Genomic DNA, 56427 nt, shown 5'->3' with positions numbered 1-56427 from the left:
GGTGCAATCGGCGGTCAGTCAGGCGATGTTCTTCTCATCGACCGAGTCGCTCGCGGCCTAAGCAGCCCCGCGCTTGCACGACATGACAAAGCCCCGGCTTGCGCCGGGGCTTTCGGCCGATCAGGTGAGCCCTGCGATCCGGTTTGCGGCCTCGCGATAGCGCGCATAGCCATCGTCAAAAGCCGCGATTTGCGCCGAAACAGGCTCTATTTCGCGGGCAATTGCGGGCGGCGTGGCAATCTCTGCCCCGGCGCCACTGGCCGCCATCAGCCCCAGCCGCGCGGCGCCGAACGCTCCGCCATAATCGCCCGCAACCGGCAGCTTGACCGGAATGCCAAGCGCGGTTGCGATGATCTGCAGCCAGTAATCCGAGCGCGACCCGCCCCCCACGGCCAGCAGGCTCTCGATCTGCGTTCCGGTGGCCGCCAGCGCATCGCGGCAATCGCGGAAGGCAAAGCTCACACCCTCCAGCACCGCACGGGTCGCGGCCTCTCGATCCGTCGCATGCTCCAGCCCGATAAACGCGCCCCGGATCGCCGCATCGTTGAGCGGCGTCCGCTCGCCCCCCAGATAGGGCAGGAACAGGGTCTTGGACGGCGCGCGCAAGGCACCGAGCCCGGAGGTCAGCGTCTCGGCATCGGTTCCGGTGAGCTTCGCGAACCAGTTCAGCGCATCGCTCGCCGCCAAAATCACCCCCATCTGGTGCCAGCTTCCCGGCACCGCGTGACAAAACGTGTGCACCGCCGTTTCCGGGTCGGGCTGATAGCCGTCATTGGCGGCAAAGAGCACGCCTGAGGTGCCAAGGCTGACAAAAGCTTGCCCCGCCTTCACGACGCCCACGCCGATCCCTGAAGCCGCGTTATCGCCGCCGCCACCGGCAACCACCGCGCCCTTGCCGATGCCGAACCGTGCAGACAGCTCGGGGCGCAGCGCGCCGGAAATCGCAGACCCCTCGACCAGCCGGGGCATCTGCGCCCGGCTCAATCCGGTTTTCGCCAGCAACGCATCGGACCAGTCGCGCGCGCCCGTGTCGAACCAGCTTGTGCCCGCCGCATCCGACATCTCGGCAACATGCTCGCCCGTCAACCAAAGGCGCAGGTAATCCTTGGGAAGCAATACTTTAGCGACTTTGGAGAACAGCTCTGGCTCATGGCGCGCGACCCAGACCAGTTTCGGTGCGGTGAACCCCGGAAAGACGATATTGCCGGTGATCTCGCGAAATTTCGGATCCGCGTCGAGTGCCTTCGCCTCTTGATAGGCGCGCGTGTCGTTCCACAAGATACAGGGTCGCAACACGGTATCAGAGGCATCAAGCAACACCGCCCCGTGCATCTGACCCGACAGCCCGATCCCGCGCACGCCCGACAGGTCATGCACTGACAGCGCCTCAAGCGCCTGCTCGGCCGCCGTAATCCAATTGGCGGGCGCTTGCTCGGACCATCCATCCGCCGGGCGCGTCACGCTGAGCGGCGCGCTGGCCTCGGCGAGGACGTTTTGCGCATCGTCAATCAGCAGCGCCTTGAGGCCCGATGTCCCCAGATCCAATCCGATATACATAAAAACCTACTCCGTTTCCGAGGATCGTGCCCAAAGGTTGATCCCCTCGTCCTGCGCATGGCTGTCGATTGCGTCCAGTTCCGCTTGCGTGAACTCCAGATTTGACACGGCTCCGGCGCAATCGATCACCTGTTCGGGCTTGGACGCACCGATCAAGGCTGAGGTAATCCGCCCCCCGCGCAGAACCCATGCAATCGCCATCTGCGCCAATGTCTGCCCCCGCGCCTGAGCGATCTCGTCAAGCGCCCGGATCTTGGCCAGCGCCTCAGGCGTGAGCATGTCAGGATTGAGCGATTTGCCCTGCGCGGCACGGGCACCCTCGGGAATCCCGCCCAGATATTTCCGCGTCAGCATACCCTGCGCCAATGGCGTGAACGCGATTGAGCCGACGCCCAGATCGTCGAGCGTATCGGTCAGCCCGTCGCGCTCGACCCAGCGATTGAGCATATTGTAGCTCGGTTGGTGGATCAGAAGCGGCACGCCCATCTCTCGCAGAATATCCGCAGCCTCGCGGGTGCGCTGGGTGTTGTAGCTCGAAATCCCGATATACAGCGCGCGCCCCGAGCGCCAGATATGCTCCAGCGCGCCCATCGTCTCTTCCAACGGCGTGTCCGGATCGAAGCGGTGCGAGTAGAAGATATCGACGTAATCTAGCCCCATCCGCTTGAGCGACTGATCGCAGGACGAAATAAGATATTTGCGCGAGCCCCATTCGCCATAGGGGCCATCCCACATCAGGTAGCCTGCCTTGGAGCTGATGATCAGCTCGTCACGATAGCCCGCGAAATCGGTCCGCAGGATCTCGCCAAAGGCGGTCTCGGCGCTGCCCGGCGGCGGCCCGTAATTATTCGCCAGATCGAAATGCGTGATGCCGTGATCAAAAGCGGTGCGGCAAATCTCGCGCTTGGTGCGATGCGGCGTGTCCTCGCCGAAATTGTGCCAAAGCCCAAGCGACACCGCAGGCAGTTTCAGCCCCGAGCGCCCGCAGCGGCGATACACCATGTTCGAGTATCTCTCATCGGCTGGCCGATAGCTCATGACGTTCCTCCTCCATGTTAGCGGAAACACAACCACAGAGCGCGGATCGGCGCAAGTTGCGCTCGGATGGCTCTTGAGCAATGGTAACAAAAAGGAGAAATTCGTGCGCGAGATCAGCAAATTCGGGATTAACCTGCTGGGCAGGCTCATTGATTCGAATATCACGCTGGTGGCAGCAGGTGTGGCCTTTTACGCGATGCTGGCCGTGTTTCCCGGCATTTCGGCGACCATCGCACTCTGGAGCGCCTTTTCCGATCCGACGGTCATCCGGGAATATCTTCAGGTGGCCGATGATTTTATTCCACCCGAAGCCTATGGGCTTTTGAATTCTCAGATCCAAAGCTGGCTGATCGGGCCGCGCGCCTCAATCGGTGTGGGAACGGTTCTCTCGGCGCTTTTCACGCTGTTCTCGGCGCGCGCAGGCGTGGCAGCCCTCGTGCTTAGCCTCAACGTGATCAACGGCACCAAGCCGCGCAATACGATCTGGAGCTTCATCATGGGCTACCTGATGACAGTGACATTGGTGGGCGTGATGCTGGCCGCCATCGCGACCATCGTGATCGTGCCGATCATCATCAACTTCCTGCCCTTCCACGATTATACAGGCTGGGTCTTGTCGATCCTGCCTTGGGTCGCGATGCTGCTATTGATGCTCACGGCGCTTGGGATCTTGTATCGCTACGGCCCCAACATGAGGGGCAAGCGCTACCCCTTACTCACACTGGGCGCGGTGCTGGCGACGGCGGTCTGGGGGCTAAGCTCGCTTGGGCTGACCTTCTATCTTTCGAATTTCGGCTCGTATAACAAACTCTACGGCTCGATCGGGGCGGTCATCGCACTGCTGTTCTGGCTCTATCTCAGCGCGCTGTCGGTTCTGCTCGGCGCTGCATTGAACGCCGAGCTGAATGCCCATCTCAACAAATCCGGGAAAGATCAGTAGTTCTTCTCGAAATAGAGACCGACCCCACTGGTCCCGCTTGAGCCCACGGTGCCGCGCGCGGTGAGGTTCTTGGTCACATCGAGGTTCAGGTTGATCTCGGATGTCCCGTCTGCCCCCACCGTCACATCGGAATAGAGGTTCTGAGACAGATACTTGCCCGCCTTGAGCTGTGTCTGCCCCTCCGCATTGGTCGAGACGTCCAGATCATCGAGCCCGGTGCTTTTACGCAGCCTTCCGATCAACCCCTCGCCGCCCTTACCCGCGAGCGTCGCCACGGCCGAGGCAAGCTGAGCGGCCTGCAAGGGCGACAGGCTTTGCGTGTCGCGCCCGAAGATCAAACGCGAGATCACCTCATCCTGCGGCAGACCCGGCGCGGAGTTGAAGGTCACCTGTGGCTCTGTGGCCTGACCGCTGATCTCGATGCTGATCGTGTAATCGCCCTGCGTCGTGACCGCTTGGAAGTCGATATAGGGAACAAAAGCCCCCTGAAGCGCAATCTGCCCCTTATCGAGCGTGAACCGCTGACCCAGAATATCGAGACGCCCGCGCACCAGATTGAACTGGCCGACGGGGATGACATTCGCCGTCGTCCCGGTGATCCGCAGGCTCCCGCCCAGCTCTGCATCAAGGCCGCGCCCGCGCACGAATATGCCACGGGTCGACGTGATCGTCAGATCCAGCGGAAACGCCTTGGCGCTGTTGCCGCCCGCAGATTTCGCGGCTTGGCTGACCAGCAAACCGGCACGCTCCAGCGTCGTGCGCACCGCGTTGCTCTCGCGTACATGCTTGATCCCGTCGGGCACAGAGACTGAACCGTCAATCCCTGACGAGGGCACACGCAGCTCGGTATCCGACAGCGTGATTGCGCCCGCGATTGCCGCACCACCGGTCAGCGGTCCCTTGACCGTCACACTGCCCGAAGCCCGGGTGTCGTACAAAGCCGGGTCACGCAGGCGCGCGCCGTTCAGACGGATCGTCAGATCTCCGTTATAGGGCGCAGCCAGCGTAATCGGCCCGTTCACGGTGATCGTGCCCCCAGTGCCAAGCTCCCCGCTCACGCCAAGCTGCGCGCGCCCATTGGATAGCGAAACCCGGGTGTCCACGTTTTGCAGCACCATACCGAGATTGGGGGCCACGATCCGCGTGCCATTTGCGGTGACCGTGCCCGACAGCGCCTCAAGCCCCGGCTTGCCGTTGAGCCGCAGGTCGAAATTGAGCGGCCCCTGCACCGAACGCGGCGCGATAAACGCATTGGCCAGCGCGGTCTGTGCCGAGCCGACAATCGCGAGATTGGCGGTGGAGAAATCAGACGCCACGCTGCCGTTCACCCGCGCGCTGGTGCCGCCCGGTCCGCTGCCCGAAATCGCGACCTGATAGTCGCGCGCGCCTTGCGTGACCGTCCCGGTCACGCTGACAGGTCCGGGGAAGCCCGGTGCGAGCAAAGCGGCATTGGCCAGACGCGCATCCAGCGTGATCTTGCGACCCGCCTGACCGGCGCCCCCTTGGGCCGAGACCGAAACCTGCGGGTTCTTGAGGCTCAACGCATGCAGCGCGATATCCCCGTTGGTATAATCGGCATCCAGCGTAAGCGCGGTCTTGCCCGCCAGAACGCGGTCAAGTTGGGGGTTCCCTATTGCCAGATTCTGCGCATCCGCCGTCAGTTTCGCTCCGAACGTATCGCCATTGCGGGTGAGCTTCGCATCGGCAACCATGCCGCCGCGATAGCCGCCCCCCAGGACCGACAGATCCTTCGCCTCGATATGCGCATCAAGCGCGCCCTTATCGCTGTTGAGCGTGCCTTGCGCCGAGGCCACCACGGCCCGGGTCGTGGCGTTGAACGCATCGATCGCGATCCCGGTCTCGTCGCGCTTGGCCGAAAGCGAGATCTCGGAGCGGCCTTCCAGCGCGGCATCCGCCTGCGGCTGACCGATCTTCAGGTCCTGCCCGGTGATGTTGAGATCCGCATCAAAGGCGCCCGACAGAACGGTGTAGCTGCCTGAGACCGTGCCGTTCAGAGCGCCACTCAGCGGCCGCCCCGCAAGACCCGAAATCGGGGAGATATCCTCATCGGTGACCGTCGCGGTACCGGCGATTGTCGCGCCCTTGGCGAGATCCTTGATGCTGAGATTGGCATCCGCGCGGTAGCCTTGGCCGACAAGGGCAAGCTGCGACAGCCGCAACGGCTGATCTTGCTGCCAAGAGAACACCGCCTTGCCGGTCACGAAGGATCCGACAGCCTTCGACAGGTTCGGATCGGACAGCTCAAGCCCGTTGGCACTGAGCACAACCGTCCCGCCGACACTGGGCGGTGCGTCCTGACGGATCCGCCCCGAGCCCGACAGCAGCGCGGTCAGCATTTTCGTGCCATCTTCGCGGCGCAGCTGATTGAGCCGCCCGTTCAGGCTCCAGCCATCGCCATTCGCCTTGTCATAGGTCAGCTTGATATTGCCCGACTGGACCCAAGTCTTGGTCCCCGAGATCGGCAACAGCACCTCTTGGCCATCGCCCAGCCCAAGCTGGCCCGTCAGATCGAATTTCGTGGGCAGATTATCCGCACCGATATCGGCAGAGCCCTGCAGATCAAGCGCGCGCGATTTGATGTCGAGCGTGCTCAGCCGGGTTTGACCGGAAGCCGTGCGCGCGCCCTCGACCACGAAGGAGGCCTCTTTGCCGAAGAACTCATGATAATCGGGCGGCAGAAGCGGCGTCACATCGCCCGAGAAGGCGGCGGAAAATCCGGTCTCCGGCGCGCTCCCTTCGGGGGCACCCTTCGGGACGCTCTGGTTGACCACCACCTTGCCCGCAAGCCGCCGCGCGCCATCGGTGCTCAGCACAACATCGGCGGAAAACTTGCTGAGCGGCCCATCGCCCGACACGGCAAGCGTCAAGGCGGGCTGGCCCGGAATTCCCGCGAGCCGAGAGATAAGCCCGTTCTTGCCCTCATCAACCAGCAGATCGAGCCCCAGCACCTTCGTGCTATTGTCGTAAGAACTGGTCAGTGAAAAGACGCCCTTCTTCCCGTCGATCCGGTTGATATCGAGCTTGGCCTTGCCTTCGCCCCCGGCCAACGACAGCGAGCCGTTGAGCTTGACCGTCATATCCTCGCCGATCACCGGCTTGCCGATGACCACCTTCTTCGCGTCGATCTTGCCAATATTCACAGCCACCGGCAGATCGGGCAGCGAAAACGGCTTGGCCTCGGGCGAAGGCGCGTCCGCGCTGGTGCTCGAGGCGCTGGGAAGGCGCGGCAGGTCGATCTCTTCCGCCGACAGCTCGTCGATCTCGATGCGACCGCGCAACAATGCCGTGCGGTTCCAGCTGATCGCGCCGTTCTTGATCGTGATCCATGCACCCTGATCATCCGAAATGCTCAGCGAGGTGAATGTCGCGCGCGAACTCAGCGCGCCCTTAAACCCGTCCAGTCGCACCGTGCGCCCAGCGCCCGAAAGCGAATCCTCCAGCAATCCCGTGAGATAGGAGCGATCCCGCTGAGCCTGCGCATCGGTGGCAGCCCCCGCGCCTGCGTCTTTTGCGCTTGAGGTGGTGTCCTGTGCAAACCCTGCGAGAGGCGCGAATGCCAAGGCGAGAATGAGAAGGAAATGTTTCATCAAAATGCCTGCCCGATACCGATGTAAACTTGGGCGCCGCTGCCCGTGTCGCCGCTGACCGGTAGCCCGACATCAAGTCGGATCGGACCGATTCCGGTCTTGTAGCGCAGACCAAGGCCCGCGCCCGCCTGAGATCCGCTTTCGCCGCCGCCCGAGACATAGCCGTAATCGTAGAATGCCACGACGCCGATGGATTTGGTCACGCCGATGCGCGCCTCCCCCGACACCCCGACAAATTCAAGCCCGCCAGTGCTTAGCGTGCCGCCATTAAGCACCTGCACGCCAAGTGATTCATAGGGCTGGCCGCGCACCGTACCGCCGCCACCCGAATAAAACAGGTAATCGCGCGGAGTTTCGTCCAAATTCGAGCCCACGACTTTGCCGAGCTGAACCCGCCCGGCAAGCACAAAACGGTCATCCGTGCCAAACCCCTTATAGCCCCGGATATCCCCGGTGATCTGCGCACCCGTTCCGGTATCGCCGCCAACCCCGATGAACGGCGTCAGCCCGCCGCGCAGATAGTAGCCGTTCGTCGGATCCAGGTCATCGTTACGCGCGTCATAAGTCACCGTGGTCGGGAAGAATACCTGCCGGAAAAATGTTGTGCCGGCATCATCGGTCACCTTCGACCAGCCATATTTGATCGCGGTATCCGCGGTCAGCTTGTCGTTGAAGATCCGGCTCACACCAAAGCCGATATTGAAGCCGTTCTGGGTGTAATCCTCCTGATCCTTCCGCGCCGCCTGCGCTTCGAGATAGGCCGAGGTATCGGGGTTGAAGGTCGCGGGGCGCTCCAGCCTCGTGCCCAGCGAATAGTCCAGCCCACCGCCCGTACTGCCGCCAATACCGCTGACCGCGCCATCGATCGTGAACCGCTCGCCGCCGCCAAACAGGTTGCGGTGCAGCCAACTGGCATTCAGCCCCAGACCGTCATCGCTGTTGATCTCGGCACCGACCCCGATCTTGCGTTTCTTCTGCTCGACCACCGCCAGCCCGACATCCATCGAATTGTCCGGACCAAGCGTTGGCGCCTCAGTCACCGCCACCGAACTGAAGATCCCCGTGCGGCGCAGACGCGCTTGCATCTGGTCCAGCTCTTTAGGGTCGAAAACCTTGCCGGTCGGAAAGCCTGCGATCTCACGCAAGCGCTTGGTGCGCAGCCGCGTATTGCCCGACACATCGAGCGTCCCGAAATGCACCAGCGGCCCCGGCGCCATGCGGATATCGGCCGCGATGGTGTCCTTGCGGTGATCGGCCACGATGGATTGGTCGGCGACCTTGGCCTTGGCGTGACCATCGTCGCGCCAGCCGCTCACCGCGCTGGAGACCGCCTGCACGATCACCCCCGATTTCGCGACTTTGCCCGTGGCAAAGCCTTCGGGCAGATCGGATTTGGGCGCCACCGGCCCAATCGATGCGCGCGAGAAATGGAAATCCGGGCCGGGCGTGACAGAGACGACGACATTCTTAATGCTCGAGGGCGCATCCAGCGGCGAGATCGACGCGGCTTCGCGCCCGTCCAGTTTGATCGAGACGACGCCCGAATAATACCCTTCGGAAAACAGTGTCGAGACGATCCGGTTATAATCCGCCCGCGCCGCCGCGAAGATCTCCTGCGCATCCTTCGACTTGTCAGAGGAAGAAGATTCCAGCAAAGACGCGCCCGTGATCGAGTCGCGCAAGCTTTTCGAGGCACCCGGCGTGTTGAAGGTCAGATCATAAGCCGACACAGGCCAGGCAGACACCGCGCCAAGAGCCATGCCGAGCGTCAATTGTTTGAAGTGTTTCGAACTCATCTCGCGCCCCTGTTTTCTGTTTCCAAACTCGCAACTAATCCAGCAAATTGCCAGTCCTGGAACGAAGTTCTGTAAAAAATCCGAACACGATCTGCGAAAATCAGCGCTGTGGGGCGCCCCGATTGTCTAACTCTCCCCTTACAACCTGAGCGGAATGTCACATGACATATCCTCGCGCCGAAAATCACGGGGGTCGGACGGGCATTAGGGCACATGAAAAACCCCACCACACAGAATGTGGCGGGGCTGATTTCAGACCGATCCGTCGCGCTTTGGCTTAGACCTCGGCCTCGGCTTGCTGACGGCGCGCCAGCTCGTTGCGATAGAGGCCCACGAAATCCACGATCTCGAGGTTGAAGGGCGGGAAGCCCCCGTCGCGGGTCACGTCCGACACGATGCGCCGCACGAAAGGGAACAGCTGACGCGGGCATTCGATCAGCAAGAACGGGTGCAGCTGGTCCTCCGGCACGCCCTCGATGTGGAAGATCCCGCCGTAATCGAGCTCCATCAGATAGAGCGTGGTGTTGTCGGTCTTGTTCGTCGCGGTGATCTTAAACTTCGAAATCACCTCGTATTGATTGTCCTGCGACCGCTTCTTGGCATCAAGACTGACCTGAACCTGCATCTCGGGCGAGATATCCCCCGCCTGCAGACCTTTCAGCGCCACGTTATTCTCAAACGACATGTCGCGCACGAATTGCGCGAGAATGTTCATCCGCAGTTGCTGTTCCGCGCCTTCAGCGCCATTGACCTCATCGCTCATCTTCGCCTCCAAAAAGAAATTGCGCCGGGTTTATCACTGCCCGGCGCATCTCTCAATTCTCAATAACGTCTATTCGCGCGTCCAGCCAGACGGGCCATTGCGCGGTCGGTCACTGCGCGGCATATCCGGGATCTCGTCGGCATCGATCACACCGGGATCATGCGGACGGTGTGGAGCGCCTCCCGGCGGATAGGGCGATCCGCCCGGACCGGCCTGCCCGCCCATCTCGAAACGCGCCACTTTGACCCGGCTCGCCATGTGCCGCATCACCCAGTCGCGCACGCGCGGGATCAACAGCAACAGGCCAAGCGTATCGGTGAAAAAGCCCGGTGTCAGAAGCAACACCCCCGCGACCAGAATCATCGCCCCATGCGCAAGCGGACGCGTCGGATCGCTCAGCTCATTGAGCGAGCGGCGCAGGTCATTGAGCGCACGTGCGCCCTCGTGACGCACCAAAGCCGTCCCCAGCACCGCCGTCACCACGACGATCGCAAGGGTCGGCCACAGCCCGATCAAACCGCCAACTTTCAAAAAAAGCGCAATCTCGATCAGCGGGACGGCCAAAAAGGCCAGTAAAATCCACATGTCATCCTCTTTCATCGCTCGCCGGGCAGCTAACCCGCGCAGGTGGACTTGATCCTGTCGCTAGCTTACATAGGTACCATCTACGCGATACACAAACGCAGCTCGTTTCACAGGGGTTTCGATGTCCGGTGCCGTCATCCAGTTAATTGTTCTCGCGGCCATCGCGATCTTTCTGATTTTCAAGCTGAAAAATGTTCTCGGCACGCGTGAGGGTTTCGAAAAACCGGCAACGCCGCTCGAAGAACCGATCCCGCAAGCCAAGCGTGATTTCGAAGTGATCGAAGGCGGCCCGGATCCCGATATCGTGGATCATGTGGACGAGGGGTCGACTGCGGCGATTGCGCTTTCGGCGATGAAACGGGTCGAGCCGCAATTTTCGGTCTCGGAGTTTCTCAAGGGCGCACGCGGCGCTTATGAGATGATCCTGATGGCCTTCGAGCGCGGCGATATCGAACAGATCAAGCCCTTCCTCTCTGCAGAGGTCTATGAGGCTTTCGAAGGCGCCGTCGCCGCGCGCAAGGAACAGGGGCTTGACGTTCATGCCGAATTTCTCGGCCTGCGCGAGCTGGTGCTCAGCGGGGCTGATTTCGATCACGCCACCAATGACTCCGAAATCACCGTTCGCTTTGGCGGCGAGCTGATCTCGGTCGCGCGAAACGCGCAGGGCGAGATCGTCGAGGGCGATCCCAAAGTTGCGCGCAAACAGCGTGACATCTGGACCTTCGCACGCAGGATGGGCAGTGACGATCCGAACTGGCAGCTCGTCGCCACGGGTGGCTGACAGTGTCGCTGCGTTTCGCAGAGATTCCCGGATGGGTCCGGGACGATCACGCCGCCGCCTGGGCGGCGTTTTGCGTGAAAGCCGATCTCAAAGGCGATGCCCCGGCCTTGCTGGACGATCCGCGCGCAGCGTTTGAAGCCCTGTTCGAGCCGGTCCCCATCGGCGCCCCGAAGACCGCCCATTTCACCGGCTATTACGAGCCAGAGCTTGCCGGATCGCTTCAGAAAACCCAAGAGTTTTCCCACGCGCTCTACGCAAATCCCGGCACAATAGAGCCTGATCGGCCTTGGCACAGCCGTGCCGAGATCGCCGCCGGTGATCTGCTTGCCGGATCAGAACTGGTCTGGGTCGAAAGCGCCATCGAGGCGTTTTTGGCCCAAGTGCAAGGCTCGGTGCGCATCCGCCTGACCCAAGGTGGCACGATGCGATTGGGCTATGCGGGCAAGAACGGCCACCCCTATCGCTCCATCGGCCAAGAGCTGGTGGCGCGTGGCGTGGCCTCCGCCTCCGAGATCACCCCCGCCCGCATCCGCCAGTGGTGCGCGGACAATCCCGCGCGGGTGCAAGATCTGCTCAACCACAATCCGTCCTTCGTCTTCTTCCAAAGCCTCGATCTGCCGGAGGAAATGGGACCGCTGGGCGCGATGGGGCGTCCGGTCACACCGGGCCGCACGCTTGCAGTCGACCCTGAGGTCATAGCGCTTGGCAGCCCGGTCTGGATCGACTGCCCGGGCTTTGGCGCACGGCTGATGATCGCGCAGGACGTAGGCTCAGCCATCAAGGGTGCCGGGCGCGGCGATATCTTTATCGGCTCTGGCCCGGAGGCCGGTCGGATCGCCGGTGCGATCAACACCCAAGGGCGGATGATCGTGCTGCGGAGGCGCAAATGAGCCGCCGCCGCAAACTGACACCCGAGGAGCGCGAGCTGTGGTCTCGCGTTGCCGCCTCAACGCGCCCGACCCATCCAGAGCGGCCAAAACTACCCGCAACAGAGCCTGAATCGCCCAAAAAGCCCGCGAAAACGATGCAGCAAGAGCTGCGCGCTTTCCGCCTTGGACAATCCGCGAAATCCCCGCCCCCGCCGCATGACCTGACCCCGGCACCGGGCGAGCATCTCGCGCGCCAGCCCGTGACGATGGATCGCAAGGCGCATAAGGCGATGACGCGCGGCAAGATGACACCCGAGGCAACGCTGGATCTTCATGGTATGACGCTCGCCGAGGCGCAGCCCGAACTGATCCGTTTCATCCTCAACGCGCAAAGCCACGGGCGACGCCTTGTGCTGGTGATCACCGGCAAGGGCAAACGCGGCGATGACGACGGGCCGATCCCGCGGCGGATCGGTGTGCTGCGCCATCAGGTGCCACATTGGTTGCGCATGATGCCGCTCGCGCCTGCGGTCATGCAGGTCACCGAGGCGCATCTCAAACATGGCGGTGGCGGTGCCTATTACGTCTATCTGCGCCGCTTGCGCTAGCCGCCCGACTGCGCGCGCAACACGATCTGGGTCGCATTCTCGACGGTGAGCACGACGCCAGAGGCCAGACTTGTGCGCCCCTTCTGATCGCCTTCAAGCACCTTTGCGATATTGCCCGCACGATCCAATATGCGGATCAGAGCGGGGGAATCCGCGACGTTGAAATGCCCGTCGCCAGTGTTGAACGCGGCGGTATTGATCACAGTGATCCGGTATTGCGCCAAACGGTCCACATTTTCGAGATTGCCCAGCCGGTCGCTCTGGCCGGTCAGCCGTGCGGAGAGCCGTAACGCGCGGTCCTTCTGCGAGGTGAAAATGACGAACGGTTGCGGCAACTTGCCAATCGTGCGGACCTGCGTCTTGAACACGTCCACCGCAATGTCGGGCGACACCAGAATGACTCCGTTGAGCCGCGAAAGCAGGCTCTGATCCCGCGCAAGTGCCTCCTGACGGAGCGCCTCCATTGTCAGTTCGGCCCCAAGCGAATGACCGATCAACATGATATGCGTGGCCCCCGAGGCCTTCAGCTCGTCCAGCAGGCGCACCAGCCCATCGCGCGCGAACAACACCGAATCCCGGTCATAGGCATAGCCCAGAACATTGGCGCGCGATGGCCAGGAATAATGCACCAAGACGCCGGGAATGTTGAAATCCGTGCCAAGCTGCGCCATCCGGTACAGCCCTTCGGAAAAGTCGTTGTTGAAGCCGTGGACGAAGACCACCGCCTGCCCTCCATTGCGCTGCAGGGCGGCATGCAAATCTGCACGAAACAGACTCTGTTTCATGTCAATCTGCGCTGATGAGATCATGAACTGCGTGCCGGGATCGGCCCGCTCTCCGGCCTTGGGATAGTCGATCTTTCCGATGGTATGATCGGGCGGCGTGGCCACCGCGAACCGCGCCAGCCGCAGATCGAGGCTGCGCCCCCAGCCAAAGGGATTGCCAGTCTCAAGGTCTGGAGCGCGCGTCGTGCCCACATAGATCTCGCGTGCGGCGGGATCGGGATGGTTCAGATAGGCCAGCCTGCCACGCGGCGCACAGGCCGAGAGCGCCACAAGCACGAGGAGGAGGAGAATACGGTGCATACGCGGCCCAATTTGCTACCCAAGGCGAGGATAGCAAACAAGCCGCGCAGCGCCAGTCCTGATATGTTAAAGGACGTAACGGCTCAGATCGATATCGCGGGTCAGCGCGCCCAACTCCTGCTCGACGAACGCGCCATCAATGATGACGGTCTCGCCCGCGCGGTCCGGCGCGGTGAAGGCCAGCTCTTCGAACACCCGCTCGATCACGGTATAAAGCCGCCGCGCGCCGATATTCTCGACGGATTGGTTCACCTCGGCGGCAATCCGCGCCAGCGCCTCAATCCCATCTTGCGTGAACTCGACGGTGACCTGCTCGGTCTCCATCAGGGCCATATATTGCCGGGTCAGCGCATTGTCGGTCTCCGACAGGATGCGGGTGAAATCCGCCTCGGTAAGCGCACGCAGCTCAACCCGGATCGGAAGACGCCCCTGCAATTCGGGCAACAGATCCGAAGGCTTTGCGACATGGAAGGCGCCGCTTGCGATGAACAGGATATGGTCGGTCTTGACCGGCCCATGCTTGGTCGAAACGGTCGTGCCCTCGATCAACGGCAACAAATCGCGCTGCACCCCCTCGCGCGAGACATCCGCGCCGCGCGCATCGGCCCGTGCCGTGACTTTGTCGATCTCATCGATGAAGACGATACCCGAATGCTGCACCACCTCCAGCGCCGCCTCTTTGACCTTCTCATCATCGAGAAGCTTGTCGGCCTCGTCGGAGATCAGGATCTCATAGCTCTCGGCCACGCTCATCTTGCGTTTGCTGGTGCGGTTGCTGCCAAAGGCCTTGAAGAGATCCTGCAGCCCCTGCATCTGCTGCTCCATGCCGGGCTGACCGCCCATCATGCCAAGCGGCATGCCGCCCGAGGCATCGGCCACCTCGACTTCGATCTCCTTGTCGTCCAGCTCGCCATCGCGCAGCTTTTTGCGAAACATCTCGCGGGTGCCCTCGCGCGCATCCGTTCCGGCAAGCGCGGAAATAACCCGCTCCTCTGCCGCCTTATGCGCCCGTGCCTTGACCTCTTCGCGCATCTGGTCACGGGTCTGCACCATCGCCACATCGGTCAGATCGCGGATGATCTGCTCGACATCACGCCCGACATAGCCGACTTCGGTGAATTTCGTAGCCTCGACCTTGAGAAACGGTGCCTTGGCCAGTTTCGCCAGCCGCCGCGAGATCTCGGTTTTGCCGACGCCAGTCGGGCCGATCATCAGGATGTTCTTGGGATACACCTCTTCGCGCATCTCATCCGACAGCTTGTGACGGCGCCAGCGGTTGCGCAGGGCCACCGCCACGGCGCGCTTGGCCTCTTTCTGGCCAATGATGAAGCGATCGAGTTCCGAGACGATTTCGCGGGGGGTCAGATCGGTCATGGATTACTCCGTAGCAAAGGGCGGCAAGCGGGACTTGCCGGGAAAATCGGAAAGCAGGCGCATCACGCGCCCGCGCAGCTCGGTCCAGAAGGCACCAAGCCCGGTCAGCGCGAGGCCGATCAGGATCAACACCAACCACCACGAGCGCGGATTGGTTGCATCTCCAAAAGCATAGAAGCTCAGGAAGATCATGTAGCCGATACCGGCAGTGAAAAAAGAGCGCCGGTCGATCACCAGTGCGAGCACCGCTGCTGCCACCAGGGCCAGCGTGAGCAGCGCGTAGCCCGCCCCCGGCCCCATATGATAGAAGGTGAGCGCGAGCGTATTGACCAGCGCAGGCGCGGCCAGCACATGCAGCCAGAAGCCGCTTGCCGATTGCCGCCCCAGACGGTGCGGATCGCGCATGTCGAACCAGATCCCGCCCGCCAGCGCCAGCGCACCAAACACCAGCATCGCCAAACCCAGCATCGAGCCGCTTGAAAGGTCAAACAGGTTCACCGCCTGCGCAGGCGCAATTCCGGGATCCACCGCTTTGGCAGCACTCAGCAAAATACCCAGCACGCAAAGCCCCACGAGAAACATCGAGAAGGGCACCCGGTAACGCAAAAACCAGACAAGCAGCGCGACCGCCGTTACGCCCAGCGCCAGACTCAGGCTCGGATCGCTGAGAACCGACGCATAGCCAAAGATCGGGATACCGAGAAAGCTCGCCAGCACCGATCCCGCAAGCGTCAAAGTCAGCAGGATCGAGGGCAGAACCATACGCCGCCTGCGTGTGAAATACTCAGCCAACAGAGCCGCGATCGGGATCAGCAGAATGAACGCCGCGCGCCCGCCTGCAAACCAGATCATGCCGAATACGCCGAAGATCAGGATGAACAACCCGACCGTCACGAAGATCTCGGCAAAGCCCTTGAACAGTTCAAAGGGTTCGTCCTCCGCCGGAAGCGCGCTGCGCCCCTCAAGGCGCCGCGCTGCAAGCGCCATCACGCTTGCGGCTTGGGCCTCGCTCAGGTGACCGGCCGCGACCGCCGCACGCAGATCATCGCGCGTGATCTCAGCCACCAACGGTCTCCACCGTCAGGTTGCCATTGGTATAGACGCAGATATCGGAGGCAATCGCCATCGCCTTGCGCGCGACCGCCTCAGCGTCGAGATCGGTCTCCATCAAACCGCGTGCCGCAGCCAGCGCGAAATTCCCGCCAGAGCCGATCGCGGCGATATCATGCTCGGGTTCAAGCACATCGCCCGCCCCGGTCAGCACATACAGATCCTTGCCATCGGTCACGATCAGCATCGCTTCGAGATTGCGCAGGTATTTGTCCATGCGCCAATCCTTGGCCAGCTCGACACAACCGCGCATCAGCTGACCCGGCGAGGCCTCAAGCTTTTTCTCCAGCCGCTCAAGCAGCGTGAAAGCATCCGCCGTGGAGCCCGCAAAGCCTGCCACGATGTCGTGCCCGCCGGGGCTAAGCCTGCGCACCTTGCGCGCCGAGCCCTTGATGACAGTCTGGCCAAGGCTCACTTGCCCGTCACCCGCCACGACGACCTTGCCGCCCTTGCGAATGCCGATGATCGTCGTGCCGTGCCAGCCGGGAAACTTATCGTCCGCCATAAAATCCTCCGTGTTGAGGAAGATATGAGGCCCGGGCACGCGACCTGCAACCCTGCTTGCCCGGATCGCGCGGCCGCGCTAGCGTCAAACGATGCCAGAGCGCCACCTATCCCTCTATCTTCCTCCCACGACGTGCAACCAGGCCGCTGCGGGCGATCACAATTTCTTCAACCGGCTGACCAGAGCGCTTGAGGCTGCGGATTGGACCGTCTCGCTGCATGAGACTGGGGCCGCGGCCCGGCGCGCGGCGCGGCGTTCGCCGGGTTATGTGATGTATCACATGGAGCCGCCCACTCATGACCGCGCGCTGACCAGCAGGCGCAGCTATTTCGGCGCCTTCTGGAATATCGAGGCCAGCGCAGAACGGTGGGAATGGCCCGTGGCCAAGGCCGCCTTCAACGCCGATGACATCGACGGAACAGCCGCCGGGGGCTTCTTCGGGCATTGGCAAAAAAGGCTCTATTCCGGCGTAAATTGTACGGATCAGAAAAACCTCGCGCTGATTGGCTTGCAGGGCAAGCTCACCCAGCACCGCAGCTTCCAGTCGATGAGCCCGCTTGAGATGATCGAAGCGGTTCTGGCCCGCCATCCCGGCCCAACAGTCGCGACGCTGCACCCCAAAGAGACCTATTCGCGCGCCGAGATCAACGCGCTCGAACGCATCGCCGCGCGGTTTTCGCGCTTCAGTTTTCAGATGGGCGGCTCGCACGATCTTCTGCCGCATTGCAGCTTTCTGGTGACGCAAAACAGCGGTCTGGCGCTTGACGGCTATTTCCTGCGCAAACCTGCGGTCTTCTTCGGCAGGTCAGATATCGACCATATTGCCGGATCGGTGCCACGTGACGGGATCGACGCGGCCTTCGCGCGCCGCCACCAAACGCCCCCCGTCGCACGCTACCTCTATTGGCGCTTTGCGCTTAACGCGTTGAATGCGGGCCGACCGGAATTCGAAGAAAATCTGCGCGGCCACCTGCGCGGATTTGGCTGGCCGATATGAAAAGGGCGCCCGAAGGCGCCCTGTATTCCCTTTGAACCCGAAGCTCAGATTTCCGATTCGATCCAGGTCTGGAGCGCCGCTTTGGGGGCTGCGCCAACCTTGTTGGAGACGACTTCGCCGTTTTTGAACAGGAACAAAGCCGGGATACCGCGCACGCCCAGAGTGGCTGGGCTTTCGGGGTTTTCGTCGACATTGATCTTCACGACTTTGATCTTGCCCGACAATTCCTCGGACAGTTCTTCAAGCGACGGGCCGATCGTCCGGCACGGGCCGCACCATTCAGCCCAGAAATCCACGACGACGGGGACGTCGGATTGGCGCACTTCTTGATCGAAAGTGGCGTCGGTAACAGCAACGGTAGCCATATAAGCCTCCTGAGAATTGGGTTGGCTCTGAACCTAGGTGGCACCCTGCTCTGCGTCAAGATACGGGGTCTGCGCGCAAAGCCGCATCTAGTTGTGCATCTGCGAGCGGCATCAACGTCCCGCTCGCCGTCCACAAGATCGCGCATTGCACGGGTCTGCCCGGATGGATCTGGCGCATTGCGCTGCGATAGGCCGCCATCTGCCGCACCAAGCCTTCGGGGATGTCGCGCGGATCCTGCGGCACGATTGCGTTGGATTTGTAGTCAAGCACCCGGACCACCTCGGGCGTGACGACCAGCCGGTCGATGATCCCATGCAGACGCGCGCCGCCCAGCTCGGGGAGGTCCGCAACGAACTCGACCTCGGCCAAGGCCCCGGGGCCAAGCCATTCGGCCATACCATCTGCATGCAAAACCCGGCGCGCCTCGTCCAAAAGAGGCTCTATTTCGTCCCAAAGCAGCGCATCTTCGCCGGTGGAGAGAAGCGAGCGCGCGACCTCCACCCAATCCGCCTCCGGGCGTTGCGGAAGATATTCGAGCAAGAGATGCAACTGCCGCCCGCGCGCCTTCGCGGCCTCTTCGTCCAGCCCATAGCCCTCGCCGGGCAGCGCCTTGGCCCCCTCGAGATCCGACGGCGTGCGCATCTTGACCGCAGCTTCGGGTTTCAAAACGGGTATGCGGACCCAATCGGGCAGCTCAACTGCTCTCTCCGCGACATAACCTTCGCCTGGAGCACCCAAGGGCGCGGGCCAATCACCGTGGCTATGGCGTTGCACTTCCCCAATCGCTTGAAGGGCCGGGCTCAGAGGCAAAACAGTCTCTGTTCCAGCTCGATCAAGCCCTTCGGTAATCCGTGAATACCAGCTCTCCGAGCCCTCTCCAGTCTTGCCGGAGGCAGCAACGATCAACCATTTCTCGGCCCGCGTCATCGCGACATACAAAAGACGCAACGATTCCGCCTCGCGCTGCGCACGTCGGGCCTCTGTTGCAAGCTGCTGTGCCTCGGGCGCGTCATCCTTGGGAACGCTCCAACCCGCGAGCGCATCTCCAAGCGGAAAAACCTGCGCGCTATCGGGCGAATTGTGCAAAGCAGTATCGGGCAGCAGCACGATCGGCGCCTCAAGCCCTTTTGAGCCATGCACCGTCATCACCCGAATCGCGCGCCCTGCCCCTTCAAGCTGGCGCTTCACCTCGACCTCATCCGCCTCGAGCCAATCGAGGAACCCGGTCAGGCTTGGCACTTCGTTGCGCTCAAAGGCCAGAGCCTGCGAGATCAGCTCGTCAATGCCGTCCTCGGCCTCCGGGCCCAGACGCGCCAGCAACCGCTCGCGCCCACCATGCCGCGTAAGCAGTCGCTCGATCAGCTCGAAGGGCCGCAAGAAATCCGCATTGTCGCGCAGATCGCGCAAAATCGTCAGCGTATCGGGGCGGTTTAGAGACTTTCGCAGCGCCTCCCAGAGGAAACCCTCGCGCGGCTGCGCCAGAGAATAAAGCTCCTGCTCACTCCAACACAAAAGCGGAGATCGCAAGGCCTCTGCGAGCGACAGATCATCCTCCGGCGTCGCCAAGAACGACAAAAGCGCGCGCACATCGCGCACCGCCAACTCGGCCCCAAGCTTGAGCCGGTCCGCCCCGGCCACATTGAGACGTGCCGCTTTGCAGGCACGGATCGTCTCGGCAAAGAGCGCAGAGCGCCGCCGCACAAGGATCAGGAAATCGCCCTCATGGACCGCCCGCGCCCCACCCGGCGCGTTCTTGTCCGGGATCTGCACCCCAGAGTCGATCATCGCCTTGATCTCGGCTGCAATCGCGCGCGCAAGGATCACCGTGTCAGAGGTATCGGCAAGCTGATCGACCGGATCGCTCCAATCCGTCTCTTCCGTCTCACTGTCCTGCGCGACAACGGGCCAAAGATCGACCCGCCCGGGCAAGTCGGACTGGAAGGCAATGTGATGCGGCGCACCGCCCAGACCTTCCTCAGAACCAACCTTGAAACTCTCATCGACGGTTCGCAGAATCGCCGCCGAAGAGCGGAAGGAATGCTCTAGCTCCAACCTGCGCAGCGGATCGCCCGCCCCCTCGAATTTCGCGACAAAATGTCTCTGCATCGCCTCAAAATGCGCCAGATCCGCGCCTTGAAACGAGTAGATCGATTGCTTGCGGTCGCCCACCACAAACAAGCTGCGCGGCTGATCGCGTGCGCCCTCGCCCGAGGTGAACTCATCCGCGATACGCTCGATCACATGCCATTGGCCGGGGCTCGTATCCTGCGCCTCGTCGACCAGAATATGATCAATGCCGCCATCAAGCTTAAACAACACCCATTGCGCGACGGAGGGGTTCGACAGCAAGGCCGCTGCGCGCTGGATCAGATCGTCAAAATCGAGCCACCCGCGCTGCGCCTTGTAGCGGTCGATGCGCGGCAGATAGGCCCGCGCGAAGGCGTGCAGCAATTCGCTGCGCTCGGCTGCGGCCAGCGCCAGTCGCGGCTCGCGCGCCTCTGCCACCCGCTCCGCCAGATCCTTGAGCGCCTCAAACACGCCCGGCTCAAGCTTTTTCTGCAAGCCCTGCGTCAGTAGCTTGTCACCCTTCGGCCCAAACGGCACGCTCGCGCCCTTCTTGAGGTTCATCACATCGGCCAGCTGCGCCAGCGCAGTGAGATCAAGCGTCTCTATTCCGGCGAAAACGCGCCCAACCTTCTGGTCATTCGGCCCGCTGCCAAGACAGGCCGGCGCGACGGAACGCACCAGCTCCAGATCCCCGGGCTCGAAGACCTGCGCAAGTAAAGCCGCACGCGTGAAGGTTTCGGGCAGACCATAGTGCCCAAAGATCTCAGCCCGGCTGCGTTCGGGCAGGAATAAGTCTCTATGCTGGCTGATTTCACGGCAAATCTTGCCAAGATCTTCCGCAGAATAGGCCATCAAAAGCGCATCTAGAACCGGTCGCTCTTCACCCGAAGCAATCGCCTCGAGAATATCCTCGCGCATCAGATCGCCCGCGCGATCATCCATCTCGCTGAACCCGTGCGGTACCTGAGCCTCTAGCGGAAACCGCCGCAACAGCGAGGCGCAAAACGCGTGGATCGTCTGGATCTTGAGCCCGCCCGGCGTCTCGATCGCCTTGGCAAAGAGCCGCCGCGCCTCGTTCAGACGCTCGGCGCTGATCGAACCTTCCTCGCCCAGAGCCTCCAGCTTTTTGCGCAGCTCAGTCTCCGCCATCATCGCCCATTCGCCCAGCAGCGCGAGCAGACGGTTCTGCATCTCGGCGGCTGCGGCCTTGGTATAGGTGAGGCACAAAATCCGCTGCGGTTCGGTGCCGTTCAGCAGCATGCGCGCTACGCGGTCGGTCAGCACTTTGGTCTTGCCAGAGCCCGCATTCGCGCTCAGCCACACGGAGTCTTTGGGCATCGACGCCTGAATCTGGCGCTCGGTTGCGTCATTGGGGCTCACGTCAGATCCTCCGGCTCGGGCTCATCGGTCGTGTCCCATTCTCCAAACCGCGCCAGCAGATCGTAATCGCTGCGATCAGCGGTTTTCTGCATCGCCCGCCGCGCCGTGTAGCCTTGGGTTTGGCTCTGATATCGCGCAACAAGCCCGGCCAAGCGCGCCCACGCCTCATCCGGGGTTTCGGTCCGATCCTTGGAAACCCCCTTCACATCGGGGGACTCTCCGCCGCCTCCAAGCCGCACATAAGTCATGCCCGCGACGCGCCGGACGCCGATGTCGGCGAAGGCACCGCGCTCGACCATCGCCGCCTCCAGAAGCATCTGCTTGTTGAACGCGATGATCTCCGCCTCACTGGGGAGCCCGCCCGACTTGTAGTCGAAAATCCGCGCCTGACCATCGGACAAAAGATCAATCCGGTCCGGCTTGGCCGTTACCGAAAAATCGACGTTCTGCAGCGGAACAGTCACTTTTTCTTCGATCACCGTGGGCGTTCCTTCGGTCAGCCGTGTGGCCTCGTCCTCGCAGAACCGTCCGGCGATCCGGGCAATCCGGGCGCGCCAGATCCGACGGGTGCTGGGCCAAGCGACGTCCCTCTCCAGCACTGTATCGGTAATCGAAAGCAGCCGTTCGCGCGCAGCCTCGATCGTCTCAGACTCGGGGCGCGTCTTGGTGAAGGTCTCCACAATCTCATGCAGGATTTTCCCGCGCAGCAGAGGATCAGGCGCGGGTCGCATCGGATCGAGTGGGAACAGCTTGAGTATCCGCTTGGCATAGATCGCGTAAGGATCCCGGATCAGGGTCTGCACCGCCGTAACAGAGATGTTTTTGGGCCGATGCGCGCGGGGCGGACGCGGCGAGGGGCGAGGCGCGGGCGCCAAAGTGATCTGCGGCGTCTCAAGCTGATCGGCGAGCGAAAGCCAGTGCGTGCCGCGTGTCCGCATCTCTGCCAGCGCCACGTCGCCGCCCTGCTCGGGCAGCCCCTGCAACAGGTTGGTGATCCGGTTGAGCCAGCGCGACGGGATCGTCTCGGCCTCGGCATCGCGGCGCGCGCGGCTCAGAACCACCTCGCCTGCCCCCATCGCTTGTTGGAAGTCATGTGCCGACAGGCCGATCTGGCGCTCGGGCAGCAAAAGCCCGACTTCGAGACGCATCTGCCGGTTCAGCCAAGGATCCGGCGCTGGCGCCTCGGGCCAGCTGCCCTCGTTCAGCCCGCCGCAAATAATCAGATCGGCATTCGAGGCGCGTGCCTCCAGCGTCCCCCAGATCGCGACCCGAGGATGCGCGGAGCGTCCGCTGCGCGCCATACCGCCCTGAAGCTGCAGTTTGACCAGCTCGGCATAGGCAAAGGGCGTCATCTCGCCGCCGTAACCAGCCTCGCGCCGCAGTTCGGACATCAGCCGCAGAGCTTCGCGCCCGCCCTCTTCGCGCCACAGCTCACTGACCTCCGCAGAGCCACCGGGACCGGCGGCAAGACGCTCTGTCAGATCCAGATGTGTCTCTATACTGGCCAAAAGCGGCTGCTTCTCGGGCGTCTCAAAGCCTTGGATCATCTCGGCGACCCAGCTGCTCCAGGTCGCGCGATCCTCAGGCTTCTTGGCCGCCCAGACGCTCAGCGACTCCGCCGAGGGGAAGGCAGGCCCATCACGCCGCAGCGCCAGTTCCAGATCGCGGGTCAGGCGCAGATGCTGGCCCCGCGCGTCCGAGCCCGCCCCAGTCGCACAGAGCGGATGCTTGAGCAGCACGAGCAGATCCGCAATCGTGAGCGCCGCCCCGCGCAGATCGGCCACGTGGCGCAGCAATCGCCCCGGCGCGGTCAATTGCAACGGCTGGCCTGCGCTATCATCGGGAATGATCCCCCAGCGGTCGAGCGCGGCGGTCACGCGCCGGGCCAGCAGACGATCCGGCGTGATCAGCGCAACCGAGCGCCCGGTCTCAAGCCCCTCGCGCATCCGCAGCGCGATGGACAGAGCCTCATGGCGCGGGTCGCGCGCCTCAATCAGCGAAAGACCCGCGCAGGCCTGACGCAAATCACCCAGATCGCGCCCCTCGATCCGCCATTGATCCGTGACCGGCGCAGGCCGCAGCGCAAGGGAAACCAACTTGTTGCGCGCCGCCGCATTCGGCACAGCTCCGGTCCAATCGCGCACATCACCGGGCGTCAGACCCAAGCTGTCGAGCAATCCGCGAAACCGGTATTGCGGATGATCCTCGATCGGAAACTTCCCGGAAAAGAGACTATTCCAGGCCAAATCGGTCATATCTCGGTCGAAACCCGGCAAAACGACCATACCGTCTTCAAGCCCGCAGACCGCGCGCATGAAGGCAGCTGTCGCGCCACGCGACCCGGTCGAGCCCGCCACGATCACCGGATCCTCCGGCGGGGTATGGGCCCAGCTGCGCGCGATTTCCTCGACGACCAACCTCTGGCGCGCCTCGGCATCCAAGCCCGCATCGCCTTCGAAATACCGCGCCACGATCTTGATAAACTCAAGGCTGCGCCGCCAATGCTCGGCATAGTTTTCTGACATCTCGATCGTCTCGAGATCATCGGGGTGAACCCCCTCGCTTTGCATCTCTGCAATCAGGCTGGAGAGGCTCTCGGCAAGCTGAATATGGCTCGAACCCGCCTCAAAAGCAGGGATAGCGCGGGTCAACTGCTCGACAAGCTGCGCCAATTCCAGCTTGCGCCGCAAGCCTGAGACCGCCAACGGCAGGCCGGCCAACGGATCCTGCCCGAGATCGCTCACAAGGCGCAGGTGCGGCAGGTAGCGCGCCCCTTCGCTCAGGAACACCTCGCGCACCCGGCGCAACATCCGCCCGGAATTGAGATAAAGCTGAACCCGCGCCATCGCCTCAGGCGGTTGATCCGCCATCCGCTCGACCAGCCCCGCAACCAGCGCCTCGGGAAAATCGACACCGATCGGGACGGCGAAAACGCTCATCGCGCGGCCCCTTCCAGCATCCCTTCGGCCAAAGAAATCGAGTTCGGGCGGCCGACATCGCACCACCCGCCGCGATGCACCACGCCGTAAAGGCGACCGCGCGCAATCATCTGGTCCCAAAGCCGATTGAGCGAGAAGTGATCCTCTGCAATCTCCGCCAAACCGTCCGTCACAAGGATCTGCGCCCCGGTGTAGATGTAGCCCGTTCCGCGCGTCAAAGAGCCGTCGGGCGCCATTGCGAAATCGCCCGCGCCCGGATGGCCCAAAGCCTGTTCGGGCGAGACGAGAGCCACAAGCGCGTCCATCCGCTCGCCATCCCACGCGGCCTGCAAGGTTGTGATCACATTGTCTCCGGTCCAGACCGCATCGGTGTTCAAGGTGAAAACCGGCCCCGTTCCTAGCTGTGGTAGAGCCTTGCGCAGCCCACCTCCCGTCTCAAGGATCTCCGCGCGCTCATCCGAGATCTCGACACCGCGCGGAGCAAGATAAGCTTCCATCTGATCTGCGCGGTAATGCACGTTCGCCACGACTTTCGCGATCCCGGCCTCATGGACCAGCGCCAGCGCGTGATCGACCAAGGGCTTGCCCGCGACCTCGACCAAGGGTTTCGGGCGGTCCTGCGTCAAAGCGCCCATGCGCGTGCCGAAGCCCGCGGCAAAAAGCATCAGAGATCGGGGCGTGTCGCGCATGAATTCTCCAGCTCAGAAATGAGGTTCGGGCTTGGCGCAGGATAGCTTGCGCGCAGCAATTGTGCGATCTGGGTAAGTGCGGGATGCGTCAAATTATGCTCTATATTGGCCCAAACGCGATGCATCAACGGCAGATAGCCGGGTTTTCCATCGCGCAGACAGAGCCGCGCGAAGATCCCCAGAATGCGCAGGGCGCGCTGCACACCAAGCAGACTGTAGATCGCGGCAAACCGATCCGGCGCAATCCCGCTTTGATCGGCAAAGCGGGCAATTTCCCGCTCGGCCACGCTGCGCGACACATCCCGGCGTGCATCTTGAAGCGCAGAGACCAGATCATAGGCCGGGTGGCACAGCACCGCGTCCTGAAAATCGAGCAATCCCAAGCCGCGATTGCCGGGACGGTCGAGCAGCACGATATTCTCGGCATGAAAATCGCGCAGGCAGAGCACATCGTCTTCCACGGCGAGCATGGAATACAAATCCGAAATCGCGGTCGCGAGACGATCTGCGCTCTCTTGCGACAGGCAAGGATACCAATCGGGCGTGATCGAGATCAGCGCGACCAATGCGTCCGCATCGAGACGGTCAAGATAATCGGGTGGCGATATTCGACCCAATTCCAGCAGAAAATTGGTAATCTGGGCGTAAATCTCACTCTCACGGCTCGGCGCATCCCGCACAACCCGCGCAGCCAGATCATTGCCGAAATCCTCAAGCAGCAGAAACCCGTCCGTCGCGCCATCGCACAAAATTTCGGGCGCGGAGAAGCCCGCCTCTCGGAGCCAATCGGCCAGCGCGACGAAGCGCTCGATCTCGGGGCCCGGCACAGCCTTCATCAGCACCGCGCTTTGCCCAGACCGGATCAGCCGATCATAGCTGCGCGCCGAGGCATCGCCCGCCAGCACAACCCGGCGCGCATCGGCCCAGCCTGCGCGCTCCAGAAACCGCGACAAGGTGGCGCTCTCAGCCATTCCATCCCTCCAGAATGCGGCGTGCCAGCTTCACATTGCCGCTCAGTTCCAGCTGACGTGCCAAGCCGTCCTCAGAGCTTTGAAACTGCAAAAGAGCCGCGTTTTCCGGTGTTTCAGAGCCTAAACGGTCTGGCCATTCGATCAGGCACAGGGCCGTGTCGAACGCCCCGTCAAGGCCAAGCTCGAACAGCTCATCGGGATCGGTGAGGCGATAGAGGTCCGCATGCCAGATCTCGCAATCAGCCTGATAGGTCTGAACAAGCGTGAAGGTCGGTGAGGGCACATCCTCGAACAGCCCAACCTTGGCCAGACGGTGCTGGATCAGTGCACGCGCAAAATGGGTCTTTCCCGCGCCGATGGGCCCGGCGAGCAGCAACACATCGCCCGGTCCCACGCGATCCGCGACATGTGCACCAAAGCGGCGCGTCACCTCGGGATCAAGCAGGGTCAGAGGAGAGGTCTGGGACAGCATGGGGCGAGTTTTACGCCCCTCCGCGCGCACTGCAAGCGATTAACCATGCGCCGCTGCGTTGGTCTGGCGGCGCGATTTTCCGCCAAGCACTGCGCTTGGTTCGGGCTGGTGCGAAAACTGCACCATCAGTGCGCCCCCATGCAGCGGAATGAGGCGACATTGAAGCCGCGTGCCGTCCTTGAGCCGAACCACCTCACTCACCGGATCGCGTGCCCCGATCTTTTGGGGCCGGGTCTTCAGGGTCGACCAGAACGGCGTCGGCTGACACCCCTCGCGCCAATGACCGATCGCATCGACCAGCGACATCCGCCCCAGCACGGCCTCTGGATCGACCGACCACATCCGGCAATAGGCGACATTCGAACTCATAAGCTCTCCATCGCTCTGAAACACCGCAATGGCGTCGTCAATCCGGTCCAGCACCTCTTGGCTGACCTCCAACTGCGCGCGAAACCTGCGAGTGGAGGCGATTTCCGCCGAGATATCCTCAAACAAAAACGCCACCGCGCCATCGGGATGGGGCCGCCCGGTGACCCGGTAGGTCTGCCCGCCCGGCAAGCCCCATGTCTCAGAGTGAAGCCCGGTCGATGCCGCTTTCTCCAGCTCTGTCATCCGCGTCCGCCAGCTGCGGTAGTCCTTTGGCTCCGGCATCATCCGGGTCTCGCGCAGCCGGTCGAGAAACGCATAGAGCGTGGGCCGCGCGGTCATCATCTCGGGTGGAAGCTGCAAAAGATCGATCAGCGCGGGATTGAACAATTGCAGCTGGCGTTGACGGTCAAACACCGCAAGACCAACTGGCAGATCCGCGAATGTCTTGGACAGCGTCTGAACGAAATCCCGCAATGCCTGTTCGGCGCGCACGACCGCATTGGCGGGCAGCGCGAAATGCAGCCAGCTCCCATGCAGCTCGAAGGAGTGGCAATCATACCAAGATGTCCCGGCCTCTGCTTCGGTCAAAGCGATGCGGATCGGGCCGTTTCGCGCTTGATTAGGGTCGAAGTTGAACAGCACGGGCAGCGGCCAGATGAAACCGTCCTCCGAAGTTTCGAGAACGCCGGAGCGCAGAATATAGGCACGGTTCGCCCAGCTTATCGCCCCGGTTTGATCCGCACGCCACACCAGCGCCGGCGAGCGGTCAATCGTCTGGCGCATCAGCTCCAGCTCATCTTCAAGCGCGCGTTGCGACAAGCCGTCCACCAGCACGCCACGCCCTTCCGCCTCGGGATCGCAGAGCGTGATCCGGGCCAATCCGTCGATATTCTCGGCAATGAGCTCCAGCGGGCGACGCCCCCCCTCGCGCTGCGTGCCGACAAGATGGATTCGCCCCCGCTCGACCAGACCCGCCATCTGCGCCGGAAAGTCGTGAAAGCGCGGGCCGATGAACCCGGCCAGACGCGACCAGTCGCTTACGCCCGCCGGCGTCGCCTCGATCAGGGCCTGCGCCGGGGCGGTCGCATCCACCAGCGCATGATCGTCGAACAGAAAGACCGTCTGCTCAAGCTCCGGGTGCTGCACCTCTGTCAGATCCGGCACCCGCGCGCGACCGATCAACCACCATGTCACCAGCATCGCCAAGATCGCTGATCCGACAGAGGTCAGTGCAACGAAACCCGCCTCGAACCATACGCTCGCCATAACACGGCCTTTCTAACCTGTCCCATGGGCGAGATTGGCGTGGGATTGGTTAAATCTGTGTTAATCCCTCCGGACGGGCGCGCAGAGCCTTACCCCGTGATCGGCGCATTCAGACCCAGAGCCGCGCTTTCGGGCGCAAGGATCCGCTCGGCGGGCCAGCTCACTTCGACCACGGCGCCCGAGCGTTGCGGCTCTTGGGTGAGCGGGGCGTAGCTCGCATCTCCGTTGAAAAAGGCAAGCTGGGCGCCGGTGCGCTCCAGCAGAGTCTTGGCGATGAAAACACCCAGACCCATCCCGTCATATTCCTTCCGCTCCGAGGCGTTTGCGCGCGGCTGAAGATAGGGATCGCCGATCCGGCTGAGCACATTGCTCGGATAGCCGCGACCGTCATCGCTGACGCGCACACGGATCATCTCGGCATCCCACTCGGCCTCGATCCAAACGGTGGTGCGCGCGAAATCGACGGCGTTCTGCACGAAATTGCGCAGCGCGTGGATCAGCTCGGGATAGCGGTAGATGGTCGGCTGACGCTCTGCGCCTTCCTCGATCGGGTGGCCCTCAAAGCGAATGTCGATCCCGCGCTCTTGATGGGGGTCGGCGGCCTCGCGCAGCACAGCCATCAGGGGTGCGCTGCGCAGATGCAGATCGTCTTTGCCCGCGCGCCCCATGGAATGGAGAATATCGCGGCATCGATCCGCCTGCTCACGGATCAACAAAGCGTCGTCGCGCAGATCTTCGCGATCCCCCAGCTCATCGGCGAGCTCAGCCGAAACCAGCTTGATCGTCGCCAGCGGCGTGCCCAGCTCATGCGCCGCCGCAGCGACCACGCCCCCCAGATCCGTGAGCTTTTGCTCGCGCGCCAGCGCAAGCTGAGTGGCCCGCAGCGCCTCGCTCATCGAGCGGTTCTCGTTTGAAACCGTATGCGCGTAGGCCCCCAGAAACGCCACGCCGATCACGATCGCCAGCCAATAGCCGAACTCAAATACCGGCGGCATATTTATAACCTCGCCGTCGCGCGTCATCAGCGGCAGATAGACCAGCGCCACCAGCGAGATCATCACCATCGTCGACAGCCCCAGCGCAATCGTGGCCGAGCGTTTCAGCGCAGTCGCGGCAATCGTCACAGGCACGAGGATAAGCAACGCGAAGGGATTGCTCAGCCCGCCCGTGATCGCCAACAAGATCGCAAGCTGCGCCATGTCGAACATCAGTGTCGCCGCGGCCTCCGGCTGGGTGAGCCGCTTGGTGTCGGGAAAAGAAAAGATCGCGATCAGGTTCGCTGCCACTGCCGCCCCGACCGTGGCAAAACACAGCGGCAGGTCCAGCGCGATATTGAAGAACGAGTAAGCAATCAGGATCGCCGCAAGCTGCCCGGCGATCGCAATCCAGCGCAGATAGATCAATGTCCGCAACCGGACCCAATCCTGATGGGTCTCGGGCGGTCCGGGCTGGGCTTTGTGCCGTGGCATGGTGCCTCCGCGTCGTTTCAGCGCATGGAGATAAAAAACATGCGCCTGCATTGATACTTCGCCGCTCTCGCGCGATCAATGGAGCGTGAACGAGGAGCACAACCGATGAAAACCGCAACAATCGCCTTTGCAGCAAGCGCTGTCGTCATACTCGGGCTGGGTGCCACGTGGCTCTCGATCTCGGCACGCCAGTCTGAAGATGTCTTCGCGAAATGCCGCTCAAGCGTCGTGGCGGGTGGCGCGGGCCAGATCGGTGGCCCCTTCACGCTGACCGACGAAAACGGCCGTGAGGTCACGGATAAAGACGTGATCACCGAGCCGAGCCTGCTCTATTTCGGCTACACGTATTGCCCCGATGTCTGCCCGCTCGACAATGCGCGCAATGCAAACGCCATCGAGCAGCTAGAAGCCAAGGGCTATTCGGCCACGCCGATCTTCATTTCAGTTGATCCGGCGCGCGATACGCCAGAGGTGCTGCGAGAATTCACCGATATCATGCATCCGAAGATGATCGGACTGACGGGCACGCCCGAGCAGATCAGCAAGGTCTCAAAAGAATACCGGACCTATTACAAGGTGCAAAACCCAGGCGACCCCTACACGCTGATTGATCATTCCACGCAAAGCTATCTGGTACTTCCCAAAGTCGGCTTCGTCGAATATTTCAACCGCGATGCCAAACCGGAGCAAATGGCCGACCGCATGGCGTGTTTCATCGATGCATGGAAAAGCTCGGGCAGTGGAAATTGACCCTGAGGGTGTGAGCTCCTACATAACAGCGGAAGCTTAACCTGGGGAAACGAATGGCAGATGATTTGACAGCTGAACTTGGGCCGGACCGCTCGCTTTTGCTGGTCGATGATGACATCTCTTTCCTGACTCGTTTGGCGCGCGCGATGGAGAAACGCGGATTTGCGCCGCAGACTGCGGAAACCGTCGCGGCTGGCCGTGCAATCGTCCAATCGCAGGCGCCCGCCTATGCGGTGATCGACCTGCGGCTTGAAGACGGCAGCGGGCTTGATGTTGTCGAATTGCTGCGCGAAAAACGCGCTGATGCCCGAATTGTCGTCCTGACCGGATATGGCGCAATCGCGACCGCCGTTGCCGCTGTCAAAATGGGCGCCACCGATTATCTTGCCAAGCCCGCCGATGCGACCGATATCACAAATGCGTTGCTGGCACGGGGCGAAGAAGCACCGCCGCCCCCGGAAAATCCGATGAGCGCGGATCGCGTGCGCTGGGAGCATATTCAAAGGGTCTACGAGCTCTGTGATCGCAACGTTTCGGAAACCGCACGCCGTTTAAATATGCATCGGCGTACACTTCAGCGTATTTTGGCCAAACGCAGCCCACGTTAACTCTTTCGTCTATTGATTATTTTCTCTATTTGGCTTTCATAGAAATGTGTAGCAAATAGAGGTGTCCAATGAATTTGGAAACTATGTCGCTTGACGAGTTAAAGGCGCTTCAAAAGAACGTCGAAAAGGCGATCGCGTCTTACGAGGCTCGCAAGAAAAAAGAAGCGCTGGATCAGCTTGAGAAAGCTGCGCGCGATATGGGCTATTCCTTGTCCGAGCTGACAAGCGCAGGCGGCGTGAAACCGCGCCGGGCCGTGGCACCAAAATATGCAAACCCCGCCAATCCGAGCGAAACGTGGTCCGGGCGCGGGCGCAAGCCGCGTTGGGTGCAAGCGGCGCTCGACCAAGGCAAGTCGCTGGACGATCTCAAAATCTAAGCGCACCACACTCGGCTCAAGGGTCCGCCTAGAGGGCGGACCTTTTCACATCTTGATCCCAGCCAGCAGTGTTTCGTGACGCCGGGTGTAATCAAGCCGCACCTGCGAGGGTGGACGCAGCCGAATTTCAAAAGCTTCCGCCATTTTTGGATCCAGCTTGCCAAAAATCTTATCCGCTTCGGTTTTCGAAAACCCAGCGATTTGTTCGGCCTCCAGCCGGGCCGAAACGATATCTGCCTTTTTGATGGCCCGCTTTATTTTGACCGGAAGCGCTGCGGGCAGACCGAACCGGATATGCACCGCTGCAGCCAGACGCGAATCAAGCTCACTATATCCAGCCCCGACGGTCGCTTTAACCGGGCTGATCATATCCCCTAAAACATATTCCGGCGCGTCATGCAAAAGGGCGGCCAATTGCCATTTCGGATCTGCGTTCGGATTTTGCAGTGTGAATATTTGCTCAACGAGAAGCGAATGCTCGGCGACGGAATAGGGCCAATCCCCGAAAGTTTGACCATTCCAGCGCGCAACAAAGGCAAGCCCATGCGCAATATCTTCAACCTCGATATCAACCGGAGTCGGATCGAGCAAATCAAGCCGCCGTCCCGATAGCATACGTTGCCAAGCCCGTTTCATCTGTCCTGCCTTTTCCGGTTTTAAGACCGGATCTGTCGTCAAATTCAGGCCGAATTTAAAACAATTCAGCCTCTACATCCAATCGTGAGACCGCGTGAAAACGGGTCGCCTCGCCCCCGCTATACCCTTCCGGCACCGCGTCTGCACGCGCAAGGTTGCGAGAGCTTTTCGTGAGTGGCCACGCATTTCTTTCGCGCAAACGCGCTCAAAGGGGGAACCAGACAATGCGGCGGGCGTTTTCGACTTGACACACAGGAAAGGGAGGACCTCGACATGCGGACCTCGAAAAAATCCATTCTGGCGGCTGCCTTTGTCGGACTGAGCGTTCCCGCGACCATCGCGATCGCGAGCGTTTCGACGCAGTTCCAGCCCAAGCAATCCATCGAGAGCGACAGCAATGCGCGCGATATCATGTTGCGCGGCTATACCGGCGACGGGCGCCCGATGGATGGCGACACTTCCGATATTCCCTATGGCGATCTGCGCGCCTTCGACAAGATCAACACGATCGGCGTCGCGCAATCGCCCGATGTTCCCTATTGCGACATACGCTCCAAGCTGACCCAAACACTTGGCCATGACTTCGCCGAGAAGCCCCGTCTCGAGAAAACGCTGAGCGGGAATCGCTCGGTCGAGCTCTGGGCCTCGAAAATCATGGGCACGTGGACGGCGGTCTACACCCGCGCCGATGGCGTCTCTTGCGTCGTGTCTTCGGGCATGAACTGGACGCAGGGTGAAAACCCGGTCGCCTTGCTCCACAAAGAGGGCATTCTGCCCGCCGCGTGATGTGAGATCAGCCATTGTTGTCGCATTAAGGTGCGAGTGCTACATACGGCTCAAATGAACATTTGGGAGCCGCAACATGGCTGATTATATCGTCAAGGACATTGGGCTGGCTGAGTTTGGCCGCAAGGAACTTGAGATCGCCGAAACCGAGATGCCGGGGCTGATGGCCTGCCGCGCGGAATTTGGTCAGAGCAAACCGCTCAAGGGCGCGCGGATCGTAGGTTCGCTGCACATGACCATTCAGACCGCGGTGCTGATCGAGACGCTGGTAGAGCTGGGCGCGGATGTGCGTTGGGCCTCGTGCAACATCTATTCGACCCAAGATCACGCGGCGGCCGCAATCGCGGCGGGCGGCACCCCGGTCTTTGCGATCAAGGGCCAGTCCCTGACCGAGCATTGGGATTATCTCGACCGCTCCTTCCAGTTCCCCGAAGGCGCGAACATGATCCTCGACGATGGCGGCGATGCCACGCTTTACGTGCTGCTTGGCGCGCGCGTCGAGGCGGGCGAGACCGATCTGATCGAAGTCCCCACCTCGGAAGAGGAAGAGGTCATCTTCAAGCAGATCAAGAAGCGGATGGCGGAGTCCCCCGGCTGGTTCACCAAAACCCGCGAGGCGATCCAAGGCGTGTCCGAAGAGACCACGACCGGCGTGCATCGCCTTTATGACCTGCACAAGAAAGGTCAGCTTCCTTTCCCTGCGATCAACGTCAACGACTCCGTCACCAAGTCGAAATTCGACAATAAATATGGCTGCAAGGAAAGCCTTGTCGACGGCATCCGCCGCGCCACCGATGTGATGATGGCCGGCAAAGTCGCCGTCGTCTGCGGCTATGGCGATGTCGGCAAGGGCTGCGCGGCCTCGCTTCTGGGCGCGGGCGCACGCGTGAAGGTCACGGAAGTCGATCCGATCTGCGCCTTGCAGGCCGCGATGGACGGGTTCGAGGTCGTGCTGCTGGAAGACGTGGTCGACAGCGCCGACATCTTCATCACCACCACCGGCAACCGCGACATCATCCGCATCGAGCATATGCGCGCGATGAAAAACATGGCGATCGTCGGCAATATCGGCCATTTCGACAATGAAATTCAGGTGGCAAACCTGCGCAACCACAAATGGACCAATATCAAAGAGCAGGTGGATATGATCGAGATGCCGTCGGGCAATCGCATCATCCTGCTCTCCGAAGGGCGCCTGCTGAACCTCGGCAACGCGACCGGCCATCCGAGCTTTGTGATGTCGGCCAGCTTCACCAACCAGGTGCTGGCGCAGATCGAGCTGTGGACCAAGGGCGACGAGTATCAGCCCGGCGTCTACATCCTGCCCAAACACCTGGATGAGAAGGTCGCACGGCTTCACCTCGACCGGATCGGCGTGAAACTGACCGAGCTGAAGCCCGAGCAGGCCGCCTATATCGGCGTCACCGTCGAGGGCCCCTACAAGCCCGAGCATTACCGCTACTGATCGATCCCTCGGATCGTCGCATCAACCGCGCCTTCGGGCGCGGTTTTTTCATGCCTTCACATCAGGCCAACTGCTCCCCATTTTGAGATGATGGGAGCGCCATGACACGACGGACAAAACTTTTGATCGAAGGCCTGCGCTGGCTCAGCCGGGCGGGTCTGGTGGCAGCCCTTGTGGCGACTGGCTGGTTCTGGCTCGGCCGTCCCGATGTGCCCATCCCCTCGGCTTGGAACCCGCGCGCGCCGCTGGTGATCTCGGACCCGATCACACCCTTCACGCGCGCAAAATTCGCAACCGCATTGCGCAACCCGGAGCGCTGCCGCGCAGCCCTTGAAACTGGCGCGGGCTTTACCGCCCTGCCCGATCTGGCGCCCGAGAACCCCGCCTGCGGGATCGCCAACCGCGTCACGCTGCGCCGCGCCGCCGCCGTGTCGCTGCGCCCGCTCGAGACCCGATGCGATCTGGCGCTGCGCGTGGCGATGTGGACGCAACACGGGCTCAAGCCGATGGCACAAGAGCTGCTGGGAACGCGCCTCACCGCCATCGACCATCTGTCTTCGTATAACTGCCGCCCAATCCGCACCCCCTCCGGGCAATCCAGCCGGATGAGCCTGCATGCCACCGCCGAGGCCATCGACATCTCGGGCTTTCGCTTTGCCGACGGCACGCGGCTGGTGCTCAAGCGCGACTGGGACAGCCCGGACGGCGCGGCCTTCCTTCGAGCGGCCCGCGACACCGCCTGTCGCTGGTTCGCAACGACGCTCGGCCCGGAGTTCAACGCGTTGCATGCCGATCATTTCCACCTGCAATCGCGCGGCTGGGGGCGGTGCAGCTAGAGGCTGACGCGGCGTCGGGATTTAGGCTTTGTAATTTCACACTCTCGTCTTACCCTGCATCTCGTCCGAATTATGCGGGCAAAGCAATTTCACAGGTGGGACATATGGGAAAAAGAGACGAACTGATCGCGAAATATGCCGACGATCTGAAAAGCAAATGCGGCATGACGCCGGACATGGACCTTCTGACCAAGGTGACCATCGCCTGCGGCCCCGCGATTTATAATGCGGATGCCTCGACCGTCGCAGGCTCTGACAAATCCGAGCTGGAAACCGTCAAGGACAACTTCCTCGTCAAGAAGCTTGGCCTGTCCGACAGCCCGGCTTTGATGGATGCAATCGATGCGGTGATCGAGACCTATGGCCGCTCGGAGCGCAACAAATACCGCGCCGTGATCTATTACATGCTGACCAAGCATTTCGGTAAGGAAAGCGTTTACGCCTAAGCGCGCGCTGAGGCTCCAAGACCCGTTGGCAGCGTCATCGGGTCTTCTTCAACCGATCATCCCCTTGATCGCCGCGCTATGTTCAACGCTCGCGCTCAGCGCATCGGACGCCAGCGCATGCGCAGTCTCGATCAGCGCCTCGGGCGGCACGATCCGATCGATCAAGCCCCAATCCTGCGCCTCTTCGACGGTGATCTTCTGCCCGGCCATCAGGATCATCTTGCTGCGCGCCGGACCGATCAGGGCAACCATCCGCGCGGGATCGGAAGGCTGGGGCAGGAAACCGAGCTTCATGACCGGGTAAAACACCTTGGCCCCGGGCACCGAGATCCGCAGATCGCAGGCCAGAGCCATCCCCATCGCCCCACCCGCCAACGTGCCATTCAGCGCGGCGATACTCAGACAGGGCAAGGCCGCAATCGCCGCCGACAGACGTTCCCAGACCGGATCGAGCGCCAGACCTGCGCGCGCCTCCGCCAGATCAGCCCCGGCGGAGAAAACCCGGCCCGTGCCCGTGAGCACAAAGGCCCGCGCCTGTGCCTGAGCCGCCGCCTCTGCGATATCGGCCAAACGGCCCAGCATCTCGCCCGTCAGCGCATTCGCAGCCTCGGGTCGGTCGATTGTCACCTGCCAAATACCCGCATCTTGCGTCAGCCGGATCATGCACATCTCCGTTTCTCGTGGATTTCCGCCACGCTTGAGGCGCCGCTAGGCCTTGACCATCATCCAGCCCCAAAGGAGGATAGCGCAACTTTATCGGTATCACGAAAGGTGCATCTATGGCACGAGTCAACTCAGCCGCAGTCGGGGCATTCTGCGTTTCCCTGATTTCCGCCCCCGCCGCTTTCGCTGATGTCACGCCCGAGCAGGTTTGGACGGCGTGGCAAAAGGGCTATGAGTCTTACGGCTACAAGGTCACCACCGGCAGCAAGGATCGCAGCGGCGACACCTATACCATCTCGGACGTGACGCTTGAGAACACATCGGGCGATTCGAGCTTCACGCTCACGGTGCCGAGCATCAAACTGCACGACAATGGCGATGGCACGGTTGACGCCACGATGTCCGAGAAGATGAACGGGGTCGCGACGACCGATATGGGCGAGGATGGCCCGGTCCAGCTCGACATGGTGCTCACCCAGCAAGACAGCAAGATCACCGTTTCAGGCACGCCTGAAGATATGATCTACGACATCGACTCGCCGAAAATGACCGTCGAGATGGATCAGGACAAGGCGGGCAAGACGGCCAAACCCGTCAAGGTCTTTGTCTCGCTCGAGGGGACCAAGGGCACCTATGAGATGAAGCAGTCGGGCGGGCAGGATATTACCTCGAACGTCACGACCAAGCTCGTCCGGATGAGCGCGTCGGGCGCGGACCCGGAAACCTCCGGGACGTTCAACCTGTCGGGAAGCGTCGCAGACGTGAGCTATAACGGCAGTTTCGTTCTGCCCGAGGGCGTCTCGATGGAAGAGCTCGATACGGCATTGAACGCAGGCGCGAAGATTGACTTTCAGGCGACCTATGGCGCAAGCGATTTCAGCCTCAGCGCCGATGCCAATGAAGGCCCGGTCTCGGTGAAGACGAGCGCGCAATCGGGCGCATTGACCGCTGTGATGACGCAGGAGTCCGTTCAGTACGGCGCCACCGCCGAGGGCTCCAAGCTCAACATGACCTCGCAGAAACTGCCCTTCCCAGTCACGGCCGGGCTCGATGAGATCGTGACGAATTTCTTGATCCCGGTCAGCAAATCCGACACAGCCCAACCCTATAAGGCGAAGATTGCGCTCAAGGGGCTGACCGTCTCTGATGACATCTGGAACATGTTCGACCCGGATAAGAAATTGCCGCGCGACCCGGCCTCGCTTGTGGTCGACCTGTCGGGCAAAGCCATGCTGACGGCTGATTTGTTCTCGAAGGCTGCCGCGAAAATGTCGTCGCCGCCGATCGAGATGCAAAGCGCTGATATCAACGCGCTGCAACTCACGCTGATGGGCGCCGATCTGCGCGGCTCAGGTGCACTGACCTTCGACAATTCCACGCCGGTTCCGCAGCCCGTTGGCACGATTGATCTGACCCTCACAGGCGCAAATGCCCTGATGGACAACCTCGTGGCCTCGGGCCTAGTGCCGCAGGATAAAATCATGTTCGGGCGGATGATGCTCGGGCTTTACGCCAAATCCACTGGCGATGATGCGGTGGAATCGAAGGTGGAATTCAAAGACGGCGGGGAAATCCTCGTCAATGGCCAGCGCGTCCAATAAGAGACGTCCCATGAGATCCGGGGCCGTCCGGGAAATCCGGGCGGCCCCGATCCTTTCAAGAGGTGAGCATGACTGACATATCCCTGCCCAAGCTGACGGAGACCCTGCTGTCAGCCGCGCGCCGCGCAGGCGCCAAAGAGGCCGACGCGATTGCGGTCGATGGCCGTTCGGTTGCCATCGACGTGCGCGCAGGCGTGCTCGAGCAGGCCGAACGGGCCGAAGGGGTCGAGATCGGCCTGCGCGTGTTGATCGACGGGCGTCAGGCCTGCGTCTCCGCCTCTGACGTCTCCGAGCGCACCATCGCACAGATGGCGGAACGTGCGGTCGCGATGGCGCGCGAGGCCCCGCAGGATCAGTATATCGGTCTGGCCGATCCCGATCAGCTTATCCGCGACTGGGATGCCGCAGCTTTGGAGCTCGCAGACCCCGCCGAGGAACCCGCCGCCGCCGCGCTGCAAGAGGATGCACAAGCCGCCGAAGCAGCCGCCCTTGGGGTGGCAGGCGTCGATCAGGTGCAATCCGCCTCGGCTGCGTATAATTACCGCCGGATGCATCTTGCCGCGAGCAACGGGTTCAGCGGCGGCTACAGCAGGTCCTCGCGCTCGATCTCTGCCGTGGCGATTTCCGGCGAGGGGCTGGGAATGGAGCGCGACTGGGCCGCCGAAAGCCGGATCTTCCAGTCGGATCTGCCCTCCGCGCGCGAAATCGGCCAGCTTGCGGGCGAGCGGGCCGTGGCGCGCAGCAAGCCGCGCCGCCCCAAGACCGGCGCCTATCCGGTTCTGCTCGACGAGCGGATCTCGGGCTCGCTCATCGGGCATCTTCTGGCGGCAGTGAATGGGCAGGCGATCACGCGCGGTGCCTCTTGGCTGCGCGATGCGATGGATCAGCCGGTCCTGCCCGATGCGCTCTCGCTGTTCGAAGAGCCCCACCGCAAACGTGTCTCGGGCTCGCGCCCCTTCGATGCCGAGGGGCTGCCCACGGCGCGCCGCGCCATCGTCGAGAACGGCGTGCTGCGCAGCTGGACGCTGGATCTGGCCACGGCGCGCAAACTCGGGCTGCAATCGACCGCCTGTGCCGGGCGCGGGACCTCTTCGCCGCCCTCGCCGGGGGTCGGCAATGTGAGCCTGACCCAAGGCACGCAAAGCCGCGATGCTCTGCTGGCCGAGATGGGAACCGGGCTTCTGGTCACCTCGTTCATCGGCGCCACGATCAACCCCAATACCGGAGATTATTCGCGCGGCGCCTCCGGGTTTTGGGTCGAGAATGGCAAGATCACCCATCCGGTCAACGAATGCACCATCGCAGGTAATCTGCGCGACATGCTGCGCTCGCTGACACCCGCCAATGACGCGCGCACCCATCTGAGCCATATCGTGCCCTCGCTTCTAATCGAAGGGATGACGCTTGCAGGCGAATGATCTCACCTTGCTCCACGAGGCCGCGCTAGAGGCGGGCCGGATCGCCCTGCGCTACTGGAAGCACGCGCCGGACTCCTGGGATAAGGGCGACGGCGCGGGGCCGGTCTCGGAGGCCGATCTTGCGGTGAATGCGATGCTGGAAGCCGAGCTGCGTGCCGCGCGTCCGGATTATGGCTGGCTGTCTGAAGAGAGCGTCGACGATCCCGCGCGCCTCGCAGCCAAGCACAGCTTCATCGTCGATCCGATCGATGGCACCCGCGCCTTTCTGAACGGCGATGGCGGGTTTGCCCATGCTTTGGCCGTGACCGAGGGACACCGCGTCGTGGCCGGAATCGTGCATCTGCCGGTCCACGGCCTGACCTATAGCGCGACACTTGATGGGCCTGCGCTGCTCAACGGGAAACCGCTGACGCCAAGCCAGCGTGCCGATCTGATCGACGCGAAAGTGTTGACCTCGAAACTCTCGGACAATCCGATGCATTGGCGCGCGGGCGAGGTGCCGGCCTATAAGCGGACCCTGCGCTCCTCGCTCGCCTGGCGGCTCTGCCTGGTGGCGGAGGGGCGTTTCGATGCGACGATTTCGCTGCGTGCCGCATGGGAATGGGACATTGCCGCCGCCAGCCTGATCGCTGAGCGTGCGGGCCTGCGCACCAGCGACCGCAATGGGGCGGCGTTGCGCTTCAACGAGGCCCATCCGCAAGCCGATGGGATCGTCGTGGCCAATGCCCCGCTCCATCAGGCCTTTCTCGACGCGATTAAGCCTGTGCCCCAGTGATCACCAACGCAGAAGTTTCGAGCCGATCAACGCCCCGGCCAGCGCCGTGATGGCAATCCCAGCCCCGTACCACGTGACGTAGAAGAGCGGGCTGTCCTCGGTGCAGTGAAGCGCGTAGATCGTCGTCCCGAGCCCCCCGGCGGCCAGACCCGCGATCAGACCGGCGCGCATGGGCCGCATCACCGCGCCACGCCGCAGCGTCGTCAGGAAGGCCGCAAGAAGCGGGGCCGACAGCGACGGAATAGAGATTAGGCACGGGAAAATCGTCTTGCCGGTGAACGCCATCATCCGGGACTGCTCGGGCGTGCTGACATAGGCGTAAAGCAACAGAGCCAGCGCAAGCACCGGCGCCACACACAACCATCCAAGCGGGCGCCGCGCAAGCGGACGCGCCATCCGCAGCGCCAGCACCGCCGCGATCAGACCGAGCGCGAGCGGCAGCAAGACCTTGGGCACCACTTCAGGATCCATAAGGGTCTGCGACAGCGGAAATCGAACGCCAAGGACAAACATCATGACCGCCCCGGAGAAACACACCGCCGGGATCAGCCAACGCCAAAGCACCGCTTCGCTGCGCGGTTCGACAAGGGGATCCTCGCCCAGCATATCCAGCAGATCTTCCGTCTTCATATCTCGATCAGCCTTTCTCTCAGCTCGGCCAGTTTCTTGAGACTGCGATGCAGCATCACCCGCACCGCGCCTTCGGTCATTTCCATCCGCGCGCCGGTTTCGGCAATCGACTGGCCCTCCAGCCCGATCGCACGCACCACTTGCGCCGCCCGTGGGTCAAGGTGCTCGATCACACGCTCGATATCGCGGCGCTCTGTCGGGTCGGCCTCGGGGGGCCGCAGGCAGAACCTCCGCGAAATCTTCAATCGGCACATGCACCCGGCGACCACGCTTTCGAAACGCATCCACCGTCTTGTAGCGTGCAATGGCGTAGCACCACGGCGCGGCGGGCTCATCCTCGCGCCACGTATGACGTTTCAGATGGATCGCCAACAGAACCTCTTGCACGACATCTTCGCATTCATCTTCCGGCAGACCCGCACCACGCGCCCGCACAACACCACGCAAAACCGGAGTCACGGCAGATAGGAACGCCCTATATGCGCGCGTATCTCCGCCATTGGCGGCGCGCAGCAACGCGCTCCAGTCTGCTTGCCGATCGTGCATCTTACCGTCCCTTCGCGTGCGAGGCGCGCTTCGTTACAGCCAAACTAGCAAAAAATCTTTGCACTGTCCGAAAACCTTCCCGTGCGACGTTCTAACCGGGGAACGCCTTTTTCGAACAGATCAAAATTTTTTTGACACGTTTCGTAACGCATCGGTGAGCGGCTGCGAATGGGTTCATAGGGCCGACAATGGTCCGCAACCAATTTGGGAGTTTGATATGAGTAAGACCGAAACCACTCTGGGTATCGCCGCAGCACTCACCTGTGCACTGGGTGTCGCAACCGCCGCAAAAGCCGACGACATGTCGAAGGCGATGGAGAAGTGCTACGGCGTCTCGATGGCAGGTCAGAACGACTGCGCGGCCGGCCCCGGCACGACCTGCGCGGGCACCTCGACCAGCGACTATCAGGGCAATGCGTGGAAACTCGTTCCTGCCGGCACCTGCGAGGAGATCAAGACGCCCAAAGGCATGGGCTCGCTCGAGCCGATCAAAATGTGATCGCTCTCGGGGCGGGCCTATGTCCGCCCCGAAATTCAGCTCTGGGAGGCGCAGATGTTACCGACGAATGCTGGCCTCGGGTTCAAGCCCGAGCACTTTCCCGCCGTAATAGAAACGAAACCGCCGCTTGGCTTCTTCGAAGTGCATGCGGAGAACTACATGGGTGCGGGTGGGATGCCCCATGCGATGCTCGAGCGTCTGCGCGCCGATTATGCCCTGTCGATCCATGGCGTCGGCCTGTCAATCGGGGGCGCCGATCCGCTGGACAAGACGCATTTGGCGCGGCTGCGCAGCCTATGCGACCGCTATCAGCCCGAAAGTTTCTCCGAGCATCTGGCTTGGGCCAGCCATGGCGGCGAATGGATGCACGATCTTCTGCCCCTGCCCTATACGGATGAGACACTCGATATCGTTTGTGATCACATCGATCAGTTGCAGGAGGCTCTTGGACGCAAGATGCTGCTTGAAAACCCGGCGACCTACCTCACCTTCGTGCAATCCGACATTCCCGAGACCGATTTCCTCGCCCAGATCGCAAGGCGGACCGGCTGTGGTTTGCTGCTCGACGTGAACAATGTCTTCGTCTCCTGCGTGAACCATCGCACGGATCCGCGCGCCTACCTGCGCGCCTTCCCGATCGAAGCGGTAGGAGAGATCCATCTGGCCGGTCACGAGACCGAAGAGCTGCCCTCTGGACCGCTCTTGATTGATTCCCATGGCCGCGAGGTCAGCGAGCCTGTTTGGGGTCTTTTCGCCGAAACAGTCACAGAATACGGCCCGCGCCCCAGCCTTGTGGAATGGGACAATGATGTGCCCGACTTCGCGACGCTCATGACCGAGGCGTCTCGCGCCGAGGCTATCCTGGAGGACGCACGCCATGCCCTCGCATCGTGAGTTTGCCCAAGCATTTCAATCGGCGCTGCGCGACACCGCGCTGCCCCCCGGTGCGCACACCCAAGCGCCCGAAGAACTGACGCGACGGTTCAACGTCTATCGCAACAACGTGGCCCATGGTCTGGCGCAAGCGTTGCAGCGTCACTACCCGGCGGTGACGCGGCTGCTGGGCGAGGAGTGTTTTTCAGGCGTGGCGCATCTTTATATCGAGCGCCACCCTCCTCGGACTCCGATCCTGACAGAATGGGGTGTAGAGTTTCCCAATTTTTTAGGCGGAATAGAGACGTTTTCGCATCTGAGCTACCTGCCCGACGTGGCGCGGATCGAATGGGCGCGCAGCCGGGCCTATCATGCCGCAGATCTCGTCCCCGTGGAGAGCTCACAGCTGACCCAAATCGCCGAAACCTCTTACCTGAGACTGCATCCCTCGGTGCAGACCCTTTGGGCCGCGACGCCAGCGGGCAGCCTTTGGATCTCGCAACAGCCCGGCGCGGCCGCGCCGCCCGCTGCGGAAGACTGGACTTCCGAGGTGGTGTTGGTCGCACGGCAGGGTCTGTTCGATGTGATCACAACTGTGATTCCGCCTGCCACCGCCCGCCTGATCGAAGCGCTTCTATCCGATACCCCCCTTGGCGCGGCCTGCGCGGCTGCCGGGAGCGATCTCGATCTCACACAGGCGCTAACCTTGTTGATCCGTTACGACCTCATCACAGCCATTTCGCAAGGGAGACCGGAATGACCCAGCAAAACCTCGAAGCACCGCTTCAACCGAGACTATATCGCCTCTATTCAGGCATTTCTGAGCTCACGGGGCATATCCCCGACAGCGTGATCTTGCTCGCGGCGCGCATTTTTCCCGCAGTTGTCTTCTGGCAATCGGGGCGCACGAAAGTCGAAGGGTTGTCCATCAAGGACTCGACCTTCACGCTGTTCGAGCAGATCTACGCTCTGCCCTTGGTGCCGCCCCATATCGCGGCAGTCGCTGCAACCTTCGCCGAACATCTGATGCCAATCCTGCTGGTTTTGGGTCTGTTCACGCGGCTTTCCGCATTGGCGCTGCTGATCATGACGCTGGTCATTCAGACCTTCGTCTTCCCCGAAGCCTGGGTCACACATGGGCTCTGGGCCAGTTGCTTTCTGATCGTGATCGCAAAAGGCCCCGGGGCGATCTCGTTGGATCGCTTGATCCGACTGGACCGCTAAGCCTTGCTCTTGCCTGTGAGTTGCCTATCTGTTGCTCACAGACAGGAGGGCTGATGAGCGAAAGTGACGAGATCGATGCCGCCATGCGTCGTGCAGAGGCAAATCTGACGACACAGGCACCGGATGAGGCCGATACCCGCGCGATGCGCGATGCATTGGGCCGCTTTGCCACAGGCGTCGCCGTGATCACGGCCTATGAGCACAGCGACGCGGACAGGCCGGTTGGCATCACGGTGAACAGCTTTGCCTCGGTGTCGCTATCGCCCGCGCTGATCCTGTGGTCGGCGGCACGCAGCTCTCTGCGCCACGCCCATTTCACGCAAGCGCCCGCCTTTGCCGTGCATGTCCTTCGCCACGATCAAGAGGCCCTCGCCCGGCGCTTCACGCGCAATGGCGACGGTTTCTCGGGGCTGGACTATCGCATCAATGCGCAGGGCGTGCCGGTGTTCGACGATACGCTGGCGCGTTTCGAATGCCTGCGCGAGGCCCGGCACGATGGGGGAGATCACACGATCATCATCGGTCGGGTCGAGCGGTTCAGCACCGCACAGGCGGGCGAACCGCTCGTTTTCGCGCATGGGCAGTTCGGGCGGTTCCTGCCCAATAGCTAGTGCCTATCTCAGACCCGCGATGCGCCGGGCCAATTCGGTGACCGCTTTCCCTTGGGCCGCCACGATCGCGGCGGGCTGAGCGCCCCCATCTGCCTCGGCGCCCGCGATGGGCACGGTGAAGTTGAACCGCCGCACCGTGTCGCCGCCCGCATCAAAGCCGGTCGGCGAGACCACGTAAAGCCCTGACACATGCAGCATCTGATCCGCGCCCGGCAATAGCTGCTCCACGCGCACGTCAATCCGGCGCCGCGGCGGGTCGCTCAGCGGCCAAGGATCCGAGAGTACGGTCGCGCCCGACATCTCGGAAATCTGCCGCGCCAGCGCCAGCGTCATCGACCGCGCGGGATCATCGGCCCACAGGTTGTTCGGATTGGAGCGCAGCGCACCATCCGGGGTCTGAAACGAGATCTCCTGCGACGAGGCATAATCGGGCAAGGAGATCTGGCGCAGCTCGGCGGTGCCAAGACGGTTCGCCATATCCTTGCTCACCGCAGGCGGCGTGATCGGATAGCGCGCGATCTTCTCGGGATCGGAGCAGGCCGCAAGGGCCAAAAGGCACAGCGGAAACGGGATCAGTCGCAGCAAGGTCATCGGCATCTCCGGTCAGCGGCCTAGGATAAAGGCGCGCGGGTTGCGTTCGATCATCCGCGCCACGGCGCCGATATCGGTGATAGAGCGGCGCAGTTCGCGCAGTGTGGTCAGCGTCTCATTCGAGAAGTTCGATCCCTGCCCGTAGGTCGAGACCAGACCCTGCGCCTGCGCCACCAGCGTGTCGAGGCGCTGCGTCAGCTCAGGCAGGCGATCCGCCGCTTTCGAAACGGAAGCCGCCGCGTCCTGCGTCGCCGCCAGCGTCTGGTTCAGCTTATCCGCAGCCCCAGCCTTGCGCAGTTGCTCAAGAATTGCCGCTGTCTGTTCCAGCGTCTGGTTGAGCGATTGCGGCAGATCCTGCGTGCCGGGTTTGTTGAGCAAGCCGTTGATATCGGCGAGGATCGTGTCGATCTTATCGCCGATATCGCCAAGCGGCATATCCGCGATCGCCTGCGCGGCCTTGTCGGCGGAGGCCAAGGTCTCATGCAGCCCGTCGATCTCTTCGAGCACAGAGCTGGCCGCATCGGTCACGCCATCCAGCGCCGCAACCGTCTTGTCGGCAGCGCCCTTGTCGTTGAGATCGGTCGCGAAGCTGCGAAGCTGGTTGAGCAGCCCCGAGAGTTCTTCAGGCACTTTGCGGGTATTCTCGTTCTCCGCCACCGCCGAAATCGAGTCGAGCGTACGGATCGCGGAATTCATCAGCTTCTCGATCGGCAGACCCTCGATCCGGTTGAACACGCCTTTGGCCGATTGCGACAGGTCGTTCGCCGTGGGCGGGGCCGTCGGAATCGTCGGGAAGGGCTTTGCGTCGAGATTCATCTTCTCGTTGGGCTGATCGGGCACATCGGTCAGCTCGATGATCTTGGTGCCGCCCAGAAGCCCGACGGAGGCGATGCGCGCCCGCAGACCGTTCACGACCTGACTCTCGATGAACTGCGTCGTCTGCTTCTCATCGGAATCGCGCGCAAGGCCCAGCCGATCGGGCGACAGTGCGATGGTGACCTGCTGCTGGGCATAGCTTTGCCCGGTGGAATCGGTGCTGACCTTGATCGCAAGCGCCGTAACCTCGCCGGCCTCAACACCGCGGACCTGCACTTTAGAGCCCACTTCGAGCCCTTGGACAGGATCGTCAAACAGCAGCGTATAGCGCGGCGGATCGACCTGATCGGACTCGAAGACAGAGTTCTTCGCCACGTCCTGACTGTCATAGAGACGGAACGTGTCCTGATTTTTCACGACATCGCCGCCACTGGTGAACGTGTCGAACTCCACCCCGCCCTGCACAAGCGTCGCAAGCGAACGCACATCGAGGCTCAGGCCCGACGTGTCGAATTTCACCGAGAAGCCGGAGGTGTTCCAGAACCGGGTCTGCGTCGTGAGCAGCTTGTTATGCGGCGCCTCGATGAACGCATCGACGATCACCCCAGATCCGTCCTTATTGAGACGTAGATTTTGCAGATGTCCCACCGTGATCCCGTGATAGAGGATCGGCGCGCCATCGACGATGCCGCCCGCATCCTGCGCGCGCAGCTCAATGATCGTACCCTTGCTGGGATCAGGAGACAGCGGCGGCCGTTCAAGACCCGTGAACTGGGTCCGCGCACCGGAGGGTTTGTTGGTCCAGAATCCCTCAAGATAGGTGCCCGACAGCACCGTCCCGAGATTCTCGATCCCGCGCGCCGACACTTCAGGCCGCACGAGCCAGAACTTCGCATCATTATCCACATAGGGCGCGACATCATTATCGACCCGAACACCCAGGCGCACTTGCGTCAGATCCGATGTGAACCCCACGGATTCAACCTTGCCGACCTGCACATCGCGGAATTTCAGCGGCGTGCCGACCTCAACCCCGGTCGCATCCTTGAAATCGATATGGATAAGCTCGCCCCGGTCGGCAAAGGACTTCCACGCAACGCCAAGCGTCACGACAAGCGCCAGCAGCGGAACGATCCAGATGATCGAAAGTCGCGACCAGATCGGGCGCTTTGCTGCGGAGGTTTTCAGTTCGGCCGGGCCAGGATCGGGCGTTTCGGTCATGTGCTCACTCTTTTGTGCCACGCCAGATCAGGCGAGGGTCGAAACTCTGGGCGGATAGCATTGTGAATGCAACCGATAGCGCGAAAGAGGCCGCAGCCGGGCCGGGATGGATGGACGCAACATAGCCAAGCTGAACCAAGGCCGAGAGGATCGCCACGACGAACACGTCGATCATCGACCAGCGCCCAATGAATTCCACCACCTCCAGAAGCAAAAGATGGGGATGCCCGCCCTTGCGTTTCTCATTTCCTACGATGATTGCCAAATAGGCGACGGCGATGAATTTTCCAATCGGGATCATGATGGATGCCACGAAAACGATGGCCGCAACGCCGTAATTGTGGTGTTTCCACAACTCCAGGGCACCGCCCACGATGGTGTTCTTCTGCAAGCTACCGAATGTATCCGTGACCAGCATCGGGAAGACATTGGCCGGAATGTAGAAGATAAGCCCCGCCAGCCACCACGCCCAGACCGCCTGCAGCCCGTGCCGATCGACCCGATGCAGCCGCGCGCCGCAGCGCTCGCATTCGACATGCGCGTGCGGCCAGACGCGCCCGCAGCGAGTGCAGCCGATCAGCCCGGCATCAGTGGCCGTCAAGGCTTCTATTTCTGCGATATGGCGTCCCATATGGTCCAATTGCTCATGAAGCTGTTTTTCAGCGCGATCACGATGATCAGGACACAGAAGGCCCAAAAGGCCGGTCCGAGTGAGACAGAGGCAAGCCCCGCAACCTTCACGAGCGCCACCGCTGTGCCGATGATGAAAATCTCCGCCATCGCCCAAGGTTGCAATTCCTCGACCAGACGAAACACGGTTGTGCTGTGCCGATAGGCCGGGCGCCCATTGGCAAGAGGCCACAGGGTATAGATCAAGGCGGCGAACCGAAAGACCGGAAGCGCCACGATCATCGCCAGAACCGCAAGAGCCAGCGGCGCGATCCAGCCGTCGGAAAACGCCATGGCTACGCCGAAGATCGAGCTTTCATGCGACAGCCCCTGTGCCGAGATCTTGAGGAACGGGAAAAAGATCGCACCGATCATCAGGATCATCCCCGTGAAGGAGAAGGCCACCACATGCAAAAACGCCCCCGTGCGCGGCCAGATCAGCAAGCTGCCGCAGCGCGCGCATTTGGCGCGTTCGCCATCCGATAGCTGCTGGGTATGATGGAGCAAATCGCATCGCGGACAGGCAATCAGCCCGCGCAGATCTCCCAAGTCTGGATTTGGTACTCTCGCCATTGTGCAAATCTAGCAAGTGTCGGCGCCACGACAAGGGCAACAAGAAATCTCAGGCATTTTATCTGTCAACGCCCCGTAAACCGACGACTGTTAGACCTCCTCTTGGGTGAAAATAGGGGGATGACATGGGTACGCGTGACGCGGCAACTCCGATCATCATCAAACGAAAAAAAGTCTCTGGTGGAGGCGGTCATCACGGTGGCGCATGGAAAGTGGCTTACGCCGATTTCGTGACCGCGATGATGGCGTTTTTTCTGCTGATGTGGTTGCTCAATGCAACAACTGAAAAGCAACGCAAAGGGATTGCGGATTACTTCAGTCCGACGATTCCGTTCAACCGGGTCTCGGGCGGCGGCGATGGCTCCTTTGGGGGCGATTCTGTCTTCACCGCCGAAACACTGGCGCATAGCGGCTCAGGTGCGGCGCAGATTCAGCCCGGCGAAAGTCAAAGCTCTGAGAACGACGCCGAGCTTCGCAAGATCGAAGAGGCGCTGATGGGCATCGGTGGCGAGTCCATGGTCAGTCAGCAACTGGCCCGCCATATCGTGACGAAATTGACCGATGAAGGGTTGATCGTGGAGTTTTTCGACCTGCCGGGAGAGCCGCTCTTCTCGCCCGAAAGCGACACGCCTGAGCCGATCACCCGCGAACTTGCGCAGATGCTCAGCACGGTTTTCGGGCTGGTGAACAACAGTGTCGCCATCAACGGCCACACGCGCGCCTATCCGCATATGCTCAAGCGAATCCCTGTCTGGGAGCTCTCGGCGGCCCGCGCCCAAACGATGCGCCGCCTGCTGGAAGAGGCCGACTTTGCTCCGGGCAGGATCGCCCGCGTGACGGGCTTTGCCGATCGTAAGCCTAGCGTGCCGGCCGCTCTCGACCTGCGTAACAACCGTATCGAAGTGATTTTGCTGCGCAGCCGCCTGTGAAGGGAAACTAGGAAAAATTTGAAACGTTAGGACGATATTAAAGACGTCTGCTGCAGTGTTCAGCCCATCAGGACGCAGCAGCAGAAAGGCGCCTCCATGTCCATTTCCTCTTCGTTGAACGCCGGTGTCGCTGGTTTGGCCGCGAATGCGACGCGGCTCGCGACGATCTCCGACAACATCGCGAACTCAGGCACCTATGGCTATAAACGTGCCGTCGCTGAATTCGAAAGCATGGTGATCGATCAGGCGCGTGGCGCCGGGTCGTATTCCTCGGGCGGCGTGCGCGCAGCCACCAATCGCCTGATTGAGGAGCGTGGCTCACTCGTGGCGACCGAAAACGCCCTCGACATCGCGGTGTCGGGGCGCGGGATGCTCCCGGTCGTGCCCTCCGTGACGGTCGATAACAATACGGGCGAGCAGCCGCTGATGATGACCACGACCGGCGCATTCCGCACCGATGCGGACGGCACGCTCAAGACCGCATCGGGGCTGGTGCTGCTCGGGTGGCCCGCCAATGCCGATGGCACGATGCCCGTGCTCCCGCGCGATACGGTCTCTGCGCTGCAACCCGTCGTGATCAATGCAAACCAATCTGCGGGCGACCCGACAACGAAAATGAATCTCGGGGTCAACCTTCCTGCGGTTCAGACCGAGGCTTCGGCCCCGGGAGACACGCTTCCGCTCTCTGTCGAGTATTTCGGCAATCTCGGCACGTCGGAGACGCTCGACATCTCCTTCACGCCCACGATTCCTGCCTCGGGAAGCTCGAACGAATGGACGATGGTGATTCGCGATTCCGCCACCATCGACGACACCGGGACGGCCGTCGATGAAAGCATTATCGGCGAATATACCCTGACCTTTGACGCCACCCGCGGATCGGGCGGCACGCTCGCCTCTGTCGTGGTCAATTCCGGGGGCGGTTATGACGCGGCGACCGGCAAGCTCGACCTGACGGTCGCAGGCGGACCGCTGGAAATGACCATCGGCAAGATCGGCGACACCAACGGTCTGACCCAACTGTCCGACAGCTTCGCACCGACCGCGATCAACAAGGACGGATCGCCCGTCGGCAATCTCACCGATGTCGAGATCGACGAGAACGGCTACATCAAGGCCACCTATGACACGGGCTTTATTCGCACCGTCTATCAGATCCCTCTGGTCGATGTGCCCAATCAGAACGGGCTGACCGCGCTCGACAACCAGACCTATCAGGTCTCGCCGACCTCCGGGTCTTTCTTCCTGTGGGATGCAGGCGACGGCCCGACCGGCTCGGTTGAGGGCTACGCCCGCGAAGGCTCCACCGTCGATGTCGCGCAGGAACTGACGAACCTGATCCAGACCCAGCGGGCCTATTCGTCCAACGCCAAGGTCATCCAGACGGTCGACGAAATGCTTCAGGAAACGACCAATATCAAACGCTGATCCAATCCGGATCTCTGACAGGAGGCCATGATGAGCATCACGCGCTCGCTTTCCAACGCAATGTCCGGGCTGAACGCCGCCTCCCGGATGGCCGAGGTCGTGGCCTCCAACACGGCGAATGCAATGACCGAAGGCTATGCAAGACGCGAGGTGCAACTGACCACGCGCACGCTCGCAGGCGGCGGTGCGGGCGTGAAGGTCTCCGGCATCGCACGCCTCACCAATGAGACGGTCCTGCAAGATCGGCGGCTGGCAGATGCCGCCGATCAAAACGCAAGTCTGCGCAGCGATTTCTTCGCGGATATGGAGGGCTGGATCGGCGACCCGGACATGCCCGGCTCGTTATCGGCCCGGATCGTCACGCTCGAAGCCGCGCTGGTCGAAGCTGCGAGCCGTCCCGACAGCGAGGCGCGGCTCTCCACGGTGCGCGACGCCGCATCGGCCATTGCGACCCATCTCAATGATACCAGCTCTTCGATCCAGCAGGCCCGGATGGATGCCGATCACGCGATCGCTGATCAGGTCAGCCTGCTCAATGAGACCCTCGTCCAGATTGACGCGCTCAACACCACGATCCTGTCGCAAGATGCGTCGGGACGCGATGCCAGCGCGATGCTCGACCAAAGACAGGTGCTGGTCGACCGACTCTCCGCCATCGTGCCGGTCCGCCAAATTCAGCGCGATCAACAACAGATCAGTCTCTACACCACCGGCGGTGTCGTTCTGCTCGAGGGCAATCCCGCGGAAATCACCTTCTCCGGCGCAGGCATCATCACCGCCGATATGACACAGGCGTCGGGTGCTCTGTCCGGCCTGTCCCTCAAGGGCACCGCTCTGTCGACCTCGGACGACCGCCAGATGGGAGGCGGCAGCCTGGGCGCACTGTTTGCGATACGCGATGAGCTGGCCCCGCGCGCGCAATCCCAACTGGACGGCTTTGCGCGCGATCTCATCGACCGCTTCTCGGATCCCGCGATTGATCCCACCTTGCCCGCCGGCGATCCGGGTCTGTTCACCATTGCGGGCGGCCCGGTGGATCCGCTCGACACGGTCGGACTTGCCAAACGGATCTCGATCAACCCGATCGCCGATCCAGAACAAGGCGGCGCGCTGTGGCACTTGCGCGATGGCCTGGGCGCGGCAAGCCCCGGCACTTCGGGCAATCCGCAAATCCTCTCCGCGCTCACCGATGCGCTTCATGCCGAGCGGATTCCGGCCTCGGGGAGCTTCGGCGGCGGCCAACACAATGCCTCCGATCTCGCGGCAGCCCTGATATCGGACTACTCAAGCAAGCGCCAAACCGCAGAGCTGACCCAAAGTTTCACAAGCGCCCGCCATCAATCGCTGAATGAATTGGTTCTCGCCGACGGCGTCGACACCGACAACGAGTTGCAAATGCTGATGGCGGTCGAGCAATCCTACGCCGCCAATGCGCGCGTCATCTCGACCATCGACACGCTGATCAAAACGCTTCTGGAGCTGTAAACATGGCTTATCTTTCCATCGGTGACATGGCGCAAAACTACACGCTGCGCCATCACAACGCACAGCTCAAATCGACCCTGAACCGGCTCTCAGAGGAGGTGGTGACCGGGGAAAAGAAAGACACCGGCGCGGCGCTGGGGGGCGATTTCAGCGCGTTTTCCGGCATCAACCGCAGCCTGACGATGTTAGAGAGCTACAAGATCGTCACATCCGAGGCCACGCTCGCGCTCGACACGATGCAGGCCTCACTGGGGACGATCCAATCCCTCTCGGATCAGATCGGCGCAACGATCCTGTCCTCCTCGAACGAGGCGAACCCGACCCTTGTCGACGCCGCCGTTGCGGACGCTTCGGTGATGTTTGACACAGTGATCTCCGCGCTCAACACGAACGCGGCGGGACAGTATCTCTTTAGCGGCATCGCGCGCGACACGGCCCCCCTTCCGACGCCGGATGACTTGCTTGCAGCCCTCACAACTGAGATCGCGGGCGCCACGACCGCGCAGGAAGTCGTTTCGCGGGTCTCGGACTGGTTCGATGCGCCACCCGGCGGCGGCGGGTTTCTCGATACGGCCTATCAGGGCGATGACAGCCAACCCGTATCCTATCGCGTCGCTGACTCGGAGGTCACACAGATCACCAGTTCCGCCGCCGACCCCCGGCTGCGCGATGTGCTCAAGGGATTTGCAATCGCGGCCCTGACCGCAGATGGGCTCTTTGCCGGAAACGCGGCCATGCGCGGTCAGCTTGCAGCCGCCTCAGGCGAGGCGATTATGACGGGGAATTATACACTTACATCTCTGGTGGCCGATATTGGGGCGCACCAAGGACGGGTCGCGGATGCGGCAACGCGCAACGCGGCCGAGGGCACGGCGCTACAAATCGCACGCAACGGGCTTGTCGCCGCCGATCCTTATGAAACGGCCTCCGCGCTTGAGGCGATGACGACCCAGCTTGAAACGCTCTACACCCTGACCGGACGCCTCTCGCGGCTGACATTGGCGGATTATATCTGATGCTGAAATGCCTGCTCCTGCTGTTATTCCTGAGTCCAGGCCTCGCCGGTGCCACACCGATCCGCATCAAGGATCTGGTGGAATTCGACGGCGTGCGCGGCAATGCCCTTGTCGGCTACGGGCTTGTGGTCGGCCTTAATGGCACGGGCGACGGGCTGCGCAACGCCCCCTTCACCGAAGAGATCATGTCGAGCATGCTGGAGCGGCTGGGCGTGAATGTCACCGGTGAGCAGTTTCGCCCCAAGAACGTGGCCGCCGTCATGGTGACTGCGACCCTACCGCCCTTTTCGCGTGCGGGCAGCCAGATCGACGTCACCGTCTCGGCTATTGGCGATGCCAAAAGCCTGCTTGGCGGCACCCTCGTCATGACGCCTCTGAAGGCGGCAGATGGCGAGATCTATGTCGTCTCACAAGGCACCATCATCGCAGGCGGCGCGGTGGCCGAAGGCGCTGGCGCGAGCGTGACACAGGGCGTGCCCACCTCGGGCAATATCCCCGCAGGCGGCCGGGTTGAGCGAGAGATCGACTTCGCGATCAACGATCTGAGCCAAGTGCGACTGGCATTGCGCACCCCGGACTTTACCACTGCGGGCCGGATTGAGACCGTGATCAACAGCGCCTACGGGCGCCGGGTGGCCGAGATGCTCGATGGCGGAACCGTTGCACTCGACATTCGCGCCACCGGCGCGCGCTCCGTCGCGCATGCGATCGGAAAAGTCGAAAACCTCGGGGTCGAGCCGGAACAGCGCGCCCGTGTCGTCGTCGATCAACGGTCCGGTACGATCGTGATGGGCCAAGACGTTCGGATCTCGAGGGTGGCCGTCAGTCAGGGCAACCTGACCCTCAAGGTCGAGGAGGCCCCGCTCGTCGTGCAGCCCAATCCTTTCGCCGAGGGGGAAACCGTCGTCGTGCCACGCAGCCAGGCAACGATCACGGAAGATCCCGGCATCCGCATGGCCGAGGTCAACGAAGGCAGCACGCTCTCGCAGGTCGTGGCAGGGCTGAACGCATTGGGTGTCAGCCCACGCGACATGATCGACATCCTCAAAAGTATCAACGCAGCAGGAGCCTTGCATGCAGAGTTCATCGTGAACTGAGACCGCCCCGCTCACAACAGGTTTCCGCTCTGGCTTTTCGGCGCATTCTGGACCATTTTGCCGATGACCCAGAGAGACGAGAGACCCTAAGTGCAGCTCGAACATACCCCCCTCGCGGGCGTCCTGATCCTGACGCCGCCCCGATTTGGCGACAGTCGTGGGTTTTTCAGCGAAAGCTATAACGCGAAAACCATGGCCGAGCACGGGATCACCCTTGATTTCGTACAGGACAATCATTCGCTCTCCGAGGCAGCCGGTACCATTCGCGGGCTTCATTTTCAGGCCCCGCCCCACGCGCAAGACAAGCTTGTCCGCTGCGGCAAGGGGCGGCTTTGGGATGTGGCTGTCGATATTCGCAAAGGCAGCCCGACCTATGGCCAGTGGTTTGGCACAGAGCTGAGCTTTGAGAACGGACGCCAGCTGCTTGTGCCCGCAGGGTTTGCCCATGGCTTCGTGACCCACGAGCCGGGCACGGAAATCATCTACAAATGCACCGATTACTACGCCCCCGAGACCGAAGGCGCGCTGCGCTGGGATTGCCCCGATCTTGCGATTGACTGGGGCCTCGATGGGATGACCCCGCGCCTGTCGGACAAAGACGCCGCCGCAAGCGGATTGGCGGAACTCGACAGCCCCTTCACTTGGGAGGGGCCCGCATGAAGATCCTTGTCACCGGCGGCGCCGGGTTCATCGGCTCTGCTGTCGTAAGACTGGCGATCACCCGCGGCCATGCCATCGTCAATCTCGATGCGCTCACCTATGCGGCCTGCCTCGACAATGTCGCCAGCGTCGCAGATCACCCCGACTATCACTTCGAACAGGCCGATATTCGCGACCGTGTGGCGCTTGATGCGGTGTTCGCGCGCCATCAGCCCGACGCAGTGATGCATCTTGCCGCCGAAAGCCATGTCGATCGTTCGATTGACGGGCCGGGCACCTTCATCGAAACCAATATCACCGGCACCTACAACATGCTTGAGGCAGCGCGCGCCTATTGGGAGACGCGTAGCCGCCCTGACACGTTTCGCTTTCATCACATCTCGACGGATGAGGTGTTCGGCTCGCTGCCAAACGACCTGGCGCAGCGCTTCACGGAAAACACCCCATACGATCCGCGCTCGCCCTATTCAGCCTCAAAGGCCAGCTCCGACCATCTGGTTCGAGCGTGGCACGAGACCTATGGCCTGCCGGTCGTGCTGACCAACTGCTCTAACAATTACGGCCCGTTCCATTTCCCCGAAAAGCTGATCCCGGTGATCATCCTGAATGCATTGGCCGGCAAGCCGCTTCCGATTTATGGCGATGGCAGCAATATCCGCGACTGGCTCTATGTCGAGGATCACGCCGACGCGCTGCTGCGCGTGCTTGAGGTGGGCGCGCCCGGGCGCAGCTACGCCATCGGCGGCGAGAACGAGCACAGCAATCTTGAGCTGGTACAGATGCTCTGCGCCATCCTCGATCAGAAGCGCCCGAAAGCCGATGGATCTTATGCAGAGCAGATCCAGTTCGTGACCGACCGGCCCGGCCATGATGCGCGCTATGCGATTGATCCCACGCGAATCCGCGCCGAGCTGGGCTGGCGTCCGAGCGTGACGCTGGCCGAGGGGCTGGAAAAGACCGTGCAATGGTATCTCGACAATGAAATCTGGTGGCGCGCGCTGCAAGATCGCGCTGGCGTGGGGAAGCGGCTGGGAGTGAGCGGATGATCCTCGTCTTCGGCAAGACCGGTCAGGTCGCCACGCAGTTGCAACGCCAAGCGACGGTCACCGCTTTGGGACGCGACGCAGCCGATCTGAGCGACCCTGCGGCCTGCGCCGCGGCGATCCGAGCGCATGCGCCGCGCTGCGTCATCAATGCCGCCGCCTACACCGCCGTGGATCGCGCCGAGGAAGACGAAGATCTGGCCACGGTGATCAACGGCGCCGCCCCCACCGCAATGGCGCAGGCCTGTGCCGCGCTCGACATTCCGTTTCTGCACATCTCGACCGATTATGTCTTTGACGGGTCGGGCTCCCAACCATGGACCCCCGAGGACAAGGCCCGCCCGCTCAACGCCTATGGCAGATCCAAACGCGCGGGCGAGACGGGGATCATGGCCGCCGGAGGCCGCCATGCGATCCTGCGCACAAGCTGGGTGGTCTCGGCGCATGGGCAGAACTTCGTGAAAACGATGCTGCGCCTGTCAGAGACCCGCGATGCGCTGTCAATTGTCGATGATCAGATCGGCGGCCCGACACCTGCCGCCGAGATCGCC

The 56427-nt window shown here is 62.1% G+C and carries 55 protein-coding genes and 1 pseudogene (1 of these 56 only partly in view); 29 read left to right on the top strand and 27 right to left on the bottom strand.

Annotation, left to right across the window (positions count from 1 at the left end):
* Positions 1–61, top strand: the end of a protein-coding gene (locus DL1_RS06955; protein WP_038064220.1) for a response regulator. The gene continues 737 nt to the left of window position 1, outside the view; 61 of the gene's 798 nt are visible here — the last part of the coding sequence; the start codon falls outside the window, past its left edge; the stop codon is at positions 59–61.
* Between the two features lie 59 nt (positions 62–120).
* Here the strand turns inward: DL1_RS06955 and xylB are convergent, their stop codons facing one another.
* Entirely contained in the window at positions 121–1557 is a 1437-nt protein-coding gene (gene xylB, locus DL1_RS06950; RefSeq protein ID WP_038064218.1) for a xylulokinase, read from the bottom strand.
* A 6-nt stretch (positions 1558–1563) separates the two neighbouring features.
* A complete protein-coding gene (mgrA, locus tag DL1_RS06945; protein WP_038064216.1) occupies positions 1564–2595 on the bottom strand; it encodes an L-glyceraldehyde 3-phosphate reductase in 1032 nt (343 codons plus the stop codon).
* Between the two features lie 103 nt (positions 2596–2698).
* Between mgrA and DL1_RS06940 the strand changes: the two genes are divergently transcribed.
* Positions 2699–3535, top strand: a complete 837-nt coding sequence (locus DL1_RS06940; protein WP_051693395.1) for a YihY/virulence factor BrkB family protein — start codon at positions 2699–2701, stop codon at positions 3533–3535.
* Here DL1_RS06940 and DL1_RS06935 read toward each other — a convergent pair.
* From DL1_RS06935 to DL1_RS06920, 4 genes are all read right to left on the bottom strand, one after another.
* Entirely contained in the window at positions 3529–7143 is a 3615-nt protein-coding gene (locus DL1_RS06935) for a translocation/assembly module TamB domain-containing protein (RefSeq protein WP_051693393.1), read from the bottom strand. The two genes, DL1_RS06940 and DL1_RS06935, sit on opposite strands and share 7 nt — an antisense overlap.
* Positions 7143–8939, bottom strand: coding sequence for an autotransporter assembly complex protein TamA (locus DL1_RS06930; protein ID WP_038064214.1), 1797 nt, complete (start codon positions 8937–8939; stop codon positions 7143–7145). Before DL1_RS06930 ends, DL1_RS06935 begins: the two co-directional genes overlap by 1 nt.
* 277 nt (positions 8940–9216) lie before the next feature.
* Entirely contained in the window at positions 9217–9702 is a 486-nt protein-coding gene (gene secB, locus DL1_RS06925; RefSeq protein ID WP_038064211.1) for a protein-export chaperone SecB, read from the bottom strand.
* 69 nt (positions 9703–9771) lie between these two features.
* Entirely contained in the window at positions 9772–10287 is a 516-nt protein-coding gene (locus DL1_RS06920; protein WP_038064466.1) for an FxsA family protein, read from the bottom strand.
* Between the two features lie 121 nt (positions 10288–10408).
* Here DL1_RS06920 and DL1_RS06915 point away from each other — a divergent pair, with 121 nt between their 5' ends.
* From DL1_RS06915 to DL1_RS06905, 3 genes are read left to right on the top strand one after another with little or no spacing between them, the layout of a single operon-like run.
* Positions 10409–11068, top strand: coding sequence for a Tim44/TimA family putative adaptor protein (locus DL1_RS06915; protein ID WP_038064209.1), 660 nt, complete (start codon positions 10409–10411; stop codon positions 11066–11068).
* Positions 11069–11070: 2 nt separating this feature from the next.
* Positions 11071–11958: a murein transglycosylase A gene (mltA, locus tag DL1_RS06910; RefSeq protein ID WP_051693391.1), complete on the top strand. Its 888-nt coding sequence runs from the start codon at positions 11071–11073 to the stop codon at positions 11956–11958.
* Entirely contained in the window at positions 11955–12545 is a 591-nt protein-coding gene (locus tag DL1_RS06905; protein WP_038064205.1) for a Smr/MutS family protein, read from the top strand. The genes mltA and DL1_RS06905 overlap by 4 nt, the downstream gene beginning before the upstream one ends.
* On the opposite strand, the gene DL1_RS06900 is transcribed toward DL1_RS06905, so the two are convergent.
* The 4 genes from DL1_RS06900 to hslV all read right to left on the bottom strand — a co-directional run bounded on the left by DL1_RS06900 (position 12542) and on the right by hslV (position 16619).
* On the bottom strand, positions 12542–13630 hold the full coding sequence (locus tag DL1_RS06900; RefSeq protein WP_038064202.1) for an alpha/beta hydrolase: 1089 nt from the start codon (positions 13628–13630) through the stop codon (positions 12542–12544). The genes DL1_RS06905 and DL1_RS06900 overlap by 4 nt on opposite strands.
* A gap of 66 nt (positions 13631–13696) precedes the next feature.
* Complete coding sequence (hslU, locus tag DL1_RS06895; RefSeq protein ID WP_038064199.1) at positions 13697–15004, bottom strand: ATP-dependent protease ATPase subunit HslU; 1308 nt, start codon at positions 15002–15004, stop codon at positions 13697–13699.
* Positions 15005–15007: 3 nt separating this feature from the next.
* Positions 15008–16069 carry a hypothetical protein gene (locus DL1_RS06890; protein ID WP_074854926.1) on the bottom strand — a complete coding sequence of 354 codons (1062 nt, stop codon included), beginning with the start codon at positions 16067–16069 and terminating at the stop codon, positions 15008–15010.
* Positions 16062–16619, bottom strand: coding sequence for an ATP-dependent protease subunit HslV (gene hslV, locus DL1_RS06885; protein WP_038064196.1), 558 nt, complete (start codon positions 16617–16619; stop codon positions 16062–16064). The genes DL1_RS06890 and hslV overlap by 8 nt, the downstream gene beginning before the upstream one ends.
* 91 nt (positions 16620–16710) lie before the next feature.
* Between hslV and DL1_RS06880 the strand changes: the two genes are divergently transcribed.
* On the top strand, positions 16711–17616 hold the full coding sequence (locus DL1_RS06880) for a hypothetical protein (protein WP_038064194.1): 906 nt from the start codon (positions 16711–16713) through the stop codon (positions 17614–17616).
* A gap of 44 nt (positions 17617–17660) precedes the next feature.
* On the opposite strand, the gene trxA is transcribed toward DL1_RS06880, so the two are convergent.
* The 8 genes from trxA to regB all read right to left on the bottom strand — a co-directional run bounded on the left by trxA (position 17661) and on the right by regB (position 29604).
* Positions 17661–17981: a thioredoxin gene (gene trxA, locus DL1_RS06875; protein ID WP_038064193.1), complete on the bottom strand. Its 321-nt coding sequence runs from the start codon at positions 17979–17981 to the stop codon at positions 17661–17663.
* A gap of 55 nt (positions 17982–18036) precedes the next feature.
* Positions 18037–21429 (bottom strand): double-strand break repair helicase AddA, encoded by a 3393-nt coding sequence (addA, locus tag DL1_RS06870; protein WP_038064192.1) that lies wholly within the window; start codon positions 21427–21429, stop codon positions 18037–18039.
* On the bottom strand, positions 21426–24368 hold the full coding sequence (gene addB, locus DL1_RS06865) for a double-strand break repair protein AddB (protein ID WP_038064190.1): 2943 nt from the start codon (positions 24366–24368) through the stop codon (positions 21426–21428). Before addB ends, addA begins: the two co-directional genes overlap by 4 nt.
* A complete protein-coding gene (locus DL1_RS06860; RefSeq protein ID WP_038064188.1) occupies positions 24365–25057 on the bottom strand; it encodes a nucleotidyltransferase family protein in 693 nt (230 codons plus the stop codon). The genes addB and DL1_RS06860 overlap by 4 nt, the downstream gene beginning before the upstream one ends.
* Complete coding sequence (locus DL1_RS06855) at positions 25033–26028, bottom strand: aminoglycoside phosphotransferase family protein (protein WP_038064186.1); 996 nt, start codon at positions 26026–26028, stop codon at positions 25033–25035. Before DL1_RS06855 ends, DL1_RS06860 begins: the two co-directional genes overlap by 25 nt.
* On the bottom strand, positions 26021–26500 hold the full coding sequence (gene tsaE, locus DL1_RS06850) for a tRNA (adenosine(37)-N6)-threonylcarbamoyltransferase complex ATPase subunit type 1 TsaE (RefSeq protein ID WP_051693390.1): 480 nt from the start codon (positions 26498–26500) through the stop codon (positions 26021–26023). The genes DL1_RS06855 and tsaE overlap by 8 nt, the downstream gene beginning before the upstream one ends.
* A gap of 39 nt (positions 26501–26539) precedes the next feature.
* On the bottom strand, positions 26540–28135 hold the full coding sequence (locus DL1_RS06845) for a PAS-domain containing protein (protein WP_051693388.1): 1596 nt from the start codon (positions 28133–28135) through the stop codon (positions 26540–26542).
* A gap of 89 nt (positions 28136–28224) precedes the next feature.
* Positions 28225–29604 carry a sensor histidine kinase RegB gene (gene regB / locus DL1_RS06840; RefSeq protein WP_038064458.1) on the bottom strand — a complete coding sequence of 460 codons (1380 nt, stop codon included), beginning with the start codon at positions 29602–29604 and terminating at the stop codon, positions 28225–28227.
* 105 nt (positions 29605–29709) lie between these two features.
* Between regB and DL1_RS06835 the strand changes: the two genes are divergently transcribed.
* From DL1_RS06835 to DL1_RS06825, 3 genes are all read left to right on the top strand, one after another.
* Entirely contained in the window at positions 29710–30354 is a 645-nt protein-coding gene (locus DL1_RS06835) for an SCO family protein (RefSeq protein WP_038064184.1), read from the top strand.
* 53 nt (positions 30355–30407) lie between these two features.
* Entirely contained in the window at positions 30408–30962 is a 555-nt protein-coding gene (locus DL1_RS06830) for an ActR/PrrA/RegA family redox response regulator transcription factor (protein ID WP_038064182.1), read from the top strand.
* A gap of 68 nt (positions 30963–31030) precedes the next feature.
* Positions 31031–31339, top strand: a complete 309-nt coding sequence (locus tag DL1_RS06825) for an H-NS histone family protein (RefSeq protein ID WP_038064180.1) — start codon at positions 31031–31033, stop codon at positions 31337–31339.
* A 45-nt stretch (positions 31340–31384) separates the two neighbouring features.
* Here the strand turns inward: DL1_RS06825 and DL1_RS06820 are convergent, their stop codons facing one another.
* Positions 31385–31975, bottom strand: a complete 591-nt coding sequence (locus tag DL1_RS06820; protein WP_038064177.1) for an HD domain-containing protein — start codon at positions 31973–31975, stop codon at positions 31385–31387.
* Positions 31976–32248: 273 nt separating this feature from the next.
* On the opposite strand from DL1_RS06820, the gene DL1_RS20800 reads away from it, so the two are divergent.
* The 4 genes from DL1_RS20800 (at position 32249) to DL1_RS06800 (ending at position 35508) form a co-directional block, all read left to right on the top strand.
* Positions 32249–32761, top strand: coding sequence for a hypothetical protein (locus DL1_RS20800; protein WP_051693387.1), 513 nt, complete (start codon positions 32249–32251; stop codon positions 32759–32761).
* A 76-nt stretch (positions 32762–32837) separates the two neighbouring features.
* Positions 32838–34226 (top strand): adenosylhomocysteinase, encoded by a 1389-nt coding sequence (gene ahcY / locus DL1_RS06810; RefSeq protein ID WP_038064175.1) that lies wholly within the window; start codon positions 32838–32840, stop codon positions 34224–34226.
* A 101-nt stretch (positions 34227–34327) separates the two neighbouring features.
* A complete protein-coding gene (locus DL1_RS06805; RefSeq protein WP_038064172.1) occupies positions 34328–35062 on the top strand; it encodes an extensin-like domain-containing protein in 735 nt (244 codons plus the stop codon).
* A 104-nt stretch (positions 35063–35166) separates the two neighbouring features.
* Positions 35167–35508, top strand: a complete 342-nt coding sequence (locus tag DL1_RS06800) for a DUF2853 family protein (protein ID WP_038064170.1) — start codon at positions 35167–35169, stop codon at positions 35506–35508.
* A 48-nt stretch (positions 35509–35556) separates the two neighbouring features.
* On the opposite strand, the gene DL1_RS06795 is transcribed toward DL1_RS06800, so the two are convergent.
* The gene (locus tag DL1_RS06795; RefSeq protein ID WP_038064168.1) at positions 35557–36171 is read right to left on the bottom strand and encodes an enoyl-CoA hydratase/isomerase family protein; all 615 of its coding nucleotides are present in this window, start codon (positions 36169–36171) and stop codon (positions 35557–35559) included.
* A 116-nt stretch (positions 36172–36287) separates the two neighbouring features.
* Here DL1_RS06795 and DL1_RS06790 point away from each other — a divergent pair, with 116 nt between their 5' ends.
* The 3 genes from DL1_RS06790 to DL1_RS06780 all read left to right on the top strand — a co-directional run bounded on the left by DL1_RS06790 (position 36288) and on the right by DL1_RS06780 (position 39965).
* A complete protein-coding gene (locus DL1_RS06790) occupies positions 36288–37772 on the top strand; it encodes a DUF2125 domain-containing protein (protein ID WP_038064167.1) in 1485 nt (494 codons plus the stop codon).
* Between the two features lie 68 nt (positions 37773–37840).
* Entirely contained in the window at positions 37841–39190 is a 1350-nt protein-coding gene (locus DL1_RS06785) for a TldD/PmbA family protein (protein WP_038064165.1), read from the top strand.
* Positions 39177–39965 carry a 3'(2'),5'-bisphosphate nucleotidase CysQ gene (locus DL1_RS06780; protein ID WP_038064162.1) on the top strand — a complete coding sequence of 263 codons (789 nt, stop codon included), beginning with the start codon at positions 39177–39179 and terminating at the stop codon, positions 39963–39965. The genes DL1_RS06785 and DL1_RS06780 overlap by 14 nt, the downstream gene beginning before the upstream one ends.
* Here DL1_RS06780 and DL1_RS06775 read toward each other — a convergent pair whose 3' ends face one another.
* The 3 genes and pseudogenes from DL1_RS06775 to DL1_RS22030 all read right to left on the bottom strand — a co-directional run.
* Positions 39966–40595 (bottom strand): NrsF family protein, encoded by a 630-nt coding sequence (locus tag DL1_RS06775; protein ID WP_038064160.1) that lies wholly within the window; start codon positions 40593–40595, stop codon positions 39966–39968.
* On the bottom strand, positions 40592–40879 hold the full coding sequence (locus DL1_RS22035; protein ID WP_245739611.1) for a sigma factor-like helix-turn-helix DNA-binding protein: 288 nt from the start codon (positions 40877–40879) through the stop codon (positions 40592–40594). The genes DL1_RS06775 and DL1_RS22035 overlap by 4 nt, the downstream gene beginning before the upstream one ends.
* A 34-nt stretch (positions 40880–40913) precedes the next feature.
* Positions 40914–41141, bottom strand: a pseudogene (locus DL1_RS22030) (sigma-70 family RNA polymerase sigma factor); the annotation flags it as partial.
* 217 nt (positions 41142–41358) lie between these two features.
* On the opposite strand from DL1_RS22030, the gene DL1_RS06765 reads away from it, so the two are divergent.
* The 5 genes from DL1_RS06765 to DL1_RS06745 all read left to right on the top strand — a co-directional run bounded on the left by DL1_RS06765 (position 41359) and on the right by DL1_RS06745 (position 44348).
* Complete coding sequence (locus tag DL1_RS06765; RefSeq protein WP_038064157.1) at positions 41359–41640, top strand: BufA1 family periplasmic bufferin-type metallophore; 282 nt, start codon at positions 41359–41361, stop codon at positions 41638–41640.
* Positions 41641–41694: 54 nt separating this feature from the next.
* Entirely contained in the window at positions 41695–42534 is an 840-nt protein-coding gene (bufB, locus tag DL1_RS06760) for an MNIO family bufferin maturase (RefSeq protein WP_038064156.1), read from the top strand.
* The gene (locus DL1_RS06755; RefSeq protein ID WP_038064154.1) at positions 42518–43273 is read left to right on the top strand and encodes an HvfC/BufC N-terminal domain-containing protein; all 756 of its coding nucleotides are present in this window, start codon (positions 42518–42520) and stop codon (positions 43271–43273) included. Before bufB ends, DL1_RS06755 begins: the two co-directional genes overlap by 17 nt.
* Entirely contained in the window at positions 43270–43737 is a 468-nt protein-coding gene (locus DL1_RS06750) for a DoxX family protein (protein ID WP_038064152.1), read from the top strand. Before DL1_RS06755 ends, DL1_RS06750 begins: the two co-directional genes overlap by 4 nt.
* Before the next feature lie 83 nt (positions 43738–43820).
* On the top strand, positions 43821–44348 hold the full coding sequence (locus DL1_RS06745; RefSeq protein ID WP_051693411.1) for a flavin reductase family protein: 528 nt from the start codon (positions 43821–43823) through the stop codon (positions 44346–44348).
* Positions 44349–44351: 3 nt separating this feature from the next.
* Here the strand turns inward: DL1_RS06745 and DL1_RS06740 are convergent, their stop codons facing one another.
* The 4 genes from DL1_RS06740 to DL1_RS06725 are packed head-to-tail and all read right to left on the bottom strand — an operon-like array spanning position 44352 to position 48152.
* Positions 44352–44939, bottom strand: a complete 588-nt coding sequence (locus DL1_RS06740) for a PqiC family protein (RefSeq protein WP_051693385.1) — start codon at positions 44937–44939, stop codon at positions 44352–44354.
* Positions 44940–44951: 12 nt separating this feature from the next.
* Positions 44952–46976, bottom strand: coding sequence for a PqiB family protein (locus DL1_RS06735; protein ID WP_038064151.1), 2025 nt, complete (start codon positions 46974–46976; stop codon positions 44952–44954).
* 4 nt (positions 46977–46980) lie between these two features.
* A complete protein-coding gene (locus DL1_RS06730; RefSeq protein ID WP_038064150.1) occupies positions 46981–47607 on the bottom strand; it encodes a paraquat-inducible protein A in 627 nt (208 codons plus the stop codon).
* Complete coding sequence (locus tag DL1_RS06725; protein ID WP_245739612.1) at positions 47583–48152, bottom strand: paraquat-inducible protein A; 570 nt, start codon at positions 48150–48152, stop codon at positions 47583–47585. The genes DL1_RS06730 and DL1_RS06725 overlap by 25 nt, the downstream gene beginning before the upstream one ends.
* Positions 48153–48343: 191 nt before the next feature.
* Between DL1_RS06725 and DL1_RS06720 the strand changes: the two genes are divergently transcribed.
* The 8 genes from DL1_RS06720 to DL1_RS06685 all read left to right on the top strand — a co-directional run.
* Positions 48344–49147: a flagellar motor protein MotB gene (locus DL1_RS06720; protein ID WP_038064145.1), complete on the top strand. Its 804-nt coding sequence runs from the start codon at positions 48344–48346 to the stop codon at positions 49145–49147.
* Between the two features lie 96 nt (positions 49148–49243).
* Complete coding sequence (locus DL1_RS06715; RefSeq protein WP_038064143.1) at positions 49244–50575, top strand: flagellar hook protein FlgE; 1332 nt, start codon at positions 49244–49246, stop codon at positions 50573–50575.
* A gap of 30 nt (positions 50576–50605) precedes the next feature.
* Positions 50606–52060: a flagellar hook-associated protein FlgK gene (gene flgK, locus DL1_RS06710; RefSeq protein ID WP_038064141.1), complete on the top strand. Its 1455-nt coding sequence runs from the start codon at positions 50606–50608 to the stop codon at positions 52058–52060.
* Positions 52061–52062: 2 nt separating this feature from the next.
* Positions 52063–53076: a flagellin gene (locus DL1_RS06705; RefSeq protein ID WP_038064139.1), complete on the top strand. Its 1014-nt coding sequence runs from the start codon at positions 52063–52065 to the stop codon at positions 53074–53076.
* Positions 53076–54173 carry a flagellar basal body P-ring protein FlgI gene (locus DL1_RS06700; RefSeq protein ID WP_038064137.1) on the top strand — a complete coding sequence of 366 codons (1098 nt, stop codon included), beginning with the start codon at positions 53076–53078 and terminating at the stop codon, positions 54171–54173. Before DL1_RS06705 ends, DL1_RS06700 begins: the two co-directional genes overlap by 1 nt.
* Positions 54174–54263: 90 nt before the next feature.
* Positions 54264–54833 carry a dTDP-4-dehydrorhamnose 3,5-epimerase gene (rfbC, locus tag DL1_RS06695; RefSeq protein ID WP_038064135.1) on the top strand — a complete coding sequence of 190 codons (570 nt, stop codon included), beginning with the start codon at positions 54264–54266 and terminating at the stop codon, positions 54831–54833.
* Positions 54830–55879, top strand: coding sequence for a dTDP-glucose 4,6-dehydratase (rfbB, locus tag DL1_RS06690; RefSeq protein WP_038064133.1), 1050 nt, complete (start codon positions 54830–54832; stop codon positions 55877–55879). The genes rfbC and rfbB overlap by 4 nt, the downstream gene beginning before the upstream one ends.
* On the top strand, positions 55876–56427 hold a 552-nt coding region (locus DL1_RS06685), incomplete at its 3' end, for an SDR family oxidoreductase (RefSeq protein ID WP_038064130.1). The genes rfbB and DL1_RS06685, both read left to right, overlap by 4 nt.

Source organism: Thioclava dalianensis (genome assembly GCF_000715505.1).
GTDB lineage: Bacteria > Pseudomonadota > Alphaproteobacteria > Rhodobacterales > Rhodobacteraceae > Thioclava > Thioclava dalianensis.
The sequence above is the reverse complement of the archived record's forward strand: the minus strand, read 5'-3'. Positions and strand labels throughout refer to the sequence as shown.

Bases quoted from the DNA above. Each gene is read 5' to 3' on its own strand.
- DL1_RS06765 (WP_038064157.1), top strand. From the start codon at position 41,359: ATGAGTAAGACCGAAACCACTCTGGGTATCGCCGCAGCACTCACCTGT.
- DL1_RS06790 (WP_038064167.1), top strand. From the start codon at position 36,288: ATGGCACGAGTCAACTCAGCCGCAGTCGGGGCATTCTGCGTTTCCCTG.
- DL1_RS06880 (WP_038064194.1), top strand. From the start codon at position 16,711: ATGCCAGAGCGCCACCTATCCCTCTATCTTCCTCCCACGACGTGCAAC.
- DL1_RS06755 (WP_038064154.1), top strand. From the start codon at position 42,518: ATGCCCTCGCATCGTGAGTTTGCCCAAGCATTTCAATCGGCGCTGCGC.
- DL1_RS06715 (WP_038064143.1), top strand. From the start codon at position 49,244: ATGTCCATTTCCTCTTCGTTGAACGCCGGTGTCGCTGGTTTGGCCGCG.
- DL1_RS06750 (WP_038064152.1), top strand. From the start codon at position 43,270: ATGACCCAGCAAAACCTCGAAGCACCGCTTCAACCGAGACTATATCGC.
- ahcY (WP_038064175.1), top strand. From the start codon at position 32,838: ATGGCTGATTATATCGTCAAGGACATTGGGCTGGCTGAGTTTGGCCGC.
- DL1_RS06700 (WP_038064137.1), top strand. From the start codon at position 53,076: ATGCTGAAATGCCTGCTCCTGCTGTTATTCCTGAGTCCAGGCCTCGCC.
- addB (WP_038064190.1), bottom strand. From the start codon at position 24,368: ATGAGCGTTTTCGCCGTCCCGATCGGTGTCGATTTTCCCGAGGCGCTG.
- DL1_RS06855 (WP_038064186.1), bottom strand. From the start codon at position 26,028: ATGGCTGAGAGCGCCACCTTGTCGCGGTTTCTGGAGCGCGCAGGCTGG.
- hslU (WP_038064199.1), bottom strand. From the start codon at position 15,004: ATGACCGATCTGACCCCCCGCGAAATCGTCTCGGAACTCGATCGCTTC.
- mgrA (WP_038064216.1), bottom strand. From the start codon at position 2,595: ATGAGCTATCGGCCAGCCGATGAGAGATACTCGAACATGGTGTATCGC.
- DL1_RS06830 (WP_038064182.1), top strand. From the start codon at position 30,408: ATGGCAGATGATTTGACAGCTGAACTTGGGCCGGACCGCTCGCTTTTG.
- DL1_RS06730 (WP_038064150.1), bottom strand. From the start codon at position 47,607: ATGGGACGCCATATCGCAGAAATAGAAGCCTTGACGGCCACTGATGCC.
- tsaE (WP_051693390.1), bottom strand. From the start codon at position 26,500: ATGCTGTCCCAGACCTCTCCTCTGACCCTGCTTGATCCCGAGGTGACG.
- DL1_RS06805 (WP_038064172.1), top strand. From the start codon at position 34,328: ATGACACGACGGACAAAACTTTTGATCGAAGGCCTGCGCTGGCTCAGC.
- DL1_RS06785 (WP_038064165.1), top strand. From the start codon at position 37,841: ATGACTGACATATCCCTGCCCAAGCTGACGGAGACCCTGCTGTCAGCC.
- DL1_RS06905 (WP_038064205.1), top strand. From the start codon at position 11,955: ATGAGCCGCCGCCGCAAACTGACACCCGAGGAGCGCGAGCTGTGGTCT.
- DL1_RS06915 (WP_038064209.1), top strand. From the start codon at position 10,409: ATGTCCGGTGCCGTCATCCAGTTAATTGTTCTCGCGGCCATCGCGATC.
- DL1_RS06900 (WP_038064202.1), bottom strand. From the start codon at position 13,630: ATGCACCGTATTCTCCTCCTCCTCGTGCTTGTGGCGCTCTCGGCCTGT.
- DL1_RS06845 (WP_051693388.1), bottom strand. From the start codon at position 28,135: ATGGCGAGCGTATGGTTCGAGGCGGGTTTCGTTGCACTGACCTCTGTC.
- DL1_RS06775 (WP_038064160.1), bottom strand. From the start codon at position 40,595: ATGAAGACGGAAGATCTGCTGGATATGCTGGGCGAGGATCCCCTTGTC.
- secB (WP_038064211.1), bottom strand. From the start codon at position 9,702: ATGAGCGATGAGGTCAATGGCGCTGAAGGCGCGGAACAGCAACTGCGG.
- DL1_RS06720 (WP_038064145.1), top strand. From the start codon at position 48,344: ATGGGTACGCGTGACGCGGCAACTCCGATCATCATCAAACGAAAAAAA.
- DL1_RS22035 (WP_245739611.1), bottom strand. From the start codon at position 40,879: ATGCGTTTCGAAAGCGTGGTCGCCGGGTGCATGTGCCGATTGAAGATT.
- flgK (WP_038064141.1), top strand. From the start codon at position 50,606: ATGAGCATCACGCGCTCGCTTTCCAACGCAATGTCCGGGCTGAACGCC.
- DL1_RS06800 (WP_038064170.1), top strand. From the start codon at position 35,167: ATGGGAAAAAGAGACGAACTGATCGCGAAATATGCCGACGATCTGAAA.
- bufB (WP_038064156.1), top strand. From the start codon at position 41,695: ATGTTACCGACGAATGCTGGCCTCGGGTTCAAGCCCGAGCACTTTCCC.
- hslV (WP_038064196.1), bottom strand. From the start codon at position 16,619: ATGGCGGACGATAAGTTTCCCGGCTGGCACGGCACGACGATCATCGGC.
- xylB (WP_038064218.1), bottom strand. From the start codon at position 1,557: ATGTATATCGGATTGGATCTGGGGACATCGGGCCTCAAGGCGCTGCTG.
- DL1_RS06795 (WP_038064168.1), bottom strand. From the start codon at position 36,171: ATGATCCGGCTGACGCAAGATGCGGGTATTTGGCAGGTGACAATCGAC.
- DL1_RS06930 (WP_038064214.1), bottom strand. From the start codon at position 8,939: ATGAGTTCGAAACACTTCAAACAATTGACGCTCGGCATGGCTCTTGGC.
- rfbB (WP_038064133.1), top strand. From the start codon at position 54,830: ATGAAGATCCTTGTCACCGGCGGCGCCGGGTTCATCGGCTCTGCTGTC.
- DL1_RS06825 (WP_038064180.1), top strand. From the start codon at position 31,031: ATGAATTTGGAAACTATGTCGCTTGACGAGTTAAAGGCGCTTCAAAAG.
- regB (WP_038064458.1), bottom strand. From the start codon at position 29,604: ATGCCACGGCACAAAGCCCAGCCCGGACCGCCCGAGACCCATCAGGAT.
- DL1_RS06740 (WP_051693385.1), bottom strand. From the start codon at position 44,939: ATGACCTTGCTGCGACTGATCCCGTTTCCGCTGTGCCTTTTGGCCCTT.
- DL1_RS06735 (WP_038064151.1), bottom strand. From the start codon at position 46,976: ATGACCGAAACGCCCGATCCTGGCCCGGCCGAACTGAAAACCTCCGCA.
- DL1_RS06820 (WP_038064177.1), bottom strand. From the start codon at position 31,975: ATGAAACGGGCTTGGCAACGTATGCTATCGGGACGGCGGCTTGATTTG.
- DL1_RS20800 (WP_051693387.1), top strand. From the start codon at position 32,249: ATGCGGACCTCGAAAAAATCCATTCTGGCGGCTGCCTTTGTCGGACTG.
- DL1_RS06920 (WP_038064466.1), bottom strand. From the start codon at position 10,287: ATGTGGATTTTACTGGCCTTTTTGGCCGTCCCGCTGATCGAGATTGCG.
- DL1_RS06705 (WP_038064139.1), top strand. From the start codon at position 52,063: ATGGCTTATCTTTCCATCGGTGACATGGCGCAAAACTACACGCTGCGC.
- DL1_RS06860 (WP_038064188.1), bottom strand. From the start codon at position 25,057: ATGCGCGACACGCCCCGATCTCTGATGCTTTTTGCCGCGGGCTTCGGC.
- trxA (WP_038064193.1), bottom strand. From the start codon at position 17,981: ATGGCTACCGTTGCTGTTACCGACGCCACTTTCGATCAAGAAGTGCGC.
- DL1_RS06745 (WP_051693411.1), top strand. From the start codon at position 43,821: ATGCGTCGTGCAGAGGCAAATCTGACGACACAGGCACCGGATGAGGCC.
- DL1_RS06935 (WP_051693393.1), bottom strand. From the start codon at position 7,143: ATGAAACATTTCCTTCTCATTCTCGCCTTGGCATTCGCGCCTCTCGCA.
- DL1_RS06835 (WP_038064184.1), top strand. From the start codon at position 29,710: ATGAAAACCGCAACAATCGCCTTTGCAGCAAGCGCTGTCGTCATACTC.